The sequence below is a fragment of the Candidatus Babeliaceae bacterium genome, assembly GCA_041660765.1.
Classification (GTDB): Bacteria; Babelota; Babeliae; order Babelales; family Babelaceae; genus JBAZVR01.
In genome coordinates, this window is record JBAZVR010000003.1 from 1 (window position 1) to 57,671 (window position 57,671).

42 protein-coding genes and 1 pseudogene (1 of these 43 running past the window's edge) are annotated in these 57,671 nt (G+C 38.0%); 24 read left to right on the top strand and 19 right to left on the bottom strand.

Annotated elements, in window-relative coordinates; genetic code table 11:
• From WC707_05785 to WC707_05820, 8 genes are all read left to right on the top strand, one after another.
• Positions 1-889 (top strand): hypothetical protein (locus WC707_05785; GenBank protein ID MFA6066663.1); only part of this gene is annotated, 889 nt, incomplete at its 5' end.
• A gap of 13 nt (positions 890-902) precedes the next feature.
• Positions 903-1,256, top strand: coding sequence for a hypothetical protein (locus WC707_05790; protein MFA6066664.1), 354 nt, complete (start codon positions 903-905; stop codon positions 1,254-1,256).
• A gap of 107 nt (positions 1,257-1,363) precedes the next feature.
• Entirely contained in the window at positions 1,364-1,915 is a 552-nt protein-coding gene (locus WC707_05795) for a hypothetical protein (protein MFA6066665.1), read from the top strand.
• A gap of 12 nt (positions 1,916-1,927) precedes the next feature.
• Positions 1,928-2,566, top strand: coding sequence for a hypothetical protein (locus WC707_05800; protein MFA6066666.1), 639 nt, complete (start codon positions 1,928-1,930; stop codon positions 2,564-2,566).
• A gap of 256 nt (positions 2,567-2,822) precedes the next feature.
• Positions 2,823-3,335: a hypothetical protein gene (locus WC707_05805; GenBank protein MFA6066667.1), complete on the top strand. Its 513-nt coding sequence runs from the start codon at positions 2,823-2,825 to the stop codon at positions 3,333-3,335.
• A 9-nt stretch (positions 3,336-3,344) separates the two neighbouring features.
• Positions 3,345-4,169 carry a hypothetical protein gene (locus WC707_05810; GenBank protein ID MFA6066668.1) on the top strand — a complete coding sequence of 275 codons (825 nt, stop codon included), beginning with the start codon at positions 3,345-3,347 and terminating at the stop codon, positions 4,167-4,169.
• Positions 4,170-4,265: 96 nt separating this feature from the next.
• On the top strand, positions 4,266-4,499 hold the full coding sequence (locus WC707_05815) for a transposase (GenBank protein MFA6066669.1): 234 nt from the start codon (positions 4,266-4,268) through the stop codon (positions 4,497-4,499).
• Positions 4,500-4,517: 18 nt separating this feature from the next.
• Positions 4,518-6,644 carry a hypothetical protein gene (locus WC707_05820; GenBank protein MFA6066670.1) on the top strand — a complete coding sequence of 709 codons (2,127 nt, stop codon included), beginning with the start codon at positions 4,518-4,520 and terminating at the stop codon, positions 6,642-6,644.
• Positions 6,645-6,665: 21 nt separating this feature from the next.
• Here WC707_05820 and WC707_05825 read toward each other — a convergent pair whose 3' ends face one another.
• Positions 6,666-8,105, bottom strand: a complete 1,440-nt coding sequence (locus tag WC707_05825; GenBank protein MFA6066671.1) for a leucine-rich repeat domain-containing protein — start codon at positions 8,103-8,105, stop codon at positions 6,666-6,668.
• Between the two features lie 127 nt (positions 8,106-8,232).
• Here WC707_05825 and WC707_05830 point away from each other — a divergent pair, with 127 nt between their 5' ends.
• On the top strand, positions 8,233-8,769 hold the full coding sequence (locus WC707_05830; GenBank protein ID MFA6066672.1) for a hypothetical protein: 537 nt from the start codon (positions 8,233-8,235) through the stop codon (positions 8,767-8,769).
• Here the strand turns inward: WC707_05830 and WC707_05835 are convergent.
• The 8 genes from WC707_05835 to WC707_05870 form a co-directional block, all read right to left on the bottom strand.
• A complete protein-coding gene (locus tag WC707_05835) occupies positions 8,759-9,532 on the bottom strand; it encodes a hypothetical protein (GenBank protein ID MFA6066673.1) in 774 nt (257 codons plus the stop codon). The genes WC707_05830 and WC707_05835 overlap by 11 nt on opposite strands.
• 10 nt (positions 9,533-9,542) lie before the next feature.
• Positions 9,543-10,430, bottom strand: coding sequence for a glycosyltransferase family A protein (locus tag WC707_05840; protein ID MFA6066674.1), 888 nt, complete (start codon positions 10,428-10,430; stop codon positions 9,543-9,545).
• 9 nt (positions 10,431-10,439) lie between these two features.
• Positions 10,440-11,267: a glycosyltransferase family 2 protein gene (locus WC707_05845; GenBank protein ID MFA6066675.1), complete on the bottom strand. Its 828-nt coding sequence runs from the start codon at positions 11,265-11,267 to the stop codon at positions 10,440-10,442.
• A gap of 2 nt (positions 11,268-11,269) precedes the next feature.
• A complete protein-coding gene (locus tag WC707_05850) occupies positions 11,270-12,130 on the bottom strand; it encodes a glycosyltransferase (GenBank protein ID MFA6066676.1) in 861 nt (286 codons plus the stop codon).
• Complete coding sequence (locus WC707_05855) at positions 12,114-13,082, bottom strand: GDP-L-fucose synthase (protein MFA6066677.1); 969 nt, start codon at positions 13,080-13,082, stop codon at positions 12,114-12,116. The genes WC707_05850 and WC707_05855 overlap by 17 nt, the downstream gene beginning before the upstream one ends.
• 181 nt (positions 13,083-13,263) lie before the next feature.
• Entirely contained in the window at positions 13,264-15,219 is a 1,956-nt protein-coding gene (locus WC707_05860; GenBank protein MFA6066678.1) for a hypothetical protein, read from the bottom strand.
• A 13-nt stretch (positions 15,220-15,232) separates the two neighbouring features.
• Positions 15,233-17,458, bottom strand: coding sequence for a hypothetical protein (locus WC707_05865; GenBank protein MFA6066679.1), 2,226 nt, complete (start codon positions 17,456-17,458; stop codon positions 15,233-15,235).
• Complete coding sequence (locus WC707_05870) at positions 17,455-18,096, bottom strand: ribulose-phosphate 3-epimerase (GenBank protein ID MFA6066680.1); 642 nt, start codon at positions 18,094-18,096, stop codon at positions 17,455-17,457. The genes WC707_05865 and WC707_05870 overlap by 4 nt, the downstream gene beginning before the upstream one ends.
• A 176-nt stretch (positions 18,097-18,272) precedes the next feature.
• Between WC707_05870 and WC707_05875 the strand changes: the two genes are divergently transcribed.
• The 7 genes from WC707_05875 to WC707_05905 all read left to right on the top strand — a co-directional run bounded on the left by WC707_05875 (position 18,273) and on the right by WC707_05905 (position 24,689).
• Positions 18,273-18,560, top strand: coding sequence for a co-chaperone GroES (locus tag WC707_05875; GenBank protein ID MFA6066681.1), 288 nt, complete (start codon positions 18,273-18,275; stop codon positions 18,558-18,560).
• A 37-nt stretch (positions 18,561-18,597) separates the two neighbouring features.
• Positions 18,598-20,238: a chaperonin GroEL gene (gene groL / locus WC707_05880; GenBank protein ID MFA6066682.1), complete on the top strand. Its 1,641-nt coding sequence runs from the start codon at positions 18,598-18,600 to the stop codon at positions 20,236-20,238.
• A gap of 108 nt (positions 20,239-20,346) precedes the next feature.
• Positions 20,347-21,126, top strand: coding sequence for an FAD-dependent thymidylate synthase (gene thyX / locus WC707_05885; GenBank protein ID MFA6066683.1), 780 nt, complete (start codon positions 20,347-20,349; stop codon positions 21,124-21,126).
• 148 nt (positions 21,127-21,274) lie between these two features.
• Complete coding sequence (gene rpmA, locus WC707_05890; GenBank protein MFA6066684.1) at positions 21,275-21,523, top strand: 50S ribosomal protein L27; 249 nt, start codon at positions 21,275-21,277, stop codon at positions 21,521-21,523.
• A 21-nt stretch (positions 21,524-21,544) separates the two neighbouring features.
• The gene (secF, locus tag WC707_05895) at positions 21,545-22,426 is read left to right on the top strand and encodes a protein translocase subunit SecF (protein MFA6066685.1); all 882 of its coding nucleotides are present in this window, start codon (positions 21,545-21,547) and stop codon (positions 22,424-22,426) included.
• Positions 22,427-22,606: 180 nt separating this feature from the next.
• Complete coding sequence (gene rho / locus WC707_05900; protein ID MFA6066686.1) at positions 22,607-23,899, top strand: transcription termination factor Rho; 1,293 nt, start codon at positions 22,607-22,609, stop codon at positions 23,897-23,899.
• Between the two features lie 79 nt (positions 23,900-23,978).
• Entirely contained in the window at positions 23,979-24,689 is a 711-nt protein-coding gene (locus tag WC707_05905) for a hypothetical protein (protein MFA6066687.1), read from the top strand.
• Here WC707_05905 and tsaD read toward each other — a convergent pair.
• Together tsaD and WC707_05915 are read right to left on the bottom strand one after the other, a co-directional pair.
• Complete coding sequence (gene tsaD / locus WC707_05910; GenBank protein MFA6066688.1) at positions 24,675-25,694, bottom strand: tRNA (adenosine(37)-N6)-threonylcarbamoyltransferase complex transferase subunit TsaD; 1,020 nt, start codon at positions 25,692-25,694, stop codon at positions 24,675-24,677. The two genes, WC707_05905 and tsaD, sit on opposite strands and share 15 nt — an antisense overlap.
• Positions 25,669-26,388, bottom strand: coding sequence for a hypothetical protein (locus WC707_05915; protein ID MFA6066689.1), 720 nt, complete (start codon positions 26,386-26,388; stop codon positions 25,669-25,671). Before WC707_05915 ends, tsaD begins: the two co-directional genes overlap by 26 nt.
• Before the next feature lie 93 nt (positions 26,389-26,481).
• Here WC707_05915 and WC707_05920 point away from each other — a divergent pair, with 93 nt between their 5' ends.
• The 6 genes from WC707_05920 (at position 26,482) to WC707_05945 (ending at position 32,206) form a co-directional block, all read left to right on the top strand.
• Positions 26,482-26,958: a DUF2062 domain-containing protein gene (locus WC707_05920; protein MFA6066690.1), complete on the top strand. Its 477-nt coding sequence runs from the start codon at positions 26,482-26,484 to the stop codon at positions 26,956-26,958.
• Positions 26,955-27,404 (top strand): SsrA-binding protein SmpB, encoded by a 450-nt coding sequence (gene smpB / locus WC707_05925; protein ID MFA6066691.1) that lies wholly within the window; start codon positions 26,955-26,957, stop codon positions 27,402-27,404. Before WC707_05920 ends, smpB begins: the two co-directional genes overlap by 4 nt.
• 5 nt (positions 27,405-27,409) lie before the next feature.
• Complete coding sequence (locus WC707_05930; protein MFA6066692.1) at positions 27,410-27,844, top strand: NUDIX domain-containing protein; 435 nt, start codon at positions 27,410-27,412, stop codon at positions 27,842-27,844.
• Positions 27,845-27,847: 3 nt separating this feature from the next.
• On the top strand, positions 27,848-28,153 hold the full coding sequence (locus WC707_05935) for a hypothetical protein (protein ID MFA6066693.1): 306 nt from the start codon (positions 27,848-27,850) through the stop codon (positions 28,151-28,153).
• 90 nt (positions 28,154-28,243) lie between these two features.
• The gene (locus WC707_05940; protein MFA6066694.1) at positions 28,244-30,085 is read left to right on the top strand and encodes an ankyrin repeat domain-containing protein; all 1,842 of its coding nucleotides are present in this window, start codon (positions 28,244-28,246) and stop codon (positions 30,083-30,085) included.
• Positions 30,086-30,115: 30 nt separating this feature from the next.
• Positions 30,116-32,206 carry an ankyrin repeat domain-containing protein gene (locus WC707_05945; protein MFA6066695.1) on the top strand — a complete coding sequence of 697 codons (2,091 nt, stop codon included), beginning with the start codon at positions 30,116-30,118 and terminating at the stop codon, positions 32,204-32,206.
• Positions 32,207-32,222: 16 nt separating this feature from the next.
• On the opposite strand, the gene arfB is transcribed toward WC707_05945, so the two are convergent.
• A complete protein-coding gene (gene arfB, locus WC707_05950; protein ID MFA6066696.1) occupies positions 32,223-32,744 on the bottom strand; it encodes an alternative ribosome rescue aminoacyl-tRNA hydrolase ArfB in 522 nt (173 codons plus the stop codon).
• A 48-nt stretch (positions 32,745-32,792) separates the two neighbouring features.
• Between arfB and WC707_05955 the strand changes: the two genes are divergently transcribed.
• Both WC707_05955 and WC707_05960 read left to right on the top strand, forming a co-directional pair.
• Complete coding sequence (locus tag WC707_05955; GenBank protein ID MFA6066697.1) at positions 32,793-33,008, top strand: hypothetical protein; 216 nt, start codon at positions 32,793-32,795, stop codon at positions 33,006-33,008.
• Between the two features lie 284 nt (positions 33,009-33,292).
• Entirely contained in the window at positions 33,293-33,682 is a 390-nt protein-coding gene (locus WC707_05960; GenBank protein MFA6066698.1) for a hypothetical protein, read from the top strand.
• A 43-nt stretch (positions 33,683-33,725) separates the two neighbouring features.
• Here WC707_05960 and WC707_05965 read toward each other — a convergent pair whose 3' ends face one another.
• The 7 genes and pseudogenes from WC707_05965 to WC707_05995 form a co-directional block, all read right to left on the bottom strand.
• On the bottom strand, positions 33,726-39,281 hold the full coding sequence (locus WC707_05965) for a cell envelope integrity protein TolA (GenBank protein MFA6066699.1): 5,556 nt from the start codon (positions 39,279-39,281) through the stop codon (positions 33,726-33,728).
• Positions 39,282-39,357: 76 nt separating this feature from the next.
• Complete coding sequence (locus tag WC707_05970) at positions 39,358-40,650, bottom strand: FAD-binding oxidoreductase (GenBank protein ID MFA6066700.1); 1,293 nt, start codon at positions 40,648-40,650, stop codon at positions 39,358-39,360.
• Positions 40,651-40,660: 10 nt separating this feature from the next.
• Positions 40,661-41,185 (bottom strand): annotated as a pseudogene (locus WC707_05975) (DUF488 domain-containing protein).
• 102 nt (positions 41,186-41,287) lie between these two features.
• Positions 41,288-41,731, bottom strand: a complete 444-nt coding sequence (locus tag WC707_05980) for a YbhB/YbcL family Raf kinase inhibitor-like protein (GenBank protein ID MFA6066701.1) — start codon at positions 41,729-41,731, stop codon at positions 41,288-41,290.
• A gap of 143 nt (positions 41,732-41,874) precedes the next feature.
• Positions 41,875-42,078 carry a hypothetical protein gene (locus tag WC707_05985; protein MFA6066702.1) on the bottom strand — a complete coding sequence of 68 codons (204 nt, stop codon included), beginning with the start codon at positions 42,076-42,078 and terminating at the stop codon, positions 41,875-41,877.
• Between the two features lie 79 nt (positions 42,079-42,157).
• Positions 42,158-49,687, bottom strand: a complete 7,530-nt coding sequence (locus WC707_05990) for a hypothetical protein (protein ID MFA6066703.1) — start codon at positions 49,685-49,687, stop codon at positions 42,158-42,160.
• 3 nt (positions 49,688-49,690) lie between these two features.
• On the bottom strand, positions 49,691-57,671 hold the 3' portion of the coding sequence (locus WC707_05995; GenBank protein ID MFA6066704.1) for a hypothetical protein. 3,935 nt of this gene lie beyond the right edge of the window; 7,981 of the gene's 11,916 nt are visible here — the last part of the coding sequence; its start codon lies beyond the right edge, outside the window; it ends in the stop codon at positions 49,691-49,693.

A 57,671-nucleotide genomic window follows, 5' to 3' on the forward strand; every position in this document is an offset into this window, starting at 1 on the left:
GCTCGTAAAATCAGCGGGAGAATTTGTAGCCGAAGCCCGCACTGTTAAACATATTCTTGCTCACCCCAATAAAGCCTTAGCGCAAGAGATTATAGAAACTACTGCCGAGCTTATTAATAAACCAGCGCGTGTTGTATCAGAAGTTATTGCAACGGCACAGCAGGATGTTAAATTTCTTGAGAGGGCCAGAGAAACTGGCGCAAGTGTTGGTAAAGAACTTGTTAAACTTGCTCCCGAAATAGAAGCAAAAACTATCACTTCAACTGGTTCAATTAAAAATGTTGCTCATCTATCAAAGATCAGCGAATTTCACAATGGAGCAGCTGAGTTAACTAAGAAATATGGCCCAAAAATTTTGGAAGATGCTCAGCAGGCTTTAAGAGTTAGTGAAACAAAAATAATAAATAATGATGTTCCTCAGATGTTGAATAAATTAGAAAAACTTTCGCAAGATATAAAATATATTGTGGAAAGTAAGTCGCACAGAGTTAATTTCATATATGATGCGGCTCAAGAAGGCAAAGTTACTGTCAATTCAGTTCAAGAAGCCTTAACGGGCTGTGCCGCAGAAGATTTAGGAATTTGTACTAAATTAACAAGAGCTATAGAACGAGAATATGATTTTATAGACAGTTTTGGTAATAAATGGGATGTCAAAATATTTGCCCCACATCTGTCTTTAAAAAACAAAAAAAACTTTGATTATGCTAGTTTTATACTTGATATTAAAGATGAAATCTTGAAAGGAGAAAAAATTTTGCTGAACGTTACAGATACTAATGATGCTTATATTATCATTTTAAGAGAACATATGAACAATTTATTATCTAAAGAAAATATTCAGCAAATATATTTTGTAAATTACAAACTACTAGATAATAGTATTTAAATAAGGACCAGTCATGTCAATGAGTATATATATTCAAAACAAGAAGCCGTTTAAATGCACCTCGGGATTATTTGAAAGTTTAACGTACACTTTAGAAGAAATTAGCGAAGAACAGGCAATTAATGATCCGGAAATTAATCATTTTTTATCAGAAATGAAATTTACCACTGAAACAATGTACCCAATATTCGATGTATCCGAGAGCCTTAAAACGGCTAAAGGAGTTGCCATAGTAATCAATTTATTAGAAAAAGCAAAAGCTAAAATGAATTGTGATCTGACAAGGATTGGACAGGAAATTTTATTTGATTTTCATAATGGTCTTATGGAGTATTACCAAGAACTAGAATTAAAAGAAAAAGCTTAAGATGATGTCTTGTGCAATAGAATTAAAAAAGAGAAGATCATTTCGAAAATCGACCAGCCTTCCGTGATCAAGTTAAAGCAACAACAAAGTTCCTTACTGAATGCGTTTTGCTCGAGGGAATCGGTGGTGCGCTCGTAAAATCAGCGGGAGAATTTGTAGCCGAAGCCCGCACTGTTAAACATATTCTTGCTCACCCCAATAAAGCCTTAGCGCAAGAGATTATAGAAACTACTGCCGAGCTTATTAATAAACCAGCGGGTCTTGTATCAGAAGTTATTGCAACGGCACAGCAAGATGTTAAATTTCTTGAGAAGGCCAGAGAAGCTGGAACAAGTGTTGGTAAAGAATTTGTTAAATTGGTCGAAGAAAAAATTTCTAAGAGCCCGAATTCTTTAAGTGATATAAATAAAACCTGTGAGGCTATTTTAAAAAATGGATATTATGAAGTAAATGGTTTTAAATTCAGCGAATATTATTATAATCGCTTATGGGAAAAAGGCAGAAAAGCTCCATCATTAGTTGCTCAAGCTATATTAGATAATCCTAAAATTATTATTTCTGATAAAAAACCAGGATTTTTTAGATATGAGATTGATGGATGGGAAATGATTTATAATCCCACTACCAAGGAAGTTTGGCATGTTCAGCAAATTAAATAATTATAGGATTCTATGAAAAATATAATGCTTCTATTGCAAAAAATTAATGATAAATCTAGTAATAACCAGATAGTTTTTCAGAAACAATTATTCGATGAAATAAATTATTTGATTTTTAGAATTAAAATTTCAGAAAATATATCCGAAGCGACAATATATTTTGATTTATTAGATAAAATTCAATTAAATTTATCAATTTTATTATATAAAGAACACGTATTGCTCATAGATGAATTAAAACAATTCGTCATAAATTTTGATACATTATGCGATATTAATGAGCGTCTAAAAATATTTACTAAAATTAAGCGTGATCAATATATTTGCGACATACAAGCTTCTGTAATATTATCAAAATTTTTGTGGTCTCTTAAAAATGAATTGGTTCAAGTTAATAAAATAACACCGTTGCTTCCATTATTATCACAAGAGATCGATAATTTATTTTTAAAAATAAAAAATTGTAATAATAAGAAAGACGCAGATATTTATTTTGATCAATTACAAAAAATCCAAGACAATTTAGCTGAGTTATTGTTTGTATATGACGCAAAATTATCATCTGATTTAGTAAAATTCATTAGCGATTGTGATCGTTTAGATGATCCATGGTTAAGAGAATATTTATTTAATTTTGTGAAACAAAACTAGTTCTTTTAATTGATCAACAAGGCTTGTATCAGAAGTTATTGCAACGGCACAGCAAGATGTTAAATTTCTTGAGAGGGCCAGAGAAACTGGAACAAGTGTTGGTAAAGAAATCTCAAAACTTATTCCCGAACCACTGCCAGTATTTTCAGGATTTATTGAAAAAATAAATGCGATCAAAATTGCAACTCCTCAAAAAGCAGCCGAATTAATTCCTTATGTTTCCCCTGAAGCCATTAGTTTGGAACGCCTCGAGCATATGGTCGATCGTTTTCATTCGATAAAAGGTTTCTGCGGTGAAAAGGATGCTGTCTTGGAAAGAATTATTAAAGTTGGTAGTTTATTAAAAAATGAAAGAGAAATTGAAAAAATGGAAAAATTTACTTCACGAATTACTTCTTCAAAGGGAACAACTTTTGAAGTTGAAGCAGCGATAGCATTAGAAGATAAATTCGATATGAAAATCACGGAATTTGGTTCAAAATACTATCAAAAAGGAGTAATCCCTAGTAAAAGAATTGATCCTTTGGATTTTGATTTGGCCACTTGCGATACTTTGATAGAATGTAAATACAGAAATTTTTACCATGATGCCATAGATCCTGATAAATTGGATACTTTAATGCGATCAATTGTAAGACATAAGATAACAGCGGAAGAAGTTGCAGGTAAAAAATTTCTTTTTGTTTCAGGAAAAGCTTTACCCGAACCATTAAAGGATGCATTAAAAAATAACAACGTAGATTTTTTAGAAATATTATTAGAGTTGTAAGGTAAGAATATGCATAGAAGTAATAAAATCACTCAAATATTAATTAGATTTGAAAATAAATTTAATAAAAAAACTATCGCTACTTTTTTTTCAAATATATCACTTATTCTCGATGAAATTGAATATTTTTTCTCAGAGCAAAAAAACAATTTTACCGCTGAAGAATTTATAGCCAATACGTTATCTGAAACTTCAAGAGAGATACGGCTTATGTGGGGTGAAACTGGTGTTGACTTAGGTTTTTATCATGGAACAAATGATGAATTTAGTCTTTTTATAAGTAGATTTGCCAATTATCTAGAAGCTAATGTTGGGTGCCCGGCGGGAGAAAGCATGTTAGATGTCGGCCAGTACTTAACCATATTATGTGGTCTATGTGAGGATTTAGTTATTAAATACATTGAAGTGGAAGAAGATATAGAGAACGATTTTAAATTGCTGCCAAAACCAATTCCAAATACATTGGCAGCATCATTAGGCTGTACTTATTCTGACGATGGCAAAACTTTTTATGATTACCTCAAGATAATAGCAAATAATTTGTTTAATTCTGGAAATGCTCATTTTAAAAACGTAGAGCATATTGAAACTAATCAAATTATAGAGGCGGTGCAAAAAGAAGATTTTGCATTCGATTGTTCCTGGCAGGGATATGATGTAAATATTCATTTGATGAAATTTTATGTAATTATTACACCGATCAATAATATAAAATATAAAACTATTGAACGCGCTCAAGTGATTGATTCAGCGTTTTATACACGATTGTTTGTAGAGGCTTGCAAGGGTATTGGCATCAGAGAATTTAAAACTTATTTTAATAGACCAGATTAGATGAGTATAATGACCCCTATAAACTGGACACGTGCAATTGGAGAAAAAGGTAGGGTAATGATGCGAAAACAACATCATTACTTTGGGGAAATTTATATGGCAAGAATCTATAAAAGACACGGAAGTTTATTTAAAGCAAAAGTAGCATTAGAAGCTCTAAAAGAGAAAAAAAAAGTTGCTGAATTATGCCAAGAATATAGCGTGGCTTCAAGCCAAATATTTGCATGGAAAAAGCAATTGGAAGAAAGTTGTGAAATGCAATCTCATTTTACCAATATTTTTTATGCAGTTATGCTTTCATTGATCTTTCCTGTATTTATTTTTCGCTAACTCATGGAGATTAATTTTATGGTACATCTTTTATTATATGTTTTATGCATGTTTTCTTTTCACAAAAGTCTTGAATGTGATGATGATTATAAATATGTTGAAAAATTTTTTCGAAAAATCGCAGAGCGGAAAAGGTTGGGATTAGATGTAATTGATCCAGTACGACCGCTTAATTTTATACCAGGACAGATACCTGAAAATGAATATACAAGGTTTTATCGCGAAAAAAATAAAATGATATTTCTATCATTATCTGAATGTAACAGTTTTTTAACAAAGCTTATTGATAGAAAAAAGTGTATAGAGAAAGATAAACTTTATTATGCGCAAGAGCATCAAAAGAATAAAGAAGTACTTGCAGAAATTGAACAAATATTACAGACGTATTTAGCAAGAATTGTTAATTTTTTTGACTCTTGGTCATTTAAATCCTCTTGGTGTGAAGCATTACGAGCAAAGAAAAATCAGGCTAAAGAAATTTATTTCGATACAAGAGCTTCGTATAAAGCAAAAAAGAGGGAGCTTAAAATTATTGAAGAAGCGATAGTTTATTGCAGAGATTTAATTAAGCAGCGTGAGCAGGAGAATTTTTGCACTTTTGCGCAGAGAATATATAAGGGTGAAAAGAATGTAGAACTTACGGAAGATGCAAAAAACTCTCCGCTTATTCAAGCTGTTCAACAACACGTTCAAGAATGTGGAACCGTGCATACAGCGACATTTTCCTTAAACGAGAAAACATATGCGGCTCTTAAAAATTTTAGTGTTCAAGTTCCAAAAATTCGTGAAATACAATATGAAGGAAATCGTGGGCAACTATATGTTTATGGCGAGCTTGTAGATTCTCTCAATAAAATTGGGGATATTCCTAATACTCTCCTGAGCACTCGGCAGCTACTAAAACAAGCGGTTCTGTTTAATGATTCTGGAAGAACCTTAGTTTGTGAACATAGATTAGATCAAGCGCTTTCAGCAAAATTAGCATGCGATGCCTTAATAGATTATGTAAAAACTATTGAGGATTTAGGATTAAAAGAAACGATCGAAGAAAATACACTTGTATTGGTTATGCCGAGTGATATAAGTTATCCTTGCGCAACAGGTCTACTCTATGCTCTGGCACATCCTGAAGAGGCCTATGATTATATAAAAAATATATTTGATAGGTTTTGTTTTGCTGAAAACCACTATAACGCTGAAGTGCAAAAAGATGCGGAATATACGACACAAGCTCTTGGTCGCACTGCTGTTATGGGCGATGAATATATGCAAATAATTAATACTTATCGCGAGAAAAATAAACTTGCATTTCAATCATTAAGTGAATGCAAAGAGTCTTTAGGCAAACTTGAAAGGCGAAAAAAGCAAGTTGAGCGAGAACTAAAAAACTGTTGCCAAGAAATACAGACATGTAAAGATACCGCCAATCAAAAAGCACTACATGCAGCAGAAATATCTAAAAAAGAAAAACTTAGCGAGTATAAAGTTATTAAAGAAACAATAGTCAACTGTAAGTATATTATTAGCCAGCGAGAGCAGGAAAGTTTTGGCGATATTGCCCAGAGAATCTATAAAGGAGAGCAGAATGTAGAACTTTCGAAAGATGCAAAAAACTCCGCGCTTATTCGATCTGTGCAACAACACATTCAAGAATTCGGAGCCCTTCATAAAGAGGTATTTTCTTTAAACGATCAAACATATAATGTTCTTGAAAATTTAGGCGCCAAAGTTCCAGAAACCTGTTTAATAGAGTTTGAGGGTAACCGGGTTCAATTACATGTTTATGGCGAGCTGATAAACTCGCTCAATAACATGGGGTCTGTTAATCTTGCGCGGCTAGAAGTTCAACAGTTGTTAAAACAAGCAGTTATAATTAATAATAACGCCAGAAAATTAGTAGGCGAACATAAATTAAATCAAGCACTTTCAGCCAAACTAGTATGTGATGCATTAGTAAATTATGCAAAAACTGTTGGTGATTTAGGCATTGCCATTGAAGAAGAAATATTTAAGGATATCTTGAAGTATTTAGTAGGCGCAACGACATATCCTGAAGAAACATTAACATACATAAAAACTAAATTAAATCAGGCAACCTTGGCAGCAAGTAGTTATATCACCGAAAAATATAAAGAAGCAGAATAAAGGGCAATATTGTTTTCGGACCTATTTCTGCGGATGATAAATATAACTATTAATATGTTGAATAACATGATAAGGCATATGTTTTGCTAGTTTTCTTAGCTCATGAACAGGATCGCTTGGTTTTAAAGGCTTAGTATTAAGATAACCAGTTAATATTCCATCATCATTCTTTACGATATTGATTTGACGTGTATCGATAAACTTTCTCTCAAGCCTAAGCTTAGAAATGTATCTATATAATTCAGCAGATTCTTTTGCTTTTTGTTCTTTTATATTTTTTCCAAATAAATTCCATATAAAACTGAATCCCGGGACTGGTTGAAGGCAAGCATAATTTATAGAACCGCAAGGTGCTTCATGGATTTTGTTTTTTTTAAGATAATTTTTATGCATATTTTGGCCAAGAGGATTTCCAAGCAAATTTAACTCTTGAAGATTAGTTAGTTTTGTCAGTTCATAGGGTAATTGTTCAATATTATTGCCTGCAAGATTAAGCGATCTTAGCTTAAATTCACCAATATAATGAGGAATTTTACTGATATTATTGTTACTCAAATTAAGAACCTTGATATTGTTGGCGCTTGGCAATCTACGGTTCTTCCGCCACCAGACGGCACTATTGTAAGATTCTTTAGCTTGATATATGGCATAATATGCTGCCACAATACCGATACCAATACCTATCATGCCAAGTCCCCATTTTAATCTAGTATAATATTGAGCATCATCTAAATAATATTCTGCCAATGGATTATAAGAGCTCATGCGCAATGAAGAAGTATTCATAAAGTCCCTGAGCTCTTTGGAATGCACAGCTAATTTTTCATAGGTCGCAATTTTATCTCCAGCAAGGCCAACATAATAATTAGATGTATTTGAAGCCCTTCGACTAAGCCAATAAAAAAATGCTGAAACTCCTGATGAACAGACATAAGACTTTTCTTGGCAAGCTTCTAGAAATTTTTTTGTAGCCAAAATTAATCTACTTTTTAATGATAGGCTCTTAATATACGCTTCATGATATGTTGTCGGAAATTGTTCAAGATTATTATTACTTAAATCAATTTTTTTTATTGAGGAAAAAGCATCGACCCTTAAAGTTACTTTTTTTAAGCAATTATTTTTTAGATTCAAGTAGCTGATATTATAGCTTGCGCATACAATAACCTCTTTAAGCTCGTTATTGCTCAGATCGATGCTAAAATCATATTTATTAGCTCTGTAGCGAGGGGCTATTTTCAAAAACCCATTCAATTTTTTACCATATTTTTGAGATAATGTATCAGCTGAAAGGTCAATTTTATTAATAAAAACACCATTTTCATCTTGTACTACGGTAATACATTCTTCTGGAATAGTATCGCCAAATAATTTTGCAAAAGAAATCGTTTGTACTGTGTGATCCATCGCAATAAGGGATAGACAGCTGAATAAGAGAGGATAAATGATAAATTTTTTCATGTGATGCGCATTTTTTAAATAAAATTACATTCCGCTCAGTATAATTAAATTTTATAAATATATATCGTGTATATTTGAGCATCTAGATCACACATCAAGCAACTGGATATTAAACAACAAAAGAATTATGATAACGAAAAAAAATCTTATTTTTGTCTACGTTATTGCTGGCTTAATGCTGCACAATAGCAATACGACAGCGACGGCGGAAAAAATATTCACAAAGAAAAATATAAAGATCGCTGACTCTATTTTCTTAGGAACAGGACTATTATTTGTAGTCCAGCATTCATATTTTGCTCGAAGAGATAAATATATTAGCCCGTTGGCTGGGTATCATCATCTACCATTTGGCTCAGTATTAACTCTGAGAACAGTCATGCTTGCTTTAAATAAGTTTAAAGATGCATATGATTTACTCAGGCAAGGAAAGTTGACCGAAGAACCAAAAAAAGAAAGTGATCTTGATAAAGCAGTTGGTATAGGTGATGCAATCTTAACAAGTGGCTTATTGACGGCTTTTGGAGCAACGCTTTTTGATTATTATATTGACAGATTAGACTCTAATGATGGACGCAAGTATTTTGAATTAGCTTTAGCTATACGATGTTTAATCGAGGCAGGAATCATAGCCAACGGTATTAATGCTGAGGCTACGCCCTAGCCTCAGCATGATTTTTGCTAAGCGCTATAATCTTCTTTCTTTCAGTTATTTTCCAGTTTTCTGGCCAGCAATAGATAATGGGCAACTTTACGGTAGGTTCGTTATCAATAAAGTAGCGATTGAGGTGGCTTTCATCATGCCATACAGCAATATAATTACGCGCTAAATCTGTATCTACATTGTGTATAACGGTCTCTAAGAGCTTAAAAAATTCTTGGCGGCGGCCACCGTAAAATCCGCCAGCAAAATAATGTGTGCCCTCTTTATCGCTGACATATGCTTGTGAAATATTATCGCATTCATACGGGCCTCTGTGATGACGATATCCTGGATGTATGGTAGCAACGAGCGGGCTCAAAATTTCATCATTAATGCTGTCGGCGAATTGCATATCAGCGTCTATTGCAAAAATATAATCAAATGGCTCCAATAAGTCTCTTGCGCGATAATAAGTATGAAAGCGCATGAGGGTATCTTGTGGCCATCCTAGTCTTTTTTGGTAAACGGTGACTATATCATCTTTTTTATTTTTTAAGATACCATCAGTGAATACAAAATATGTAACGTGATGCTTTCTACAAAAAAAACTGCGCGCAGAGCTTATCAAATTTTCTGCAAACTCTATATATTTCCCTGTTGCCATAATGCATAAAGCTATTTTTTGTGGTGGTTTATCAGGTTGTCGAGCAGCATAGTTGTGCGATGTATGCGCTGTAAAAAAAATAGCAGCGCATAATAAAAAAAAATTATGGTTATTTTCCATGTTATTATGCCTATTTTTTTGATATCTGTTTAAAGAGTGGTCGCTTGGCAAATTGCTGCGTTACCTCATTGTCAAGTCTTTGATAGCGGCTTTTTGCTCTAATAATGCCCGCAAGATAGCTTTGTAAAGGCGCATTAACTTTAAAATCATTAATTTCATTTTCACAGTTATATACATACAAAATATCATCAATAAATGCATGCCGTTCGCCGGCCATTTCGATCATGGGGTACATGATAGCCTGATCCCACGTCATTTCAAAAAAATTCCCATTAAAGAGTAAGTCTTTTCGGTCTATTTTTTTGAAAAGCCAGGCATAAAAAGTACGTAGGTGCGATGGCAAATGAACGTAGCGCCGAAACATATTGCTTTTTACAAATTTTTGAGGGAACGGTGTGCAAAATCCACGATTACCACTTGGATATTCTTGAAATTGGCCATATGTTAAAAAAACATTATAGCGTGAATAAATAGCGTTAAGCTTTTCTAGAACATGATTATCGTATAGCCAATCATCCCCATCTACGAGTACAACAACTGACCGGTCATCGGCATAGGTATGTATCGCGTCATAAATATTTTTGAGTGCCAAAAAACGAGCATCATTTCTTTTTACTATAATTTTGTTGTGTAAGTTATGAGTAGCTACATATTCTTCTATCAAATCTCCTGTTCCATCATCCTGCGCAATTTCACCATCAACGATAACGCACATGGTCCAATTGGTGTAGGTTTGCGATGCTATTTTTTCTATATTTTTGATGCAGTAACGTTGATTGTGATAGGTCGGTACGACTATCAAAAAATGAATATTGTCTCGCGCATATTTTTTGGTAACCTCGGCATTCACTAGTAACGAGCTGACGAGAAGTAAGCATACAGAGAGTATTTTTTTCATAAGCGCCTTTTAGTTTATATCTATAAGTGGTTTATATCTTTTTTTACCGAGAATTATTTTTACTGTTTTTGGAATGCTTGAATAATGGAGATTGTAATCATTTCTTTCATGATGCCGATAGGCATATAAAATGTCCGGTATAAAACGCATATGTTTACCGGATGCCATTTCTAGCATTGGCATAAATGCGACATCCCATGCAACCTTAAAAAATTTTCCATCATGTTGTAAGTCTTTTTTATGTATTTTTTTAAAAAGCCACGCGTAAAAAGTAATGGGATGTGATGCTATCCATGGATAAGATCTAAAATTATTGGTGCGTATAATTTTTTGAGGAAATTCATGGCAATGGCCTGGTGTATTATCTGGATAATTAATGTATTGACCATAGGTAAACCACGTGTCATGCTCACCTCTTTCACTATATTCTTGAGCTATTCTTTCGAGTGCCGTATCGGTATAAAAAAAATCATCGCCATCATATAAAACGATCACCCAATTATCGTGGGCATGTCGATGAATAGCATGATAAATATTGTATAAAGCGCCACGTCTCTTATGGTTGCGATGAATGATAACTTTGTCGTTTAATGCATGATCATTAATATATTTTTCTACAATATCGCCGGTCCCATCATCGTCTTTTTGATTTCCATCAACAACAATAATTGCTGTCCAGTCTTGATACGTTTGGCTGGCCAATGTTTCGATATTTTCGAGGCAATATTCTTTATTGTGGTAGGTAGGTATAACGACAAAAAAATGTAGTCGCGATGGGGTTGGATGGGCTATGATATGCGTAACAAAAAAAAGAATCATTAAACTTATGCGCTTCATTATTATTCCTTTACAAAAGCATCTTTACTTAACCAACTCCCTGCCCAATGATGTATAGCATATGATTCTGGTTTGATCCAAGATTTTTTATCACGAGTATTTTGATTATACCCGCATGGATAAAAAAAGGTTGGGGGAAAAGCGCAAATTTTTCCTGGAGATTGTAATGCGCGTGCACAAAAAACACGCGTTGCGTATAAGGGGCCCGTTTTTGCAATAATTTGTTGTATGTGTTTTTGTTGTGGTAAATATTCTATTAATGCCCGAATAAGAGCATGGCCTGGAGCGCAGGCTATAAGGCCCGTACCAAGTTGTAGCATGTTTGTATCAAGTGGCTGAATCCCAATATAAAAATCATAGTAACTAAAAATATCGCACGACTGTAAACATTCAAAGTCCGTGTCTACATATAAACCTCCATACATATTTAAAATTTCGTACCGTGCTATATCGGACTTTTCTCCATAGTTGCATGCCGCTTCATACATTTCTCTGTTAAACATGGGTAGATCTTTTAAAGATTCTTCGGTCCATAATATATACTCCCAATCTGGATGGTGATGTATCCAGCTGTGTTGCCAGGCACGGTATTTTTCGGGGAATGAGCTGCCGAGCCATATTTGATGAATTTTTTTAGGGATTTTGATGACAGAATTTTTTTTAATAGATGCAAGATTATTTTGCTCATATAATTTTTGAAAAATGGGTAACGCATAGCGACTCCATTGATCATTAAGGTGATTTTTGTATTTTTTTACTTGAAGTGATGTGTCAAAGTTAACCGGTTTTTTATAGTGAGTTATATAATAAACAAGTGCACCGAGTGCAATACAAAGGCATATCAGACTAAATATGTTTTTCATATTCACAGTAGCGTGTAAAGAGAGCATGTTGTGTTTGATACCACGAAATGGTTTTTTGTAAGCCTTCTAATAATGTTGTATGAGCGTGCCATCCTAAGGCTTTCATGCGCTCTACATCAAGTACTTTGTGTCCTACGCCTTCTGGTTGATTGGTATCAAAAAAAAGTCTGCCGTTGTAGCCAATTATATCGGCTATAGCGTATGCGAGCATCATAATAGTGTGTCCATGGCCTGTGCCAATATTAATGATGTGGGCATAATCTTGGTATTCACGCATAAGAAATAATGCCGCTTGTGCAAGGTCGTCTACATATAAAAATTCGCGAACAGCTTGGCCGCTTCCCCATATATCAACACAGGGATATCCTTCTTGATCTGCCTGAGATATCTTTGCAATAAGCGCTGGAATAACATGCCCATTGTGTACATCAAATGTATCATGTATACCGTATAGATTGGTTGGCATGCACGTAATAAATTTGGTGCCATATTGCCTATTATAGGCATGACATAGTTTTATACCGGCTATTTTGGCAAGCGCATATGGCTCATTGGTTTGTTCTAGTAACCCAGTCATTAAATATTCTTCTGAGATCGGTTGTGGACAGTTGCGCGGATAAATGCATGATGATCCAAAAAAAAGTAATTTTTTAACGTTATGTGTATATGCTGCGTGAATAACGTGCGTTGCGATGGCTATGTTATCATAAATAAAATCGGCAGGCCGTTCTATATTTGCTTTTATGCCACCAACACGAGCTGCGGCTAAAAAAACATATTCAGGTTTTTCTGTGGCAAAAAAATCTTCTACGTCTTGTTGTCGTCGTAAATCTAATTCTTCTTGGGTTTTTACTACTAAATTATTAAAATTTTGAGCTGTTAATAATCGATACAGTGCTGAGCCGACAAGTCCCTGATGCCCCGCAATATAAATTTTCGAACTGTGCTCCATACTCTCTCTTATGTTACGGTGAATTAAATATGCCTACTTTTGCACGCGTTCGGTGATTAGTCAAGATAAACAAATCATGCTGTCTTTCGATACAAAATTTCTTCGAAATTTCACTCAAGACGAGCGAGTCTCGCTCATGGTGAGTGTCGACGTAGTCGGTGTATCGAACCATAGCGAGCTACTATCTCAAGCTTTTTGCTAACGCGCGTAAATCAGCTTCCAGCCTATACAAGTTTGTTGTTAATAATGTGGTTTGTAATTGTTGTGCAAATTCGTCAAGATTAACATCAAGTAAAGATTCTCCAGGCAGTTGTGCAAAGGTGCCATTACCTCGATTTTTAGCTATATAGCTTTGTAGGGCAACATTATACGCTGGCGTTGTTGCAAAGTTTTGTAATGATCCAGCAGCCGGAATCTGATCAAGATCGGTCCATGTCTTTGTGTAAAATTTATCGTTATATGTAAAGTATATCCCATTGCATAACGTGCCCTTTTGTAGTGGGTCTTCTAGGCGATTAAAAATATATACATCAGTCAGCAGTATGGGCTTATTTGCTGGTTGTCCTGGTAGATTAATATTATTAAGAGCTGTTATTTTTTTAATAAAAAATATTTTTTGAGTTGATAGGGCTTTTAAGGTAAAAAATGCATCAAAGATACTTGAAAAACTAAATTCTGGTGCCTGAATTTCGGCAATTTCATGTACTGCATTACCGATAATCATAGAAATAAAAGCAGGTGGATTTTTAAAAGCTTTGTCAGAGGTATCAGGGTTGAGTGTTAGTTTGATAGGGAATTTGATAAGGGGCGCATAGAGCATAAGCGCTTGTGGGTATATTTTTTCTTTTGTCCGTGCAAAAAAAGTTGATATATCAAGAGACTTTGTCCCTCGCGCGCGCGCAAGCGTTTTGCCTATAGAAACTATTTTACCTGGTATATCAATAATATTCGTCCATTCAATGCCGGGTAATTTGATTGAGGGAATATTGGTAAACAGAGTTATATTTGTTTTATTTGGTATTATTTTATCTTCGAAAGGATTTACGTATTGAGTAATTTCTAAAAAATTATAGGGCGGTCCAACTTTGAATGCATTAAAAAATTGAGGAAGTTTGAGTGTTTGTTCTGTAATAGTTTTATTGTTTTCTATTATGCGTAGTCTCTTGACGGTGACTTTCGCATCAGTTGTCGCTGCGGATGCTATGGTATATGAGTAGGTTTTTTGTAAGAAGCTTTGTTCATTTCCAGATTTATATAGAGCTGCAAGATTTTCTCCACCGGAATAGCAGGACGTAAACATAAAAAATTTGGTGTGAATTTTTTTGTCTAAAAAATCAAGAAATGTTTGCATATCTTTTATAGTTAACCCAGCAATTATTGTGTATATGGGGCTAGCCGACGTTTTTGTAAGTTTATCAAGAGGTCCATACAGTTGTTCAAATTTATTATAAAATTGTTGAATCATACCATTTATTGCGAGTACATCCGCTTTTTGTTTTACAGCGTCTGTGATTGATGCCGCTTTGGCAGGGTAATTTTGTTTTAAAAAATTACGTATTGCACTATCAACGTCATTATAAGCGCTTACCGTTTGGCTGCCATGACCGGCCATAAAAAATACCCATTCTGGTATGTTATTTTCTTGTTTGTTTTTGTAATATTCAGCATTGGGAATAAAAACAGCCTGCTCTATAATAATTTTTTGTATGAATTCCTGAGAAAGCACTTGTGGGTTGTTTTGAGCCGCATATGTCGCTGGATTATTGATGCGATTGGGCTCTACGCTTATTAGACTATTTATTTTGAGTCCGAGTGCTAATTCTATATCTGTTTTTACGGTAAGTTGCAGCAAATTGCTGGGGATTAAGAGATATAGTTTTTCGCTTATTTTTTTTACTATCCAATTTTGAGGTTTGATATGTGCGGCAATATTTTTTAGTACATGCGATGAGGCGATAATTGGTGCTGTTTGCTGATTTAATGCCTCAAAGAGATATGCTGATACAAATTGTGCGAAGGGTTCTGCCGAAAACCCCTCGCTTGCGTCCAAAAATATAGTCATGCCGCGGATGTTGGCTTCGTCGGCCTGGATATGGCTTATTAAAAATATGCAGGCAAAAATAAATATTTTTTTCATTGAGTATTTGCCCTTAACTTAAACTTTTTACTAATGCGCGTAAATCGGCTTCCAGGTTATGTAATGTTGGTGTTAATAATTTTTCGAACTGTTCTTTAAACGCCGCGGGGCCGGTGTCAAAGATCGACGCACTCGTTTCTGGTGGAAATATTGTCGCATCTCTATATAGTTCAATATGTTTTTTCCATGGGTCTACGTATGGATCAGCTGTTTTCTCAAAATGTTGCAACTGTCGTGCCGTGCTGATAGGTGGGGTTCCATTATCCCATAAACTTTTATACGTTTGGTTATTGTAGGTAAAATAGATGCCGCTGCCAAAATCCTTATCAGGGGTGCCCGTGTAATTAAACATAACGACATTGTGTAATGTTATATTATTATCTGTTGGCTGTGATCCTGGCCAATTATTAATATCATTTGTGATAGTGATTGTTTCAACCATACATATTTTTGATGATGCTAGTTCTCTTATTTTGAAGAATGCTTCTACTATTTGAGAAAAGGTAAAATCTGGAGCATCTATTCCTGTTATTTTATGCACGGCGTTGCCCGGAAGCATAGAGATAAAAGCCGGTGCGTTTCTAAATCCAGATTCATCTGGATTTAAAGATAATTTGAGCGTGAATGGTATGCGTTGGGTAGAAAGTAAGATGGCTTCTGGATACACGAGTTGCTTATTTTTTATTTTTTTTGAAAAATATTTTGATACATCCAAAACTTTTTCTGAGTAGGTTGATGCTAATATTTTGGTTATTTCTATTATTTTCCCCGGTATTTCTATAATATTTGACCACTCCAGCCCTGGATATTTGATATTGGGTATATTGCTGAACTCATTCTTGGTGTATTTATGAATGTTATGCTCAAAAGGGTTGATATATTTTATGATCTCTAAGAAATTTATTGGAGGTTCATTTTTTAATGTATTAAAAAAATTTTTGAAGCCCAGGAATGATCCTAAAATAGTTTTTCGTGCTTTTGTAAGTTCTTCTACATAATCCGGTTTAGAATAAAAAAATGGCGGCAAAAAAGTCACCATGGGCAAACTTGCTGTTTGGTTATCTGAAGTTGCAATCGAAGCAATAGTAAAAGGGTATGTTTTTTGTAATGATGGTTGGTTTAGATTTTTATATACTTCTGCAAGATTTTGACCTCCACCATAGCATGTATCAAATACAAGAAATTTTGTATCTGTTTTTGAATGTAAAAAATCAAAAAATTCGCTGAGTTGTTCAATGGAAAGTCCAGCTACAATTGTCTTTGTGCGGGTTTTAACGGGCGTTGCTTCTCCTCCATGACCGCTCATGTAGAAAGCCCAGCGTTGTGGTGGATATTGTAAGGTTGTTGTTGGCGGTTTCGATTGGTCTATAGCTTCGAAATATTGTGCATTGGCAGGAACTCTTTTATATTCATTTTTCGTGACAAATACGCGGTTTTTTTTGATAATATTTTCTATAAAATCTTGTGCTAACTTTTTTGCAGTATAATCGGATCTATGTTGTGTGAATGATAATATATTTTCTATTGGATCTAGGTGATCAATTTTGAGACCAAGTGTTAATTCAGTAGGTGAAATATCATATTCTGAAGAGGTATCATCAGGCACGAGTTTATATTTTTTTGGAATAAGTAAACGTATAGGGGTATTGTCAGTAGGCGTGGGTACATAGTTTTTTGGAATAAGTAAATATAAAAAGTCACTTATTTTTCTGCATATCCATTCAGTAGGCTCAAATGACACTAAATAACTATTAAAAAATGGCTTAAGTTGTCGATAATAATTTTGGGAAGGATGCGCTTTCACCAATTCATCGATTGTTGTGAGAATATCGGGACTATTTTTGAGCTTATTTTGTGTGTCCTCAAGCACATGAGCTATTTGTGTCATGTATTCTTTAATTTTTCCACGTGTGCCCGGATTTTTGAATGGCTCGAGCTCGCTGTATTTATCGGCAAGCTCTTGATCGCTTTTATGAGAAAAATCAGTAAATATTTCTTTATGGATAATAAAATTTTTAAAAAGTGACGATGAGACAATAATGGGTGCAGCTTTTTGATCAATTGCGGGGAGAAGCGTTTGTGATAAAGCTCCAAAAGAGTCTGATAAGCCGCCTAATATATCTGATTCAAGTTTTTCTTCGGTATCTAATAGTATTATTACGCCGCGGGTGGTAAAGGGGTCTGCAAGTATAGTATTTGTAATTGAGAAAAGAGTGAGCAAAATAACTATTTTTTTCATAAAACTCCAAGTATTTTTTGTATATTTTTTACTGGGTCCCCATTAAAGAGGGCGGAGCCGAGAGCGATGTTAGTTGCACCGTTATTAATCACGGTTGCTATATTGCTGAGATTTATGCCGCCGTCCATACTTATGGTAAATGTGTATTTTTCTGCGTCTTGTATTTTTTTGAGTTCTTTAAGTTTATCAAGCGTATGCGGTATAAAAGATTGTCCAGAAAAGCCAGGTCTTACTGACATGATCAAGATATCATCGACGAGAGAAAAATATGGTTCTAGGGCTTCTAGGGGCGTTTCTGGGTTGATGGCAACACTTGCACGCCAGCCTTTATTTTTAATAGTGGCGATGATTTCCGGTGATGATATTGCTTCAAGATGAACAGAAAGAATATCTCTCGTTGTTAACTCAAGAACACTCATATATTTTTGTGGGTCATCGACCATCAGGTGAACCCAAATGTTGTGAGATGTTGCCTGTCTGATTGCATTGATTACAGCAGGGCCCCACGTGAGATTTTGAACGAAGTGAAAATCCATGACATCAAGGTGAAACCCGCTACAGTAAGGCTCGAGCGACGTTATTGTTGCCTGTAGTTTGAGTGGTGGAGCGGATATCAGTGATGGATATATGTGTGCCATGATGTTATGATACGTAAAGATAATAAGTTTTGTCAACGGCTCAAAAAAGCATGTACGTAATTTTGAAAAAATATGAGTCTTCTAATGTAACTATTGAACTCTTTTTTCTTTGAGATATACTTATTTTGTGGGACAAATTTAACAATAAACAATGCTGTAATGTTACGAGGAGAACTATGAATTACAAAATTCGTCCATTATTTGATCGCGTTCTTATAGAGCTCGTCGAAAATAATGAAGAAGTGACCATTGGTGGCATCATTATACCAGATGCTGCAAAGGAAAAGCCTCGCTTAGGTAAGGTTTTGGCCGTTGGAATGGGTAAGTTTTCAGCAGAAGGCAAGGTTATACCTATGCAAGTTAAAACCGGCGACTGTGTGTTTTTTGGTAAATACTCTGGAACAGAAGCGGGCAAAGATCAGTTGATTATTCGTGAAGATGAAATTCTCGGTATTGTTGAATAAATTAATAGTAGATTGTAAGAAATTTTAAGGAGTGAACATGGCAGGGAAAAAGATACTATTTGGCGCTGATGCGCGTCAAAAACTTGCAAATGGCGTTGATATACTAGCAAATGCAGTTAAAGTGACTCTCGGGCCCAACGGCCGTAATGCTGCTCTTTCAAAAGCATTCGGATCGCCCACTATCACAAAAGATGGCGTTTCTGTAGCTAAAGAAATTGAACTTGCTGACAATTTAGAAAATATGGGCGCCCAGATGGTGCGTGAAGTTGCAAGTAAAACAGCAGATGTTGCTGGCGACGGAACGACCACGGCAACGGTGCTTGCTCAGGCATTATTTCATGAAGGTAATAAATATGTTACCGCGGGCGCAAAGCCTACTGATTTAAAACGCGGTATGGACAAAGCGGTTGCCGCTGTAGTTGAAGATGTTAAAGCCCGTTCTAAAAAAGTAAGTAGCAAAAAAGAAATTGAGCAAGTTGCTACTATTTCTGCAAATTCAGACACCGTTATTGGTGGCCAAATCGCTGAAGCTATGGACCGTGTTGGCCGTGATGGTGTCATCACTGTTGAAGAAGCCAAGGGCATGGAAAGCGAATTGGATGTTGTAGAGGGAATGCAGTTTGATCGTGGTTATTTGTCTCCTTATTTCACGACCGATTCTGAAAAAATGGAAGCTGTCTTGCATGATGCAGTAATTCTTGTCTTTGAAAAGAAAATTTCTACCATGAAAAGCCTTCTTCCTGTGCTTGAACAGGTTGCTAAGGCTGGTAAGCCATTCTTAATTATCGCAGAAGATGTTGAGGGTGAAGCGCTTGCGACATTGGTAGTTAATAGATTACGCGGAACACTTCAGGTTGTGGCTGTTAAAGCGCCTGGTTTTGGCGACCGTCGTAAAGCAATGTTGGAAGATATTGCTATTTTAACGGGCGGAAAATTGGTATCAGAAGATCTTGGTATTAAATTAGAAAGCCTCACATTGGCTGATCTTGGTAGAGCAAAAAAGATTGTTGTCACAAAAGAAACGTGTACGATAATCGAAGGTTTTGGTTCTGAACAAGCTATTAAAGGCCGCATTCTCCAAATTAAGGCTCAGATTGAAAATACAACGTCTGATTATGACAAAGAAAAGCTTCAAGAGCGTCTTGCAAAACTTTCTGGCGGTGTAGCTGTCATTAAGGTTGGTGCTTTCACTGAAACAGAAATGAAGGAAAGAAAAGATCGTATTGAAGATGCATTGCATGCAACGCGCGCAGCCGTTGAAGAAGGTATTGTTCCAGGCGGTGGTGTTGCCTTATTGCGCGCACAAGAAGCGGTTAGAAAACTTGTCCTTGAAGGTGATGAAAAGCTCGGCGCACAAATTGTTATTAGGGCGCTAGAAGAACCGATGAGAATTATTATTTCTAATGCTGGGTATGAATCGTCAGTTATTGTTAATCAAGTTCGTGCTCAATCCGGTAACTATGGATTTGATGCTAAAAATGGTGAATTTGTTGATATGATTGATGCTGGTATTATTGATCCTGCAAAAGTAGTGCGTTTTGCATTGCAAAATGCTGTTTCAATTGCCGGGCTTTTGCTGACAACAGAAGTATTGGTCGTAGATATTCCAGAAGAAAAGAAGGAAGCTGCGCATCCAGGCCACGGTCGTGGTATGGGTGGTATGCCAGAAATGTATTAATTAAAAAATACATTAAAATATATTATAGTGTTAAAACAGGGGTGGCTATCGGGCCGCTCCTGTTTTTTAAGAAAAATTGTACAATGCGTAACCGAAATAATAGAAAATATGGAAAACCAGACAATGCATTTTCAAGATACCTATATTGCTGCTGATAAAAATAAAATTGATCCTTTGTCTGACGGCATTAGTTCTATAGAGCTTGTGCGGGTTTCTGGATCAGATATTGATATTGTAAATGCGGCACGTGTTTCTTATGGCAAGGTAAGTACAGAAATTACTCCGCGTGATGCTGCGCTTATTAAATTTTTAATCGAGCATGATCATACGAGTCCCTTTGAGCATAATCAGCTTTCTTTTAGGATAAAAGCTCCGCTATACGTTGTTCGTCAATGGATGCGCCATCGAATGAATTCGTACAATGAAATCAGCTATAGATACGTTAAGGCCCCGCTCGAGTTTTATGTCCCGCCATTTTGGAGAATTCAAGATACTAAAAATAAGCAGAGTTCAAGCGGTCAGTTATCTGATCCCAAGCTTTATGAGGCATTTAATGCTACGCTAGAGCATATGAAAAACACATATGAACAGCTTTTGGATGCAGGTGTTGGGCGTGAGCAAGCGCGAGGTATTTTGCCATTGTGTACGTATACAGAGTTTATTTTTACCTGTAATTTGCATTCGCTTATGCATTTTATACGTCTGCGAACCCATGAAGGTGCCCAATTTGAAATAAGAGTCTATGCCCATGCATTGCTTAAGATAGCGGAAGAACATTTTCCATTTTCTATGGCTGCATTTAGAGAAAAATGCAAAATTGTTGATATGCAGCCGGTAGAAGAACGTCATGCAGCAGCATTTACTGACTTACTTGTTTCTAAAAATTAAAATTGATAAATGCGCCTTGATAATACAATAAAATTAATTGGTTTTCCGTTGACTTTTTTAACGAATATGGCATATTAATAGCTGTATTATTACAGAAATCTTATCTTTTTTTCTACTTTTAGATTAATAAATAAACAAGGATACAAGCATGGCAACGAGTAAATCCGGTGGTTCGACTACAAATGGACGCGATAGTATAAGCAAACGTCTTGGCGTCAAATTGTTTGACGGTCAACGAGTAAGTGGTGGCGAAATTATCGTTCGTCAGCGCGGAACCCGTATTCACCCAGGTAAAAACGTTGATATCGGCGGCGACGACACTATTTTTGCGGTTGCAGCTGGTCAAATCAAATTTCATTTTGGGTATAAAGGTCGTAAGCACGTTTCTGTATTGTAAGAAGATTTGGAGAGAAGCACCATGGTTGATTTTTTAAAATATCGTACGATAAGTACCGTTTTTTCAATTGCTATTTTTATAGTTTTCGCGGGGGCGTTTTTTTATAAGCAGTCGACTCGAGGGGAAGCGTTTGTTTATAGTGTTGATTTTACTGGGGGGACGCAAGTTCTTTTGGAATTTTCTCAGCCAATAACGAGCGCACAGGTAATTTCTGTCCTAGAAAGCAATGGTTGGCATGGGGCTTCAACTCGCGAATTTTCAAATAAAGAAATATTGGTTCGTGTAAGGGCGTTTGAAAACGATGCCAAGGGTCTTTCTGAACGCATGCAACAAGTTTTGGAGCAGGCTGTTCCTGGACTTAAAGTTGAAATTAAGCAAACAGATAGTGTTGGGGCTGGTGTTGGCGCTTCTATGCGCTGGAAGTCTATCCAAGCTATTGTGGTCGCGCTTTTTTTGATGTTACTGTACATCTGGTGGCGTTTTTGGGCATTTTCTTATGCCATTGGTAACGTGATTTCGTTATTTCATGATGCCATTGTTATTTTAACATTTTTCTTGTTGTTTGATTATGAAATCTCATTAAACGTTATTGGTGCGATTTTAGCCGTTCTTGGTTATTCTATCAATGATACGATTGTTATTTTTTCTCGCATTAGAGAAAATGTACAAAAAATGAGAGGTGTTCCTATTGAGCAGGTTGTGAACATAAGTACTAATGAAACATTGCGTCGTACTCTTTTAACGAGCTTTGCGACTACATTGGTGGTTGTGGCGCTTCTTATTTTTGGCGGCGAAGTATTAAAAACGCTCGCGTTAGCTTTATTTGTAGGCATTGTTTTTGGTACATATTCTTCTATTTTTATTGCAAGTCCTGTAATGCTTCTTTTTTACAAAGAACAATAATTCTTGATTAATGCATGTAAATAATAATAACTATGTATGATGGCATGTCGCAAATAGACGATATTTATTGAAAATCAATCTAAGATATTTTTAGAGTATATTTGAATATGTTGAGGTCTTTTGCTAGGGCTTCATATATAAGTTTTTATTTTTTCTTTTTTGTCACAAGGAGATTCATGCATGAGAGATCAAGCATTACGTGAAATGGGTTTAATTGACCTGAATATATTGGCTCGTCGATTAGGCGTAACGGGCGCAAGTCTTATGTCTAAAGAAAATCTTATTAAGAGAATTATTGATTTAGAAGAGCATCCCGATAAAGAACTTGATGTTGAGGGTGTTTTAGAAAAGCTTCCTGATGGATTTGGTTTCTTGCGATCGGCTCAATTTGATTATGTTTCTAGTATAGATGATATCTATGTTTCTCCTTCGCAGATTAGGCGATTTAATTTGAGAACGGGCGACATGGTTTCTGGTGTTATCAGAAAACCGAAGGATGGGGAAAAATATTTTGCTTTATTGAAGGTTAATAAAGTCAATGGGCTCGATCCGGCTGTTTTAGCAGACCGTTCATTTTTTGATCGACTTTCGCCATTGCATCCCGATGTAAAATTTAATTTAGAATCTGATCCAGCATTTGTTTCTACGCGTATTATGGATCTTTTTTCTCCCATTGGTATGGGGCAACGTGGTTTAATTGTTGCGCCACCAAAAACAGGTAAAACGGTATTGTTAAAAGAAATAGCTCAAACTATTGTTAACAATCATCCTGATATTAATTTGATTTTATTGCTCATTGATGAACGACCTGAAGAAGTTGCTGATATGAGGCGCGGAGTGCGTGGTAAGAACGCAGAGGTTATTAGTTCAACTTTTGATGAACCGGCAGAGCGTCACGTGGCGGTTGCAGAAATTGTGCTTGAAAAAGCAAAGCGTTTAGTCGAAGTGGGTCAGCATGTTGTGATTGTATTAGATTCTATTACTCGGCTTGCTCGCGCCTATAACACGGTAGCGCCGGCTTCTGGAAAAATTCTTACTGGTGGTATTGATGCTAATGCTCTGCAAAGACCAAAGCGTTTTTTTGGCGCAGCTCGCAATACTGAAGAAGGTGGATCTTTAACTATCATTGCATCAGCTTTGGTTGAGACCGGATCTCGCATGGATGAAGTTATTTTTGAAGAATTTAAAGGTACGGGTAATATGGAAATTCATATGAGCCGTAAGTTATCTAATTTGAGAATATTCCCTGCGTTTGATTTATTACTTTCTGGCACCAGGCGCGAAGAATTATTGTTGCCGGAATCTGAATTGAATAGGGTTCGTATCTTGCGTAAATTTTTATCAACCATGAATACTATCGAAGGAATGGAAGTTCTCATTGATAAAATGAAAAAATGCAAAACCAATGAAGAGTTTTTAGAGTCCATGAATAAAAAGAATGGTTCTTGTAGCACTGCTGGTAGCAATGCATAATTTTTTTTGCCTGTGATACTATATAGCGGGCTTTCATGTCCGCTATAATTTTTATGTTATATGAAAAAAAGGAATTCGTATGAAATTGTTACAGCAAGTTGTTTTTTGTTTGCTTCACATCATGGTTTTTACCCATGCCATGGAAAACGTTTATATGATAAGGGGTGATGAAAGTATCAAAGTATTATCGCAAGATGACGCGGCATATGAAATAACTAGATCTAATCATAGTAATACTGGTGATGATTTAATTTTTTGTTCGTTGCCATCGTTTATTTTGAGTGATGGTGCCGTTATTCATAGAAAATTAAGAATCAGTCTATCTCCTGATACGTATGGGCGTACTGCTTCGCTCGATATAAATGGTTATGGCGCATTAGCAGGTCAAACTTTTTACAAAAATATTAATTTGGATTATCAAGCAAATTTTTTATTTGCATGGTTATTGCGAAAGTACAACAAAGAAATTTTTCCAGAAAAGCCTTCATGTGTACCCGATGATAGTGTGCTGTTTGTTGATTCTGATGCAGAAAATCACTTTACTGGCTATTTAAAAGAATCCCTGTGGCGGCAAAATGGGGTAATATACCAAATAATAAGAGCGTATAAACACGGAAATGATCGTTATAAAGCAATTTTAGAAATGCAATATATGCAACGCAGATATGGAAAACTTGTTTTAACGGCAACACAGAGTGTTCCTATGGATAATCCACAGGCTATACATGATTCTTTGAAAAATAAATACAATCAAACTAAGAGTTGCATACGCTCATTAATAAATGTCTAAAGCGTAATCAGAAAATTTATTTTGTTGAGCTTTGTAGTGACCAACAAACGCTATCATAGCGGCATTATCGGTACAAAATTGGGCTGACGGTGAAAAGAATTGTTTGTGATAAGAATGGGCCAGTGTTTCGATACGGGCTTTAATGTATTTATTACAGGCAACGCCGCCAACAAACGTGATTGCTTGCACCTCTGGATATTGTTGTAACGCTAATTTTAATCGTTGCTCGAAAATGTCCGTTATACATACTAACAATGAACTTGCAACTTGTTGTTTGAGCGTATAATCATCTGGTTTTAAAAAACTTTTTTCAGAAAGATCATAAGCTCCCTGCGAGACTAAATTGTACAGTACTGCTGTTTTTAATCCTGAAAAGCTAAAATTGAGATTTTTATCTTTAAGCCGTGAATATTTAAAAAAATCTATAAAATCAACTTCTGCTGCCAATTTTTCTATGTAAGGGCCTCCAGGATAAGGCAATTGAATTAATTTTGCTATTTTATCAAATGCTTCACCCGCTGCATCGTCTTTAGTGATGCCAATAATATCATAATCGCCAAAATCTTTTACCAAATATAATGAAGTATGGCCGCCAGAAGCAGTTAAACAAAGATGTGGAAATGGTACGTTGTGTTCTAAGAACGAAGAAAAACCATGCCCTTCTAAATGATTTACACCGATAATTTTTTTATTTTGTCCGTAAGCAAGCCCTTTGGCAAAGCATACGCCTGTTAATAAAGAACCGGGCAGACCCGGCTTATTTGTTACAGCTATTACATCAACTTGACGTAATGAGATATTGGCTTGTTCTAAAGCTGAAGCAACAATATGAGAGATTTTTTCTATATGAGCTCGTGATGCAATTTCTGGGACCACGCCACCAAATTGTTTATGTAGGTCTGTTTGAGAGTAAATGACATTGGAAAGAAGTCTATTATCCGTTGTATAAACTGCTGCAGCAGTCTCATCGCATGATGACTCAATTCCCAGCAATACGTATTTCATTAGGGTGCCGTTGAAGTGTTATAGAGGCCTCAGAAGATTGATATATTTCTTGTCGTTCTTTATTTAAGATCGCTTTGAGATCGATAAATGCCAGATTGGAATAATGTATAGCATTGTTCCAATCTTTAAGCGGAACATCTTGTTTAATGACAATGTCCGGTAGTCGCACCGTCGTTTTTTTGTGCTCGTTTTTTTCTTTATGTTCTTCTAAGTGATCAACAAATCTAGGGTTAATAAGTACTATAATAGCATTTTCTGGGATTCTTACCGGGACTTCGGTTAATAATCGTTCTTCAATGCGCCATAATGGAAAAGATTCTTTTTTTCGTGGACTTGCTATATGTGTTTGCAAGGTGAGGTCATACCATGCACATGGATCATTTTCATCACGGTATAAATATTGAACGTTGTTTCCCTCAGATTTATATTTTATATTTTGTGAAATAATAACAGAACATGTTACAATTTCTTGTCTTTCGGGAATAACGCACCAGTGAGCGTCTAGACTGAGAGGGTTTCCTTTATAACTTATCCACGGGCCAGAGGCACCCAGGAGATGTTGCGGTAGTTGCAGTTTAAGAATATATGAGTAAGTTGTTTTCTGTGTATTATTATATGCGCGTGCATGATAATATGCTCCACATAAAGAATACAAAAAAACATATACAACTATTTTCAGTACGCTATTTTTCATGAAAGGCTTTTTCATTGGTAAATTATCGAAAGTTTAGTATAATACATACATTATTGTATAAGATTACATAAAAAATAGCTTCTTTTCAAAATTATGAAAAAATTTTTAAAAAAAATATTTAGCGCAGAGTCATCGCCGCATAAATTAGCCCTTGCGGTAACTTTTGGTGCGTCAACAGCCGCGTCTCCTTTTTGGGGCTTGCAAACGTGGCTTCTTTTTCCTATAAGTTGGATCTTTAAATTGAATCCCACTATATCTATAACTATATTATACCTCATCAATAATCCCTGGACTATGATACCCATAGCCGCGTTTGATTATTATGTGGGCGATTGGTTTGCTCGTTGTATTTTACATACAGACTTGATGCCTTACAATCCTTCATTTATGTATTGGATAAATAATAAAATAGGTGTTTATTTGATCAAATATCTTGGTATTTGTGAATTGGCCTTTTGGAACTTTGTCATCGGCGGGCTTATTTTATCAACTATTGTGGCATTAGTTACGTATCCGTGCGCTCTCATGTTATTCACACGTATTGCATCTAAAAGAGCGACTAAATCATGAAAATTATTGCGAACAACAAAAAAGCTTTTTTTGAATATGAAATATTAGATCATCTTGAAGCTGGCATGGTACTGACCGGTAATGAAGTTAAAGCATTGCGAGCTGGGCATGCTAATTTGACCGGTGCATTTGCTGTAATTCATGATGGAGAATTGACGCTGATAAACTGTCATATTTCTCCCTATTCTCATGCATATAACAAAGATGAAGATCTTACACGCAGAACAAGAAAATTATTAGTTCATAAAAAGCAACTTAATAAACTTGTGGGTGATATTGCTCGCAAGGGGATAACGCTTGTGCCGCTCAAGCTGTATTTTAATGAACGTGGAAGAGTTAAGGTTGATCTTGGCATTGCTAAGCATAAAAAAGCACATGAACGTAAAGAAGTTATTAAAGAACGTGACATAGCACGACAAACTCGTCGTGAACTTAAAGGAATTTAGGTATCATGACGCGCTATAAATTAACACCTGCCGTAAGCGTTGCTTTAATTAAAGATAACAAAATTTTATTGATTAGAAGAAATGACCAGGCGTCATTTGCTCCTGGATTATATCATTGTCCTGGTGGGCATGTCGATGCAGATGAGACAATACGGCAAGCTGCCGCTCGAGAAGTATTTGAAGAAGTTGGTGCTATTATTGATGTTGATGATCTTGAATTTGTGCATTTGTTGCATCGCAAAGGTCAAACAGAAGAATATCTGATTTCTTTTTTTATTGTACGTATCTGGGAACAAGAGCCGTTCAATAAAGAACCGCATAAGCATGACATGCTTGACTGGTGTTCTATTGATAACTTGCCCGATACGATGATTCCGGCGCATAGAGCCGCTCTTATAGATAGTTTTAATGGAATAGTATATTCAGAATATGGATGGTAAAATATGAAAATATTCAAAATTTTTTTTATTGTTAGTGTATTGTATTCTACTTTCGCATATGCGATGGACGCAGAGCGATATGAAGGTCTTGTTGTATTATCTGCAGTAGCAGGAAATGCTTATCGCATTCCAATTCTCACAACGCCACAAGAAGAGTATGCACCCATAGCTTTGCTTTCGTTTAAAAAAGAAGCATCCCCAGAAGAGGTACTATCTCATTATAAAGCGACGATAGAGCAGCTTAATAATTTTTGGAAAAATAAAGCACAGCGTATAGCTAATGGTACGTGGGATACCCCAAAGAAATAATAACATATAATTTATTTCTAGCGTTTTGACGTGTATTTATTCTATTATAATTAATAACAGCGCTTATGTATGCTTCAATAAGATAGGATTATGATGAAAAAAATAATGCTTGTTATTTCTCTATGTACAGTTATGACGCTAAAACCAGCGAGCTATTGGGACACTATTACAACAATGTTTCGTGCAGCGGGACATAAAATTACGGCAATTGCTAGCGCGTTTAAGTCTAAAGCAATTAGTGCTCAGCAAAGTATTATTGCAGCTTACCAGAGGCTTCGTCAGACTAAACAAGTCCCGCCTGTTGCAAGGCCAGAACAATCTCAAACGTCAAAATCTAAAGTGTCAGAAGAATTTAATCTTGATGATTGGTATGGCGATGGTAAAACAGGTAAAATGAGGCTTAAATTACTTCAAGATCATCCCGATTATAAAGATGCCAAGACTAAAGATGGTACGCCATTTATAATACGTGAAGTAATGGCTGCAGATAAAGGCAGCAGAGCAGTCGTTAATCAATTAATGAAATCTGATGCTGATGTTAACGCAATTGATGGTAAAGGCATGACGGCTCTCATGCATGCAATTAAAACTTCTGGTGCAAGAAGATTTATAGAGGTTTTATTGGAAGGAGTGGCAACGGACATAAATATTCAAGATGCTGATGGAGATACAGCTCTTATGATGGCTGTGTCAAAAAATGATCCACAGGTAGTTCAACAACTTATCGAATATAAGAACATAGTGGCGGATCTTGCCATTAAAAATCGTGCAGGCAAAACAGCATTGGATATTGCAGCTGCATTTTTAAAAACATCAAAAGAGCTATCCGTTTTGACCAAACAGGAAGCCATTGTTCAGCTATTGCTTAATGCCTTGCTTAAGCATGATCCAGCTATTATTAATGCACCGGATGATAGTGGGGATACCCTTCTCATGCGAGCTGTAGAGGCAGGCAATATGAGAATGGTACAAATATTAGTAAATAATAAATATAATGCGAGAAAAGACTTGGTTAATAAAAGCAACAAAACTGCATTAGAGATAGCTGATGCAAAAATGATTGCAGCTCCATCAATCCATTTTGATCACTTTATTTATAAACAAATTCGCGACATGCTATCTGAGGGATCAAAATCTGAGGCGGTATCAAATCCAGAAGAATTTAATCTTGATGATTGGTATGGCCATGGTAAAACAGGTAAAATGAGGCTTGAATTACTTCAAGATCATCCCGATTATAAAGATGCCAAGACTAAAGATGGTACGCCATTTATAATACGTGAAGTAATGGCTGGGGAGCAAGGCAGCAGAGCAGTCGTTAAACAATTAATAGAATTTGGTGCTGATGTTAACGCACTTGATAGTAAAGGCATGACGGCTCTTATGCATGCAATTATTGTTGAAGGGGCGAATAAGTTTATAAAAACATTATTATCAAGTAAAACGATAAACATAAATATTCAAGATACTGATGGGGATACAGCTCTTATGATGGCTGCGTCTCGACGCGATTCAGCAGCGATTAGGAGCCTTCTTAATAACAATAAGATAGATTTTACTCTTAAAAATAAGGCAAATCATACAGTACTTGACATTGCAGAGGCGGCACTTAAAGACGAAACTGATCCATTCGCTATGGGACGATCAGTAGTCATTTTTTCTGATCTACTTAAGGCTATACATAACAACGATAAGAGTATTATTAATAAGAAAGATGATAATACAGGCCAAACCCTTCTCATGCGCATGGTAACAATAGGCAATGAAGGGTTAGTAAAACTATTACTAGAAGGTTATAGTGCCGACAAAAGCTTGACTAACAAGAACCATAAAACTGCATTAGAGATAGCTGAAGCGGCAAAAAAGATAATTCCAGAAACGGATATTGAAAAACACAAGGCCTATGAAAATATTATTAATTTACTCAAATAATAATTATTAAATAATTAGAGAAATAGGATTATGATGAAAAAAGCGATGCTTGTTATTTCTCTATGTACGGTTATGACACTCAAACCAGCGAGCTATTGGGACACTATTACAACAATGTTTCGTGCAGCAGAACATAAAATTACGGCAATTGCTAGCGCGTTTAAGTCTAAAGCAATTAATGCTCAGCAAAGTATTACTGAAACTTATCGTAAGTTTCGTCAAACTAAAAAAACCCAGCCATTTAAAGCACCAGAGCAAAAAACATTTGTGTATGATGATTTTTATGATGAGGGCAAGACATATACCGATAGGATTGCCTTGATTAAATCTGATCCTGATACATACAAAGATGCTAAGTATCATGGCGATCCGCTTATTATATGGGAAATTAATAACCTTGAACCATGTAGTATTAACAATAATGAGATTAAGCAATATGGTAGAATGGAAGCGCTTCGTAAGAAAAGTGAAGGATGTAGTCTTGATGTCATCAATACATTACTTGCATCTGAGGCTGATGTTAACGCAACTGATACTGAGGGCATGACTCCCCTTATGCATGCAATTAATAAGAGGCGTTTATGGATCGTACATCACTTATTAAGTGCTCAAAAACAAGACGTAATGGTGAAAGATAGGCGAGGCTTTACGGCCCTGATGTATGCTGCTGGTATCGATATAGATCTTGTTCCTGAAATTATAAAAAAAGTAGATGTTGAGCATAAAAATGAATACATAAATATGCAAAACGATGAGGGGAAAACTGCTCTAATAAGAGCTATTGAATTGAACCAGCCACTCATAGTTGAAGAACTCGTTAAAAGTGAGGCAGATGTTACTCCTGAAACGTTGAATATGGCGGTAGAAAAATGGCGAAACTTTCAAAATACGGATAAAGAATATATAGCTGATTCCATTATCCGCCACCTACTTAAGGGATTATTTAATAAAGATAACTTTATTTTTAGTGAATGGGACAATGATGGGGAGACTCTTCTTACCCGTGCAGCAGCCGATGGCAATTACAACATGGTACGCGACATATTATCAAAAAAATATAACGCCGACAAAAACTTTACTAACAAAAGCGACAAAACTGCATTAGAGATAGCCGAAGCGGCAAAAAAGATAATTCCAGAAACGGATATTGAAAAACATAAGGCCTATGAAAAGATTATTACTCTACTTGGAGCGCCAAAGCATAAAGAACAAAAATCTGAGATGGTGCCAAATACAAAACAATCTTCACCACCAGCTCCTGTAAAACTTGAGCAAAAAACATTTGAGTATAAAAATTTTTATGGCGAGGGCAAGACATGTGACAATAGGATCGCATTGATTAAAGCTTATCCTGATACATGCAAAGATATTAAGTTTGATGGCGAGCCGCTTCTTATATGGGAGGTTAATGCGATGAAAAAATGTGGTATTGATGTCATCAATACATTACTTGCGCATGGTGCAGATGTTAACGCCACTGATATTAATGGCATGACGGCTCTTATGCATGCAATTGATAAACGTGGTGCAAATAAATTTATAGACGCATTATTAGCGGCTCAAGGCCAAGATGTAACAAAAAAAGATAGGGGCGACAATACGGTGTTGATGTATGCTGCTTGGCGCAATATAGATTTTGTTAATAAAATTATAGAGAAAGTGTCTTCTGGTCGTCAAAAAGAATATGTAAAAGAATACATAAATACGCAAAATAACGAAAAAAAAACTGCCCTGATGCGGGCTGTTGAATATGGCAAGGCAGACATAGTTGAAACGCTCATTGGCCATGGAGCAGATGCCACTGCTAAAATGTTGCGTGTCACCATAGAGGCATTGCAAAAATTTCAAGGTAGTGATCGAGAAGATGACGCTATGAAGACTACTAAGTTACTACTTGGCGCTTTGCTTGAAACAGATAAAGATAAGAATATTTTGAGTAGATCGATGGATGTCGGTGATCGTACTCTTCTTCAATCTGCAGTAATCAATGGCAATTATCCTATGGTACAAATATTAGTAGAAAAATATGGTGACAAAATAAGCGGGCAAAAACAGAAGGCGCTAGAGCTTGCTCAGAAAAATGACAAGATTATTAAATTGCTTGAGACGTTAAAAGATTAGTGCGTTGTAAAAAATGTTAATAATCCTGAATTTTTTTGTTGCGTAGTTTTTTGATGGTGCTTCGATGAGTTTTTGATTGTAAGCGGGCTTCTTTGGCAGATTTTGATATGCGCATGCGCTTACGCTTTTTGGGTATGATAAGTGCTGTGCGCACCATTTCTGCTAGATTGGCGAATGCCATTTCTTTATTCTGTTGCTGGCTGCGCCCAGTACTATTATGAACAATCAAATCCCCCTCGGTCGTCAACTTTGACTGCAATTTTTCCATCACACGTGCTTTTTGAATCTCGCCCAGTGCACTCGTGTTGGGGATATTCCAGCGCAATGTTATTCGCGTGTTTGTTACATTAACATGCTGCCCACCCGGCCCACCAGATCTACTTGCGACAACTTCAAGTTCACTGCCTGGAATTACTATGCCATTCTTGATCGGCAAATCTTCCATATTTCCCTCTTTTTTTGTACTTAAATCTATTATTATGGTACACAATTTTATCCAGGATAAGAAATAAACGCAGGCCGCTGACAAATCTAGCATAGCTATGTCATATTTGTCATGTATAGCCAAAAACAAAGATGGAGACGTATGTTATTACAAAGAAATCTTGAGCCAATTATTATACAACGAGCCCAAAAAATGCCGGTCATTGTCATTTTGGGCCCACGACAATCGGGTAAAACAACTTTGGCAAGGGGTGCGTTCAAACAACATGCCTATGTTTCATTATTAAACATTATTATAATAACGGAGAGCGCCCTCAAAATGTCTTTTTTTGGAAAAATCAAACGGGTAATGAAATAGACTGCATTATCCAAAAAGATAATAGGCTCATACCTATAAAAATCAAAGCAAGTTCTACTATAGTAAGTGAATTTTTTAAAGTATTGTCCTATTGGCAAGCGATTACCAAAGATCAACACCTCGGATATGTGATTTATGGTGGATCGAAAAATCAAGAATGGCCGCAGGGTATTGTCGTTAGCTGGAAAAATTTAGACGATATTTTTAAAAAATAATTTTTTTCTTAATCTTTGTATATACTAGATTGCAATTTATTAACAATATTCTTACAACAGGAATTTATCGTGAATTATAAACATAGCATACTGTTAAGCTGTATTTTTGTAAGTGCGCTTTATAGCATGGAGGATGGAGATGTGCGCCATGTTGATCAAGCAATACGTGTCGAACAACGTGCACAAGATGCATATCTTCTGCAGGGATCTGCTGCAGGAGCGGGTGTTTTGGCGGTTATGTTAGTGCCGCAATCGCTCCCTTGGATTTCAATAGCGCATCAATGTATTGTATCTCAGTCGTATTCTTTCGGCATAGCTCCCGCTTGTGTTGATGCGGCACTTCCCCTTGTTCCACATGTAATACTCGGATCTATAATGAGTTATAATTTTGTTAAAGCCTATCGGTCTGAAAAAAAGATAGGACAACTAAAAAAACAATTGATTTGCAAACATAAGTAATAAATTTATGAGGGGCCCATTATTATAATGGGCCCTTTTTAAATTATACTTTACCAAGCGTTAGTGATTTCAACACCTGGCGAGCAACTTCTTCAGCGCTATGAGCGGCTTTTTCTTTACTGCTCAAATCAAGTTCAAGATCAAGTTTATATTCTTTGTTAAGCAGCATATACGTCAATTTAACATGTGGTAATTTTCCACGAACAAAATTTTGCAATGATTCTTCTATCAAGCATTCTTTTACAAAAAACACTTTTTCTGGCAATTCAAGAATCTGACTTGCTCCTTCTCCCAATGCCTTAGTCACTTCTGCGCCAGCGGTCATTGTTCCTTTTGCCGTTTCCCGTGCTGCAATAGTGGATCCTTTGGCAATTTCTAGACCCGTTACTTCAAAGCCTAATTTTATTATTTCGGGAGAATTTTTGATACCCTCGATAACATTTCCAGAAAGACTATCTATTTTCTTTTTTCTTTCATTAATTTGTCGGTCAAAATCACGTATTTGGTTATTAAGAACATCAAGTTTGTCACGTTCTTTTGTAATTGTTTTGACCGCGCCTCCTACTTTACCGCGTAATTCAGAAGACACTTTATCCAATTCACGGAATACTTTTTCTTCCAAGAATTTAAAGATATCATTCTTCATGGTGCTTTTAAAATACACATCAGGATTTTTGATGCTACCGCGCGTATATATATGAGTAGCCGCTTCAAAGATTCCCCATAGCTTACCTTCTAAGAAGCAGTTATAACCATCTTTATCCAGTGTTATCTGCGTTTGTTCGCTCATGCCCAGAAACTCAACTACACCAGAAATAATAAAATGTTGATCGCTCATATTGAGCGCGCAACTGATAATGGCACCATCATCAGGTGTGCCAAATTTTTTATCACGGCCGGTTCCTGTGAGTTTAAATATCCCTCCAAGATTAATAGGAGATAGGTATCCTTCTATCAATAAGCCTGATTTGCTGACACTGATAACAAGATGTGCATCAACGCCCAATATTTTACATGCGCCTTTAATCGTGAAGCCTTGCAATATAACAATTTCCCCAATGCGTACGGGTTGCGGGGCAAGAGTAACCTCTATATCTTTAAATTCTATATCAACCAGTTGTTTAACCACGGGCGCATTCATAATAACGTTGAATTCTCGGGTAATATCATCAATTGTTTTATTTGCTGCTGTTGATTTTGTAACTGCATGGGCAACCGTCTTTATACTATTAGCAGCAAGCGTTTCACAGGTTTCTAAAACTTCTCGCATCGTTATTGTACCCTCAAGCTTGCCCTGCAGCGCGAAATCTTTAACATTTGTTGTATCAAACTTACCCGCAAGAGTTATCTTTTTAAGATTCGGAATTTTGCCAAGTTCTATAGTGCCTATCATACCTAAAGCAGACGGCAATCCGCTTGCGATAAGCAACTTATAATTCGCATTAACTTGTATAGCAAGATTACTGAGAGCAAGACCATTGATGCCAAAGACATTTTCCCATACGCCTTGCAGAGTAAATGCAACAATTGCTTCTTCAGTGCCCATATTAAATCGGCCAGTTAATGTTAGCGGCCCGTCTTGAGATGATGGTATAAAGGTAAAGGCAACTATAATCGCAACGCTTGGCGTACCACGTATTTCTACCCATGTTCCTGCTGATTTAAATGGCCCTTTGCCGCTCAGTTTAATAAGATCGGGTAATCCAACGCCAAATAGTACATTATCTGGGTTCCAACTTACAGTTCCATAGAGTGAAGCTGTTTCTAGTCCTGCTTCATATTCTTTAAGAAAGGGGAGCAGTTTTTTTAGATTAATTTCACCATAGACGGAAACGCCGGGGCGCAATTCTATTCCGGGTGTAATGCCAATACTTGGACGGCCGGATACGGTTGCACCAGCTCCTGCTCCAGGAATCATTTGTGTTGCAATGCTATAGTCGATATACCGGATGCTCGAAATATATGCATATGCTTTTTTTATTTCTAAAAAATCAAGTGTTTTTAATGTCGGAAAGCTATCAGAAAATTTCCAGACTTTAGGCAAACCGGCTTGCAATACAAGGCCACTATTACCCGGTTCTAGATTAATGAATAGTCGTACCATAAGCGGTATATTAAATATGGATCCTGAACCATCGACAAAAAAGTTAGCTATTCCAGCAGGGCTAATATAAAAACCAAGTTCGCTGTTATCAAGTGTGATGCTGTGTACAATTTTGCCCATAATAGCATCAACAGCATCCATAGAAATATCACCAAATGGTTTATAATCCGGTGTATCTAATCGCGCGGTAAAGAGCGCTCCACCAACTATTGATTGTGCTCCTATTGCAAATTTATTACGGAACACTTTTTCTATAATTTTCTCCCTCAGTTGTTTTTTCGCTACTTGTTCTTGAGGTGTTTCTTGACTACTTTTTGCTTGTAATTCTTGGGCGCGTTCAGCTTGTTGCAGCTCACTCTTTTTTGTTATAACTTTATCTGATGGCGCGGCAAATTTTTCTCCAAATTCCTGAAGTTGTGGTCCTCCCACCGCGGCCACGGGTTCTTCTTTAAACAGATATAAGTTTTTTTTAGCCTTATCCCAAACAAGCACATCTCCGCTCTGCGCTCGATGAGTAGGTACTTCAGGGTCCAGTTTGCCACCTCCAATAAGCTCGGCAGCGTATTTAGGGCTCACTTTACCTATGTAACCATTTTTTGCGGCATGTTCTTGTTCTTCAATGGGTGTCTTTGGAAGAGCTTTTTCTGGTGGAGCTTCTTCTTTTATCTTAACAGCAGCTTTTTGAGTTTTTTCTAACTCTTGCGGCTGCAACTCTCTTGCCAGCTTATTAAGCTCTTCTTGCAAATGCGCTTTTTCAGCCGCAGTGGTCGGTTGTCTTTTTGCCGCCTCTTGCTCCTGAAGTTTCTGCACATTCTTTAATCCCTGAGCTTGCTCTTCTTCCATCACAGGGATAGCCGGCGTTGATTTTTCCCGTATTGCTTTAGAGCCTTGCTGCGGTTCAGATTCTGCAGTATAGGGCCCATAGTTAGAGTGGTATGCTGTTTTGAATGCTTCCCCTAGCATATACGGTTCAAAAATTTCAGCGCCTGGCTTATAAAGAAATCTTCTTCCATGAGCTTCGATTAATATATTTCCCGCTTGTGTAATACTTTTTTTAATGACACTGTCGCTCACAGGACTTTTATAAGTTTCTGTGCTTTTGAGAATAGGACCTTCTTTGCCGGTTAATTCTTGCATAAGTAAGTTGCCCATTTTTTCACGATTCATTTTTATTTGGTTTTCAGCTTGTCGTCGTGCTTTTACTATTTTGGTTTCTAATAAATTTGCTAGCTGTTTGTCGGTGTATTTACCAGAATTAACCAGTTTTTCGGCAGCCGCTTTGAAATTGCTCTCTGTTATTTGTTCAATTGGGCCGTTGAAAAGTTTTTCAAATTCTGGAATAACAATAAGCTTCTGTAGTTCTTGGGGGCTATACCATGTAGTTACTTTTTCTGGGAGTATAATTTTTTTGCCAGTACTATCAACAATATAAGCCTCATTTTTGCTGGTTCTCAAGTAGCCATCTTCTTGTGTTGCTAAACGGGGTTTAACTTGAGCTGATAAACGAGGGGTAAGGTTTAAAAGTTGTTCTTTAGTAAAATTTTTAACATCTTCTGTAAAAAGAAATATACGGCCGCCTTGTCCAACCATGACATTTCCATCTACAGTTATTGATAATCCACCCGCGGTTACTTCTTTTATCTTTGGAAGCTGCACATTTTTATCTAGTCCAGACATTTCACCCAGATAAGCACCCTGAGCCTTGACCAAAATTGGGTCAAAAACATTCAATTCAAAAGATTCTTCTTCAGCCTGTGGACGTATAGGCTCTTTATCAACCTCTTTGCCTTGCTTCAGCAGTTTTTCTTTTAACACATTTAATTCATCGATGGTCTGTTTTTTTACAACCGCTTGTTGTGATGTTTTTGATTCTAATATTTCTGATATCTGTTGGTCGGTGTATTTATGAGAATCAACCAGTTTTTTGGTAACTTCTAGTAAATTTCTCGCCGTTAGTTGATCATCTCGGCCGCTCAAAAGTTCTTTAAATTCTGGGATAACGATAATATTTTGTAGCTGTTGTGGGTTATATAATGTAGTTACTTTTGCTGGCATCGTTATTTTATTACCGGCATTATCAACAACGTAAACTCTATTGTTGCTGGTTCTTAAATAACCGTTTTTATCAGGACGAGTAAAATATTTTTCTTTAACATTATTTACAAATGATTTGATCTGATCTGAATCGAATTTTTGTAGAGCTGCTTCATCTAAGTAATAGCCGGTTCTTAAATCAACAGCCATAACGTATCTCAGGCCAGTTTTTTTATTACGATACAACCAATCATTTAGTTTCTTCCAATCCTTATTTCCAGGTTGATATTTTTCAGCGTCTGATGGCAAAACAACATAATCTTCTAATGTGTTTCCAAGTACTTGTGAAGCTCGAGGTTTATTAGCTTCTTCTTGCTGAGTTGCTGGTTTTGATAGTTTTGTTTCTAATAGATCTGACAGCTGACTCTCAGTGTATTTACGAGCCTCAACCAGTTTTTTGGTGATTGCTAGTAAATTTTTTGCTGTTATTTGTTCAGCCGGACCGCTTAAAAGTTCTTTAAATTCTGGGATAGCAATAATATCTTGTAGTTGTTGCTGGCTATATAATGTAGTTATTTTTGCTGGGAGTATTATTTTTTTACCAGCATCATCAATAACATACACTCTGTTTTTAGAGGTTCTTAAATAGCCATCTTTATCCGGAGTAGTGTAAAATTCTTCTTCGAGTGATTGTTGTTTGAGTTCAGCCTTTTGAACAACGCCTGCTGGTTGTTGCAATATGTTGGATCCTGCTTTTTCATACAAACTTTCGGCAGTATATTTTTTATCACTAATTAATTTTTTTGCCGCTTCTCTTACATTAGTTTTGAATGTTTCTATATTTTTGAAGGGGCGGCTTAAAATCTCTTTAAATTCTGGGATAGTAATAATATTTTGTAATTCGTTTTGGTTAAATAATGTAGTTATTTGTGCTGGAAATACTATTTTTTTACCGGCATCATCAACAACGTAAACTCTATTTTCGCTTGTTCTTAAATAACCTTCTTTATCAGGAGTAGTATAAAATTTTTCTTCAAGCTTACCTGGCTGCATGACCTGTTGCCGTGCAGTTTCTTCAAATTTTTTTTGCGCATCTTTTTTTGCTTGGGCAGCAACACTACTCGGTTGAATCGTTGTAGCCGTTTGTGATTGAGTGGTTGCAAACAGTGCCGCTGTCATAATAAGCTTTTTATTCGTTGCAATGCCAGGAAGTGATAATCCTGAAATATCCATCGTTCCGCTGAGTTGTACATAGGCCGGCATGCTTATGGTTGCTTCAACGCTTTCTAGTGTCACGTCTTCGAGTCTTACATTTTTTAGTTTGCTTGATTGTGTAGCTGGAATAAGATCAGGAAGTTTGAGCAGTTTAACAACAGTTCCCTGCGGTATTTTATTTAAATTAAAATCAATGGTGTAAGTATAAAAAATAGCGCTTAACAATATAATAAGTATTTTTTTCATAAACTCTCCTGTAAATAAATCACATACAAAAGTTTAAAAAAATGACGTATTTAAACGCAAGATAAATAAAATTAATTTACAAGCTGCCAACCGTTAAAAAATTTGATAATGCAAAAGTAAGTCGTGTTCCTAAAATATTTTGTGTAATAGGACCAAGCGTAAAAGATCTGTACGGCGAAAGAAGATGGTCAAAAGAATTATTGTTATTAATAATGTTTTCTGCGCTGTACATGCCTAGTGCAGTGGCCCACGGCAAGCCGGCCGCTGCTGCTATATAATAAACAGAAGCCATTGTTGCATCACGACCAGCCACAGGAAATAAATCTTTACTAATGCCAATGAGCCCAGGCCATATATATTCAAAGGTAATATCTACACTGGCAAATTTTTCATTAAAATAGCGCGAAAGTTTGCGCATAACATAAGCGTTGTTATGCTTTTCATGTTGTGCATAGGTATATAATAAGCTAGCGCCACCAAGAAGCAGTCTGTTATCACTCGTCAGTCGATAATAGTGATAGACCATATCCGTATCCCATACCAAAAAATGCCGTTCAGGAAAAATTTTCTTAATCTGTTCTGGCGATAATGGTGCAGAAAGCGTAAGAAATGTTTGTGCATGATATATAAGATTTTTAAACGTTTCCAGCGATGCCGTAAAATGATCTGTGCATACAATAATATGTTCTGCTCGTACAGTTGCATACGGTGTCTTGACGATATGATCTTGAATATCAATAGTCGGCGTTTCTTCATATATATGAACGCCATTTTTTTGTAATACCTGCTTCATGCCATAACAATAACGATAGCCTTGTATGCTAAAGGTATCTGCATAGGTTACTGCACCCATATAACCATGAGAACCAATAACTGTATGTAACTGATCTTGAGTATACAAAGTACTTGCATACTGTAATTGTTGTCGTGCGTTATGTTCTGCAGTAAGTGCTGATACAAACGCACGCTGTGTATTTGCTACAACAAGTGTATCTTGCACCTGATAATCACAATCTAAATTATATTCTGTGATATTATTTTTAATCAGTGTGACTCCGGAAGTTATTAACTCCCATATTTTTTTTGCTTCAATTGCTCCATAAGAATCTATAAGACTGCGTAATGGTAGCTCTGAATCAGGCGTAATAAAACCAGAACTTTTTCCACTTGCGCCGGAGCCACAATAATTTTTTTCTAAAAGTGCGACCTTGAGGCCTTTTTTATGAAAACTTTGAGCCGCGGATAGCCCCGCCATTCCCCCACCTACAACAACCACGTCAGTCACAATATCTCTATCAAGTCGCTGAATGTTACGCTCATTGAGGTACCAAAAAACTTGATCTTGCGGTAAAGAAGACGACATTTTCATAGTATTACTTTCATAATGGATAAATAATTTTTTTCCCATGTACCTCAGCAAATGATGTCATCGTATGTGGTTTTGCTACCGTGAGGCTATAAATATCTTCAACTTCATAGTGACGTACCAATAAAGCATCGCCCAGTAATGATCGATGACAACGCCATGGTACCGCTTCAGCACACATAATGACAATCCTTTTTTTTTGTGCAAGCTCACTTAGCTTTTCAATAGCCTCTCCAAAATTTTCCGTTTGCATATAATCAGCAAATCAACGAAATGAACTATTATGCCACCCCATATTAATGGAATCTGCATGCGAATGGCGCAATCCCCCTAAAGTACTCATATGTACATATCCAATTTTATGGTTTCGCAAAGCTATCTTTAAATGCTCTTCATTAAATTGTGGGTTATGTCGTGATTTAGGAATAGTACGAACATCAATAACTTTTTGAATGCCAAATTTTTGCAAGATGCTTATAAAGTCAGGAAGTGTTCTTGTTGAGTGACCGATGGTAAATACAATAATTTTTTTAGCCAACGTTATATACCCGCTAAAAGAAAGTATTTATGTATGTAATACTATATGTCTTAAAAGAGTGATCGCCAAAAATATAAGTTTAAAATGTTCATTCTATTTTTTCTATTTTTTGCGTTGATAGAGGCCAATTAATTCGGCTTTTCCCAACACGTGTCCTTTAATCGCATCCAAAAGTTGTTCTTTAGTTGCCCCTTGGGCAAGATCGAGCTGTGTATCAAGTGCATATAAGGTAAAAAAATAACGGTGCGTGCCGCTTGGTGGACAGGGACCGCCATATTGTGGCGTAGAAAAGTCGGTAATACCTTGAGCAAAATTCCCTTTTTTAACACCTTCAGGAAGCGCGCGCATTTCTGCCGGTATATTAAAAACAACCCAGTGCACAAATGTTGTATGCGGCGCATCTGGATCATCAACAATCAGTGCAAAACTTTTTGTATTGTTGGGTACATTTTCCCATTGCAATGCGGGAGAAATATTTTTTCCGTCGCATGTATAGTGTGATGGGATTTCTTTGTTGTGACTAAAATTTGGGCTTGTTAGTAACATGTTTTTCTCTTGCGCGTGTAAAAATATAATAATAAAAAATACATATAATTTTAATATTTTTTTCATCGCTCTTGTACCTAACTGTTTACGCGCACGAGTGTTACTCATTATTATAAGCAACACTCGTGTGAAAAATAATATTCTTATTTTTTCTTGCGCAACATTGGCAAGCCCGTGCGTTCATTTTCTATCACTTCATATCCCGCTGGCAGTGCATCAAGAGCGTTGCTCGCTTGTTCACCCGCAAAATAAAAAATAACTTGTTTGCGATCACCAGCTAGTTTTACTTCTTTGGAATGAAGATAATACATTTTTCCACTTTTTTTAGATTTAACGCCATAAGCCATAAAAAACTCCGTGTTAATTAACCACTATAACTATCAATAACACATTAATTAATTAATAGAAAAAAATCTATAATTTTCTCTATCCGCGACCATATCTGTACCAACTATTTGCTGTTGTATTGTAATAATATGTAACCGATGCACCGTTAGCAGTTGACGAAAAGTTTGCTCCTGGATTTAATGTTGTTATAGGATTAACAATAGCTGCTCCGCCCGTACCAGCAGCATTATTGAGTGCTGTACTATTCGTAGATCCCTGCAAAATAGTAAAAAATTGTCCATCAGTTGGGCTTGGTGGGAACGTAACCGTAAACCCAGCACCGCCTACGTTGGCAGCATTTTTTAAAATCAATATAGAGGTGCCACTTGCTGTTGTTACAGAACCACCAACGGTTGGTACTACTGATTGCAGCGCTTGATTGCATAATAAATTGGTCAAAATCAATTTTAAAATTGTTGTAATAGCTGTTGGGCTAATATTCATCCCTTCAATGCCATTGGCATCAAGCGATAGGGTATTTGCAATTGCAGCCGAGAGCCCCGTGTTGGTACTGCCGGTAAATTTTAATGCCGGTGATGCTGCGCTCCCTGCAGGAAGTATCAGCGTACCCGTCATCGTGTCCCCAGCTTTGAGCACATTCAGCGATGCTGCACCGGTTACATTCCCTAGTAATGCTCCGGTAATAGTACCTGCCGAAAAATCTCCTGATGCATTTCGTAATACAATCGTGTTTGGCGTATTGGAACTTGAGATGCTCGCCAGACTTGCGTTGCTGATAGTCCCAGGAGTAATGTCACTATTCACAATCAGCGAGCTTGATAATACACCAAGAGCACTACTATGCACTACGCCGGCTGTGCCAGTAAAATTATCAACAGTAATATTCCCACTCGAATTAATATTTATAGCCTCTGTACTATTAACATCAAAAGAAAGTGTGTTCGGTACTGGCGCAGAAAGTCCCGTGTTGGTACTTCCAGAAAATTTTAATGTCGGTGATGCTGCAGTACCTGCAGGTAACGTCAAAGCGCCAGTCATGGTGTCTCCGGCTTTAAGCACATTAAGTGCCGCAGCGCCAGAAAAACTTGCGGTAATAGTGCCTGCAGCAAAATTGCCCGATGCATCACGGGCAACAATAGCATTTGCCGTATTGGCACTGGTTGCCGTTGTTGCAGAATTTGCAACTTTGCCGGCAGTAAAAATAGTTGCAAGCTTTATGTCATCAATAGCAGCTGAATTGCTCACGTCTGCGTTAATAATTAATGAGCTTGTTAAGTTGCCCGATACATCATTATGTACAACACCCGCAGGCGTTAAATCATTTATAGAAACGGTGCCGGCAGAAGATATTTTCATGCGTTCTAGTCCAGACGTACTCAAAGACAACGCACTACTATTTGCTGATAATCCTGTTGTCGTGCTACCGGTGAATATTAATGCAGGGGCTGCCGTTGTTCCTGCCGGTAACTGTAATGTGCCAGTCATAGAACCACCAGCTGTTGAAAGTTTGCTATCCAATTGTGCTTGGACCCCAGACGTTACGCCAGCCAAGAAATTCAATTCAGCTGCTGTCGTAGTGCTAGAAACAAGTTGACTACTGCCATCAGTTGCAACGGCTCTATTTGCAGTTAGGCCTCCAACAATAAGATTGCCATCGGTTTTTAATATTCCAGCAGCACTGCGATATACATTGGTATCTGCTGCAAATACAATTTGCGTATTTGCAGTGGGTAACTGTACTTTATTATTTACGCCATCAAGTTGCATAACCGTATATTCTGGAATAGCAATTTGACCAAAAACATCGCTATTTTGATAACTAAAAGAAAGCTCAGCGCTGGTCGCATTTTTATTGATATCCCAGCCGCGCAAAGCACCTGTAGTACCAACAGGAGATGCTGTATCAGACACCAAGCGCACGCCCGCAACTTTTGTTCTATCGGTTGTTATTGCCGTTACATCTGCACCACTATTAGATTGAACAAAAAGTGTCGATGGATTTTGTGCAGGATTTGTATAGCCCATGCCGCGAGTTGCATACAACGATGACTTGTAATTAAAACTTGGAACATTTGCTGTAGATATAGCGGCTTCTAACAAGTTAATATTTGTATCAGATAGCGGCCCGATATTGAGTACGTTCTGAGAATCAAGATCGAAAAATGCAAGGGTCACATTGGCGGAATTATTAATGGCAATTTTAGTACTCGAAGCAGAACTAGATGTGAATATTAACGATGATGTTCCCTGCTGTATAATATCATTTACGCAATTTGCAATGAAAAGGCTAGACGCGGATACTTGAGTTGAAGATGTGTCTCCAGGATTGCCTATAATCAGCCCGTTTCTATAACCATTGATCTCTGAACCAGTAAGTGTAACAACTGCTTGATTAGTTATTGTCACTGCTGTCGAATTAATAGCCGGCCCGCTATAGTTGAATATGCATCCAGCGATAACGGCTGATGTTCCTGCACCAGATGCTTGAATATTAATAAGAGTTGCTGCCGTATTAATTGGGGCAAAAGAACATGCTTCTAAGGTGAGTTGCGCGCCTGTTGCAGCTATAACAGCATTAGTATTGATACTTAAAAATGTTGATCGCATAGCGAGAAGCGCATTATTACTTACCGTAAAGCCAGTTGTACATTGCGTACACAAACCATCAGAAAATAATACCTGTGCGCCAGAACCGGTTACCGATACTCCTGTATTCGCTGGTGTTGTTGTCGGAGAGCCTTCTATCTTGCAACTGCTACATATTAATTCAACATTATTGACATCAAGAGCCGTTCCGTTACCAACAAAAAGGCACAGATCAAATATATTGGTATTACTTGTTCCTGCGCACGACACGCCCGTATTAAAATTAAAAATAATTACTGATGTAAAATTAGTGAGCGCGCCTGTACCGGCAAGAGAAATCGCACGCGCTGTTGATACGCCTCCTGACTGAAATGTCAGATTCAAAAATTGCACGCCAACTGTTGTAGAAATAAGATCATTGGATAATGTGTTTGGTTGTATAATTACCGTATCTGATGCATCACCCACAATTGCAATACCACCTGCGGTGATAGCTATCGGCCCAGCGCTATTGTCTTCTGTATACACACCGGAGCTCATAAGAATAGCAACAGGATTAGCAGTTGATGCAAGCGTATTTGCAACACTTACTGCTTTTGCAAGACTTGCATACGGGCTTGAAAAAGTACCGTTACCCGTGACATCATTACCCGCTTTTGTTACGTAAATAGTTCTGCTCGTTGCAGGAACAACGCTACCACCAAGAGTGAACCACTCCAATTGTGTTGGTGTTATTGCATTTGCTTGTAATACTTGTCGCGCGGTAGGCGTTGCAGCGGGCAATGACAATGTATAACTCGAAGTCACCGATGCCGGACCATTAAGCCCGACATAATTGACGCCGGCAAGATCTTGCAAACGCACGGCATTTGCATTAGCCATCGTGAGATTGCCGGTCATAGTATCACCGGCTTTGAGCACATTGAGTGATGCTGCGCCAACTAATGCTGCAGTAATAGTCCCTGCAGAAAAATTACCAGATCCATCACGCGCAACAATGGTACCTGCCACATTAGCACCTGTTGCGTCAGTTGCTAGCGTAACATCGTCAGTATTATTAGTGATGACCATATGTGGGCCGGCTGCGAGTGTTTTGAAGTTAAGCGTATTGCCTGTTTTATCGCGGAAAATTTGTCCAGCGCCGGTGCCAACGTTTGCGCCCGTGGTTTGAGTAGCAAGAGAAAATTGTGTAAATGCTATAGGATCCGTGTCAATCACCGCCAGCGGCGTACTACACAGCCAACTTGATCCGCCATTATTTGTTCCTGATGTAATTAAGACATATGCTCGACCAGCTAACGTACCTGTTGCAAAATCTGCAGGCCGTGTCCATGCACCGGCTTGAGCAAGCCAGAGGCCGTTTTGTGTAGTAGTGCTTTGCCCGACAAGTAATACACGGTTATTAGCTGCTAATGGAACACTATCAATCGTATATAATCCCGTTATAGGAGTGTCTGTGGTGCTGACAACCAGAGCCGGTGTTTTGACAACAAAACCCAATCCTGCCACCAAATCAACATATGCTTTTGTTGCAGCATCAGTCGGATTACTTACTGTTCCATCAAGCGTGATCATATTTGTAGCAAAATTACCTGCAAGATCACGTACCACAATATTGCCTGGAGTATCTGTGCTGGAAATTGTCGCCAGACTTGCATTACTAATAGTTCCAGGAGTAATGTCACTATTAACAATCAGCGAGCTGGTTAATACACCGAGTGCGCTATTATGTACTACGCCTGCCGTACCCGTAAAATTATTAACCGTTATATTCCCACTTGATGCAATATTAAGTGCTTCAGTGCCATTAACATCAAAAGAAAGTGCATCTACTGTTGGAGATGAAAGCCCTGTGTTGATGCTGCCAGAAAATTTTAATGCAGGCGATGCTGCAGTGCCTGCTGGCAACGTCAACGCGCCCGTCATGGTGTCCCCAGATTTGAGCACATTAAGTGATGCCGCACCAACAAGCGTTGCCGTTATAGTGCCCGCAGAAAAATTATTAGATCCATCACGTTCAACAATAGTATTTGCACCAAGGCCACTCGTTGCTGTTGTTGCAGAATTTGCAACTTTGCCGGAACTTGAAATAGTGGCAAGCTTGCCATCTACTATTGCAGCAGAATTACTGACATCTGCATTAACAATCAGAGAGCTCGATAAATCACCCGATACATCATTATGCACAACACCAGCAGGTGTCAGATTGTTAATAGATACTGTTCCGCCGGAAGATATTTTCATGCGTTCTAGTCCAGATGTGCTCAAAGACAAATTGCCCAAACTTGCAGAAAGACCAGTTGTTGTGCTACCGGTAAATACTAATGCCGGGGCTGCTGTTGTCCCTGCGGGTAATTGCAACGTGCCGGTCATGGTGTCACCAGCTTTTGCAACTTTGCCATTAAGCTGCGTTTGTATATCAGATGTTGTGCCCACCAAAAAGTCTAATTCCGCCGCTGTTGTAGAGCTAGAAACTAATTGGCTGCTGCCGTTGGTTGCAACGGCTCTGTTTGCTGTTAACCCGCCAACAATCAGATTGCCATCGGTTTTGAGTGTATTTGCAGCGCCGCGATATAAATTGGTATCAGCGTCTAATACAATTTTTGTATTTACATTAGGCAATTGCACTTGGTTATTTTCTCCATCCAACTGCAAAATGGTGTACAGTGGCGTAACACCAAGAGCAAAAATATCACTATTTTGGTAATCAAATGCGAGCTCTGCCGTTGTTCCAATTTTATTAATATCCCATCCGCGCAGCGCAGTTGTCCCACCAACAGGAGATGCTGTGTCAGACACCAAGCGAATGCCTGCAACTTTTGTTCTGTCCGTTGTTATTGCTGTTACATGCACATCATTATTGGCTATTGCAGATAACGTTGATGCATTTGCGGAAGGATTTTCAAAACCAATCGACTGTGTTGAATAAATTGATGGGAAGTACACAAACTCAGGATTATTTGTTGTCCCAATAGCGGCTTGTATTAACTGGGTACGTACATTACTGAGTGACCCAATATTTAAACTGTTATTGTCATCCAAATCAAAAAAAGCTAAATCTACATTAGTCGAATTGGCGATGCTTATTTTGCTACTTGTAGCAGTGCCAGAAGTAAACACCAGCGTTGAGCTACCCTGTTGAATAATATCATTGGTACAATCTACAATAGAAAGACTTGAAGCACTTAATTGTGTTGATAATGTATCGCCAGGATCACCAATAACAAGTGCATTTTGATAACCATTAATCTCTGAGCCGATCACCCTAAAAACTGCTTGATTGGTCACTTTTATTGCTGTTGAATTGATTGCTGGACCAACATAATTAAATATGCATCCAGCAGCAATAGCCAATGTACCTACACCAGATGCTTGAATACTAGTAATAGTCCCCGCTGAGTTAACCGGCGCAAATGAGCATGCTTGTATATTAAGTTGCGCTCCCGTTGCAACCACTATAGCATCTGTATTAGTCGAAAAAGCTGTTGCTTTTCCAGCAAAATTCGCAGAATTATTTATATTAAACCCAGTAGTACACTGTACGCATAAACCATCGGCAAAGAGTACTTGAGCGCTAGCTCCGGTTGCCATTACTCCCGTATTTGCCGGTGTAGTGGTTGGGGAACCTTCTATTTTGCAGCTGCTGCATGCAACTTGTACATTATTAATATTAAGCGCCGTCCCATTTCCAATAAAAATGCACAGATCAAATGTATTGATATTATTTGTTCCCGCACATAATACACCTGTATTAAAATTCAAAAACGTTACTGATGTAAAATTACTTGTATTATTAGTGCCAGCAAGATCAACTGCCGCCGCTGTTGATACGCCACCTGACTCAAACGTCAAAGTAGAAAACTGCACGCCTTCTATTGCAGAAATAAGATCATTGGATAATGTATTTGGTTGTATGATAACACCACTTGGTGAAGCACCAATCACCGAAATGCCATTGGCAGTAATAGCGATTGGGCCAGCGCTATTATTTTCTATATAGACGCCAGAGCTGATAAGAATAGCAACAGGGTCAGAGCTTGTTGCAAGGCCGTTTGCAACGTCAACAGCCTTATCAAGACTTGCGTATGGTGTTGCGTACGATCCATCACCTGTTACATCATTGCCAAATTTTGCAACATAAATAGATCTACTATTGACTGGTAGAACGCTCGAACCTTGAGTTACCCACTCTAAATTGGTAGGTGTTATTGAATTTGTACGTAATAATTGATGACCTATCGGCGTTGCTGATGGGAATGATAAGGTATAACTGGATGCAACAGATGCTGGTCCATTAAGCCCAACATAATTTACCGCAGCACCATCTTGTAAGCGAATGGCATTTTGCGTAGCCATGGTAAGATTGCCGGTCATGGTATCACCAGACTTGAGCACATTCAGTGATGATGAACCAACTACGTTTGCATTAACCGTAGTTGCTGTTAAAGAATTTATTCCCGCAATATTATTACTATTATCAAGCGTAACGTTAGATTGTTTTATATCATCTACGCCACTTAATAAATCTGTCCTCACGCGTGCATTGTCTGTGGTAAAATTTAATGCGGTTGAGACATTCCCGCCGCCTGCAGGCGTTGCATATACCAAATTGCCAGCGCCATCACTTGCAAGAAAAGTATTAACAGCACCAACAATGCTTGGCCACGCAACGGTGTTACCATTTTTTGTAATGCCATTAAGCGTAACATTGCCGAAATTATCGATAAGTACCGAAGAATTTTCTAGCAGCGTGCCTGAAGTATCGCCAAAGCGAGGCACTGCATTAAGTGTTGATGGTGACGGGCCCGTTACCGTACCGCCGCCAACAATACTAGAGGCAATAATTTTGCCATGAACAAACAAATCACCAACAATCGATGCATTACCAAGAACCAAAAGATCTTGTGCTCGCAATCCAGTCAGCACCGTAACATGCTGAAATGTTTTGTCTTTTGGTGTTCCACACGTTGTCCATGTTGATAAAGAAAAAATTGTTAACGTTGCCAATCTCAGGTAATTCATTTTTTATCCTCTCCCGATTCTATACCATGTATTTGCTGTTGCATTATAATAATACGTAACCGCTGCGCCATTAGTAGATGATGTAAAGTTCGATCCCGGAGCTAATGAATTAACTGGATTAACAATAGCAGCGCCGCCTGTGCCTCCAGTGTTTACCAATGTCGTGCTATTTGTTGATCCCTGCACAATAGTAAAAAACTGACCATCAATTGGGCTTGGCGGGAACCTCACCGTAAATCCGGCTCCGCCCACGTTGACTACGTTTTTCAAGATCAAAATAGAAGTTGTGCTGAGCGTTGTTACAGAACCACCAACTGTCGGAGTTGCAGACTGTATTGCCTGATCACGCCTTACATTAGTGGTAACTAACGGTGTCGGCATTAATATTGATCCAGAGCTGACGCTCATTCTTTCAGCACCGTTGGTATCAAAAGATAGTGTATTTGCGGTCGGCGCAGAAAAGCCTGTATTGGTACTACCCGTAAATTGCAATGCAGGTACTGCTGCGGTACCTGCTGGTAATACTAGGCTGCCGGTCATAGTGTCACCCGCTTTGAGCACATTAAGTGACGCTGCGCCGGTCACGTTGCCAATTAATGCTGCGGTGATAGTGCCTGCCGAAAAATCTCCCGATGCATCACGTAATACTATGGTGTTGGGCGTATTGGCACTAGAAATGCTCGCCAGACTTGCATTACTAATAGTCCCAGGAGTAATGTCACTATTAACAATAAGTGAGCTTGTTAACAAACCAAGTGCGCTATTATGCACTACGCCTGCTGTGCCCGTAAAATTGTCTATAAGAATGCCACCAGAAGAAGAAATATTAATCGCTTCTGTCCCATTAACATCAAAAGATAATGTATTTGCAGATGGTGAAGAGAAGCCAGTGTTAGTGCTGCCCGTAAATTGTATTGATGGCGCTGCGCGTGTGCCTGCCGGGTGTGTTAGTGTACCGGTCATGGTGTCTCCAGCTTTGAGCACATTAAGTGATGCACTGCCCGTTACATTACCTAGTAAGTTTGCAGTAATGGTAGACGCTGCAAAATTACCCAAGTTATCTCTTGCAACAATAGTATTTGAGCTATTTGCACCTGTTGCAGTCGTTGCGGAATTACCAACTTTTCCCGGTGTTAAAATTGTTGCAAGTTTTGTGTCTACGATTCCGGCACTTGGACTAACATCCGCATCGACAATGAGTGAGCTTGTTAACAAACCAAGTGCACTATTGTGTACTATGCCTGCTGTGCCCGTAAAATTATCAATAAGAATATTCCCACTTGATGCGATATTTATCGCTTCAGTGCCATTAATGCTTAACGATAATGTATTTGCTACTGGGGATGATAATCCGGTATTGGTACTGCCAGAAAATTTTAATGATGGTGATATGTTTGTTCCAGCGGGCAACGTCAAATTACCCGTCATAGTATCGCCCGATTTGAGTACGTTAAGTGATGCACTACCCGTTACGTTACCAATTAATCCAGCCGTAATTGTGCCAGCTGCAAAATTACCTGATGCATCGCGAGCAACAATGGCTCCTGCTGTATCAAGAGCGGTTGCCGTTGTCGCAGTGTTTGCCACTTTGCCCGCTGTAGAAATGGTTGCCAATTTGGTATCTATAATTGCAGCCGCAGGATCAACATCCGCATTAATAATTAATGAACTAGACAAATTGCCCGATACGTCATTATGTACGACACCAGCAGGCGTAAGCCCTGTAATGGTAACCGTACCACTAGAAGATATTTTGAGACGTTCTACGGCAGACGTGCTCAAAGACAAGTTGCCAGTGCTTGCAGATAAACCAGTTGTCGTGCTACCGGTAAATACTAACGCCGGAGCAGCTGTAGAGCCGGCTGGTAATTGCAATGTACCCGTCATAGTGTCGCCGGCTTTGAGTACGTTAAGTGATGCACTACCAATCACATTACCCGTTACCGTGCCAGAAAATGCTGCGGTAATAGTACCAGCAGAAAAATTACCCGATGCATCGCGTAATACAATGGTATTAGGGAGATTAACGCTCGTTGCTGTTGTAGCAGAGTTTGCCACTTTACCCGATGTAGAAATGGTTGCTAGTTTATCATCCGTGATTGCTGCACTTGGACTAACATCTGCATTGACTATTAACGAGCTTGATAAATTGCCGAGTGCATCGTTATGCACTATACCTGCAGTACCAGTAAAATTATCTATCAAAACACCGCGACTTGAACTAATATTAATCGCTTCAACACCATTAATATCAAAAGAAAGTGTATTTGCTGACGGAGATGAAAGACCCGTATTAGTACCGCCAGAAAATTGTAGTGATGGTACCGCACGCGTACCTGCCGGCAATGTTAAATTACCCGTCATCGTATCTCCGGATTTGAGCACGTTGAGCGATGCGCTGCCAGTCACATTGCCAAGAACGTTGCCAATTAATCCTGCAGTAATAGTTCCTGCAGAAAAATTACCCGATGCATCTCGTAGTACGATGGTATTAGGGAGATTGGCGCTTGTTGCGGTTGTTGCAGAGTTTGCAACTTTACCTGGAGTAGAAATTGTTGCTAGTTTATTATCCGTGATTGCTGCACTTGGACTAACATCTGCATCAACTATTAACGAGCTTGATAAATTGCCGAGTGCATCGTTATGCACTATACCTGCAGTACCAGTAAAATTATCTATCAAAACACCGCGACTTGAACTAATATTAATCGCTTCAATACCATTAATATCAAAAGAAAGTGTGTTTGGTTCAGGTGCAGAAAACCCTGTATTGGTACTACCGGTGAATTGTATTGATGGTACTGCACGTGTACCTGCTTGCACGGTAAAAGTGCCCGTTGGTGAAATGTTACCTATCACATTGCCAATTAAGTTTGCGGTAATCGTACCCGCAGAAAAATTACCCGATCCATCGCGTAACACAATTGTATTAGGTGTATTAGTATTCGTCGCGGTTGTTGCGGTGTTTGCTACTTTGCCGCTTGCAGAAATGGTTGCCAATTTGGTATCTGCAATCGCAGCGGCAGGATCGACGTCGGCATTAACAATTAATGAACTGGATAAATTACCCAATGCGTCATTATGTACAACGCCCGCGGTCGTAAATGCATCAATAGAAATTGTTCCGCCGGAGGATATTTTGAGACGTTCTACAGCAGACGTGCTCAATGATAAAGCCCCTGCGCTTGCAGAAAGACCTGTCGTTGTACTGCCGGTAAATACTAATGCGGGAGCTGCTGTTGATCCTGCAGGCAACTGCAATGTGCCGGTCATGGTGTCGCCCGCTTTTGCAACTTTACTATTCAATTGCGTTTGTACAGATGATGTTGTTCCGGCTAAAAAATCTAATTCAGCCGCTGTCGTAGTGCTAGAAACAAGTTGACTGCTGCCGTCAGTCGCAACTGCTCTATTTGGTGTAAGCCCACCAACAATAAGATTGCCATCAGTTTTGAGTGTATTTGCAGCGCCGCGATATACATTGGTGTCTGCATCTAACACAATTTTGGTACTTGCATTGGGCAGCTGCACTTGATTATTTACGCCATCTAATTGCATGATCGTATATTCTGGAATAACAATTTGCCCAAAGCTATCACTATTTTGATAATTAAAAGAAAGCTCTGCGCTTGTTGCATTTTTGTTGATATCCCATCCACGCAAGGCGCCTGTAGTACCAACAGGCGATGCCGTGTCAGATACTAACCGCACACCAGCAGCTTGAGTTCTGTCAGTCGTAAGCGCTGTCACATGTGCACCACTATTAGATTCAACAAAAAGTGTTGACGATGCCGGTTGCGGATTATAAAAACCGATTGATTCCGTAGAATATAGCGATGATCTATAATTAAGTTGAGGATCGTTTGCTGTACCAATAGCTGCATGTAACAGCGTTATATCCGCATTGGTCGCTGAGCCGATATTTAAAGCATTATTATCGCTTTGATCAAAATAAGCCAAACCAACATTGGTAGGATTATTAATAATAATTTTGTTACCCGAAGCAGAACCGGCAGTAAAATTTAACGTAGCCAATGCTTGTTGCGTAATATCAGTTGTACAGTTAGTTATATACAAACTTGATGCACTCAATTGAGTTGATGCTGTATCACCTAATGTTCCAATAATCAGTGCATTTGTATAATTGTTAATTTGATCACCAGAAACAATAACATTTGCCTGGTTAGTAACTTGTATCGCGGTTGTAGGACCAATGTCGCCAGGTGCGCCGTTGAATATACAACCAGAGAGCTTGGAATCCGTGCCTGCCCCAGATACTTGAATTTCAACAACCGGCATAAGAGAATTTGGTTCAAATGTGCATCCTTGCACTATTAATTGTGCACTAGTTGATTGAATAATTGAATTGCTATTAAATCTAAATGTTATAGATTGAGTTGTTACATTCATGCCATTACTTATATCAAAACCTGTTGCACAAGCTATGCACAGCCCCCCGGTAAAAAATACAAATCCTGTCCCTGTAGCAGAGATCCCAACATTAGCTGGCGTTGTAAAGGTTGTTGAACCTTCTATAATACAGTTGCTACAAATAGCTGAAGCATTATTAATAGCAAGCCCTACGCCATTAGTTATAAAAAAACAGCTTTCAAATGTATATGTGGCACTGGTTCCGCCGCAGGATACTGCCGTACCAAAATTGGTAAAATCTATATTGTTAAAAAAGGTGTTATTTCCGCTACCAGAAAGAGACACTGCGCTTGCGGTCGATATGCCTGATGCTGAAAATGAAAGATTGAGAAATTGCGCAGAAATCGTAGTAGAAATAAGATTATTCGATAATGTATTTGGTAAAATTATAACAGAACTTGTAGATTCGCCGATAACAGAAACGCCGCCCGCTGTAATAGCAAGTGGCCCGGCACTATTGTCTTCTGTATACACACCGGAACTGATAAGAATAGCAACTGGATTAACTGCAGTTGAAATAGTATTTGCAGTAGTAATAGCTTTACTCAGGCTTGCGTAGGGATTTGAAGAAGAGCCATCGCCGGTTATATCACTACCAAACGTTGTAACGTAAATGGTGCGGCTTGTGACAGGGTTAACGCTGCCGCCGGGTGTAAACCATTCTAGCTGTGTTGGCGTTATTGCATTTGCCTGCATTACTTGATGTGCAGCAGGAGTTGTTGAGGGCAATGACAGTGTATAACTTGAAGTTACCGATGCTGGGCCATTAAGTCCAACATAATTAACGCCGGCCAAATCTTGCAAACGCACGGCATTTGATGTAGCCATGGTGAGATTGCCGGTCATAGTATCCCCGGCTTTGAGCACATTGAGTGATGCTGCACCAATAAGCGCTGCAGTAATAGTACCCGCAGAAAAATTACCAGCATTGTCGCGTGCAACTATAGTGCCCGTTGCATTAAGATTAGTTGCATCAGTTGCTAGCGTAACATCATCTGCATTATTGGTAACAACCATATGTGTGCCGGCAGCGAGTGTTTTGAAGTTAAGCGTGTTACCCGTTTTGTCCCTAAATATTTGACCAGCGCCGGTGCCAACGTTTGCGCCCGTGGTTTGGCTAGCAAGAGAAAATTGTGTAAATGCTATAGGGTCCGTGTCAATGACCGCCAGCGGCGTACTACACAACCAACTTGATCCGCCATTATTTGTTCCTGACAATATTAAGACATATGCTCGACCAGCTAACGTACCTGTTGCAAAATCTGCAGGCCGTGTCCATGCGCCGGCTTGAGCAAGCCAGAGGCCGTTTTGTGTAGTAGTGCTTTGTCCGACAAGTAATACACGGTCATTAGCTGCTAATGGAACACTATCAATCGTATACAAGCCCGTTATAGGAGTGTCTGTGGTGCTGACAACAAGAGCCGGTGTTTTGACAACAAAACCCAACCCTGCCACCAAATCAACATATGCTTTTGTTGCAGCATCTGTCGGATTAGTTACTGTTCCATCAAGCGTGATCATGTTGGTAGCAAAATTACCCGTACCGTCACGTACAACAATATTACCTGCTGTGTCTGTGCTTGATATTGTCGCCAGACTTGCATTACTAATAGTTGCAGGAGTAATGTCACTATTAATAATCAGCGAGCTGGTTAATACACCGAGTGCGCTATTATGTACTACGCCTGCCGTACCCGTAAAATTATTAACCGTTATATTCCCACTTGATGCAATATTAAGTGCTTCAGTGCCATTAACATCAAAAGAAAGTGCATCTACTGTTGGAGACGAAAGCCCTGTGTTGATGCTGCCAGAAAATTTTAATGCAGGCGATGCTGCAGTGCCTGCTGGCAGCGTCAAAGCACCCGTCATGGTGTCCCCAGATTTGAGCACATTAAGTGATGCTGCGCCGATAAGAGTTGCGGTGATAGTGCCTGCAGAAAAATTATTAGATCCATCACGTTCAACAATAGTATTTGCGCCAAGGCCACTCGTTGCGGTTGTTGCAGAATTTGCAACTTTTCCCGCTGTAGAAATTGTTGCAAGTTTTGTGTCCACTATCGCAGCTGCTGGATCAACATCAGCATTAACAATTAATGAGCTTGTTAAGTTACCTGATACATCATTGTGCACAATTCCAGCAGGTGTTAAGTTATTAATAGAAACCGTACCACCAGACGATATTTTCATGCGTTCTAGTCCAGATGTGCTCAAAGACAAAGCGCCCGCGCTTGCAGATAATCCCGTCGTGGTACTACCGGTAAATACTAATGTCGGAGCTGCCGTTGATCCAGCTGGCAACTGCAATGTACCGGTCATGGTGTCACCGGCTTTTGCAACTTTACTATTCAATTGTGTTTGTATATCAGATGTTGTTCCAACCAAAAATCCTAATTCTGCTGCTGTCGTAGCACTAGAAACTAATTGACTACTGCCGTCCGTTGCAACTGCTCTATTTGCAGTTAGGCCCCCAACAATAAGATTGCCATCGGTTTTCAATGTACCTGTGGCGCCTCTATAAAGATTGGTATCTGTATCTAACACAATTTTGGTACTTGCACTGGGCAGCTGCACTTGATTATTTACGCCATCTAATTGCATGATCGTATATTCTGGAATAACGGCTTGCCCAAAACTGTCACTATTTTGATAATTAAATACAAGTTCTGCGGCAGTACCAATTTTGTTAATATCCCAACCGCGTAATGCGCCTGTAGTACCAACGGGAGATGCAGTGTCAGAAACTAATCGCACGCCAGAAGGTTGAGTTCTATCAGTTGTTATTGCTGTGAGCATTGCACCACTATTAGATTCAACAAATAATGTTGTCGAAGCTGGTGGTGGATTATAAAAACCCATTCCTCGAGTTGAATATAGAGATGATCGATAATCAAGCTGAGGATCATTGGGAAGGCCGAGAGCGGCATGTAATAACGTAAAATTATCATTTGTTAGATTGCCGATATTCAATGCATAATTATCTTCTACGTCAAAATAGGCGAGTGCAATATTTGTAGAATCATTAACAACAATTTTACTGCCAGTAGCAGTACCAGAACTAAATACTAAAGTTGACGTACCACGTTGCACCATGTCATTGGTACAATTTGATATCGATACACCTGATGCATTTAATTGAGTTGATGCGGTATCGGCGGGAACACCAACAACAAAAGCATTAACATAATTATTAATCGATCCACTATCTATAACGAGTTGAGCTTGATCAGTAACTTGAATTGCTGTTGAGGTTGTTGGAGTGCCGGTATAGTCAAATATGCAACCAGCAATAGTTGCCATAGTTCCTGCCCCAGAACTTTGAATACTGGTGAATGGTGATGCCGAACTTGTATGAACGAATGAACATGCTTCTAACGTTAATTGTGCGCCACTCGCCTGAAAAATATCACTATTATTTAATCTAAAGGTTATTGATTTGCCACCAAACAACGCATTGCCAGCAATATTAAATGCTGTATCACATAATAAGCATAAGCCACCAGAATACAAAATTTGTGCAGCAGCACCAGTTGCAGCTATCCCTGTATTTGCGGGC

Excerpts from the sequence above, each read along its gene's own strand:
- WC707_05815 (MFA6066669.1), top strand. The coding sequence starts at position 4,266 with ATGGCAAGAATCTATAAAAGACACGGAAGTTTATTTAAAGCAAAAGTA.
- rpmA (MFA6066684.1), top strand. The coding sequence starts at position 21,275 with ATGGCAACGAGTAAATCCGGTGGTTCGACTACAAATGGACGCGATAGT.
- WC707_05985 (MFA6066702.1), bottom strand. The coding sequence starts at position 42,078 with ATGGCTTATGGCGTTAAATCTAAAAAAAGTGGAAAAATGTATTATCTT.
- tsaD (MFA6066688.1), bottom strand. The coding sequence starts at position 25,694 with ATGAAATACGTATTGCTGGGAATTGAGTCATCATGCGATGAGACTGCT.
- WC707_05830 (MFA6066672.1), top strand. The coding sequence starts at position 8,233 with ATGATAACGAAAAAAAATCTTATTTTTGTCTACGTTATTGCTGGCTTA.
- groL (MFA6066682.1), top strand. The coding sequence starts at position 18,598 with ATGGCAGGGAAAAAGATACTATTTGGCGCTGATGCGCGTCAAAAACTT.
- WC707_05810 (MFA6066668.1), top strand. The coding sequence starts at position 3,345 with ATGCATAGAAGTAATAAAATCACTCAAATATTAATTAGATTTGAAAAT.
- WC707_05825 (MFA6066671.1), bottom strand. The coding sequence starts at position 8,105 with ATGAAAAAATTTATCATTTATCCTCTCTTATTCAGCTGTCTATCCCTT.
- WC707_05865 (MFA6066679.1), bottom strand. The coding sequence starts at position 17,458 with ATGAAAAAAATAGTTATTTTGCTCACTCTTTTCTCAATTACAAATACT.
- WC707_05920 (MFA6066690.1), top strand. The coding sequence starts at position 26,482 with ATGAAAAAATTTTTAAAAAAAATATTTAGCGCAGAGTCATCGCCGCAT.
- thyX (MFA6066683.1), top strand. The coding sequence starts at position 20,347 with ATGGAAAACCAGACAATGCATTTTCAAGATACCTATATTGCTGCTGAT.
- WC707_05875 (MFA6066681.1), top strand. The coding sequence starts at position 18,273 with ATGAATTACAAAATTCGTCCATTATTTGATCGCGTTCTTATAGAGCTC.
- WC707_05965 (MFA6066699.1), bottom strand. The coding sequence starts at position 39,281 with ATGAAAAAAATACTTATTATATTGTTAAGCGCTATTTTTTATACTTAC.
- WC707_05805 (MFA6066667.1), top strand. The coding sequence starts at position 2,823 with ATGGTCGATCGTTTTCATTCGATAAAAGGTTTCTGCGGTGAAAAGGAT.
- WC707_05850 (MFA6066676.1), bottom strand. The coding sequence starts at position 12,130 with ATGAAAAACATATTTAGTCTGATATGCCTTTGTATTGCACTCGGTGCA.
- WC707_05905 (MFA6066687.1), top strand. The coding sequence starts at position 23,979 with ATGAAATTGTTACAGCAAGTTGTTTTTTGTTTGCTTCACATCATGGTT.
- secF (MFA6066685.1), top strand. The coding sequence starts at position 21,545 with ATGGTTGATTTTTTAAAATATCGTACGATAAGTACCGTTTTTTCAATT.
- WC707_05935 (MFA6066693.1), top strand. The coding sequence starts at position 27,848 with ATGAAAATATTCAAAATTTTTTTTATTGTTAGTGTATTGTATTCTACT.
- WC707_05915 (MFA6066689.1), bottom strand. The coding sequence starts at position 26,388 with ATGAAAAATAGCGTACTGAAAATAGTTGTATATGTTTTTTTGTATTCT.
- WC707_05930 (MFA6066692.1), top strand. The coding sequence starts at position 27,410 with ATGACGCGCTATAAATTAACACCTGCCGTAAGCGTTGCTTTAATTAAA.
- WC707_05945 (MFA6066695.1), top strand. The coding sequence starts at position 30,116 with ATGATGAAAAAAGCGATGCTTGTTATTTCTCTATGTACGGTTATGACA.
- rho (MFA6066686.1), top strand. The coding sequence starts at position 22,607 with ATGAGAGATCAAGCATTACGTGAAATGGGTTTAATTGACCTGAATATA.
- WC707_05855 (MFA6066677.1), bottom strand. The coding sequence starts at position 13,082 with ATGGAGCACAGTTCGAAAATTTATATTGCGGGGCATCAGGGACTTGTC.
- WC707_05970 (MFA6066700.1), bottom strand. The coding sequence starts at position 40,650 with ATGAAAATGTCGTCTTCTTTACCGCAAGATCAAGTTTTTTGGTACCTC.
- arfB (MFA6066696.1), bottom strand. The coding sequence starts at position 32,744 with ATGCTAGATTTGTCAGCGGCCTGCGTTTATTTCTTATCCTGGATAAAA.
- WC707_05835 (MFA6066673.1), bottom strand. The coding sequence starts at position 9,532 with ATGGAAAATAACCATAATTTTTTTTTATTATGCGCTGCTATTTTTTTT.
- WC707_05955 (MFA6066697.1), top strand. The coding sequence starts at position 32,793 with ATGTTATTACAAAGAAATCTTGAGCCAATTATTATACAACGAGCCCAA.
- WC707_05820 (MFA6066670.1), top strand. The coding sequence starts at position 4,518 with ATGGTACATCTTTTATTATATGTTTTATGCATGTTTTCTTTTCACAAA.
- WC707_05980 (MFA6066701.1), bottom strand. The coding sequence starts at position 41,731 with ATGTTACTAACAAGCCCAAATTTTAGTCACAACAAAGAAATCCCATCA.
- WC707_05790 (MFA6066664.1), top strand. The coding sequence starts at position 903 with ATGTCAATGAGTATATATATTCAAAACAAGAAGCCGTTTAAATGCACC.
- WC707_05800 (MFA6066666.1), top strand. The coding sequence starts at position 1,928 with ATGAAAAATATAATGCTTCTATTGCAAAAAATTAATGATAAATCTAGT.
- smpB (MFA6066691.1), top strand. The coding sequence starts at position 26,955 with ATGAAAATTATTGCGAACAACAAAAAAGCTTTTTTTGAATATGAAATA.
- WC707_05845 (MFA6066675.1), bottom strand. The coding sequence starts at position 11,267 with ATGAAGCGCATAAGTTTAATGATTCTTTTTTTTGTTACGCATATCATA.
- WC707_05870 (MFA6066680.1), bottom strand. The coding sequence starts at position 18,096 with ATGGCACACATATATCCATCACTGATATCCGCTCCACCACTCAAACTA.
- WC707_05840 (MFA6066674.1), bottom strand. The coding sequence starts at position 10,430 with ATGAAAAAAATACTCTCTGTATGCTTACTTCTCGTCAGCTCGTTACTA.
- WC707_05940 (MFA6066694.1), top strand. The coding sequence starts at position 28,244 with ATGATGAAAAAAATAATGCTTGTTATTTCTCTATGTACAGTTATGACG.
- WC707_05860 (MFA6066678.1), bottom strand. The coding sequence starts at position 15,219 with ATGAAAAAAATATTTATTTTTGCCTGCATATTTTTAATAAGCCATATC.
- WC707_05990 (MFA6066703.1), bottom strand. The coding sequence starts at position 49,687 with ATGAATTACCTGAGATTGGCAACGTTAACAATTTTTTCTTTATCAACA.